The sequence below is a fragment of the Microcoleus sp. MON1_C5 genome (genome assembly GCF_036701875.1).
Classification (GTDB): Bacteria; Cyanobacteriota; Cyanobacteriia; order Cyanobacteriales; family Microcoleaceae; genus Microcoleus.
Window position 1 is genome coordinate 57672 of sequence record NZ_JAUBRN010000017.1, and the last position, 49265, is coordinate 106936.

Below are 49265 nucleotides of genomic sequence, written 5' to 3' on the forward strand. Positions count from 1 at the left end.
TGCCTTCACGTCCTCGGCTCGCGTCACGTCGCACCTGACGGCGATCGCCCGCCTGCCGAGTTCCTCGATCGTGTGAGCTGTTTCTTGATTGCCCTGTTCTGAGATGTCAGCGACCACCACGTTAGCGCCCTCACGGGCAAACGCCAGCGCTGTAGCTCGACCGATGCCGTTCGCTGCTCCGGTCACAAACGCAACTTTTCCTGTGTAGTTTTCATTCTTTTTCATCGTCATTATTTTTTCCTTATCAATAGGGATGAATTTTTTAAGAAGCAAGGTTAGCTTTGATGGCATTTTGGTTGTCACTCAGCAGGTTTCTTGCCCAATCAAAACTGAGTTTTCTCTTGTATAAAAATCCAGACGTTTGCAATTCGCCGGAATCGTTTTTCATTGCTTTAGCTTCATTCTAAGAATCCTCAAGGGCAAGCAATAGAACGATCGTCTAAGATTGTTGTACAATCCTGCAAACTTAGACATGAACGCTGCCAAAACGAGTTAAAAGTCCGCTAGGTCGTTAATGAACGACCAGCAGGCTCTTCGCGAGGCAGACAGAGCACAAGCCCACAGAGACGAACTGACCCAGCGGATTGCACAGGCGATACGTCATGATGGGACAATTGAGCCGCTGAAGGGATTGCACTTCAATCGCACCTCCTCACGGTCAGAATCCATTCATAGTGTCTCTATTCCTGCCTTTTGTGTCATTGCTGAGGGCAGCAAAAAAGTCCTTCTGGGCAACGATCGCTATCAGTACGACCCGATGCATTATCTGCTTGCTACGATCGAACGGCCGATTGTCAGCCAAATTCTTGAAGGGTTCAAAGCGCAACCGTACCTTAGCCTTCGCCTCGATCTCGACCCCACACTTGTCGGTTTACTCATGGTTGAGGCGGGCGATCCCTCACCACAAAGGGGTGCCAAGGTAAAAGCGATTGACGTGAGTTTATTGGATGTGCCTCTGCTGGATGTGACTATACCTGTTCATTCCTAGTTTCAACCGAACTCAGCGCCGCTTTGAGGGTATGCCAAGCCAAAGTTGCACACTTAACGCGCATCGGATATCGGGAAACACCTTGCATGATATTGAGTTTCTCCAACGGAGGCTCAAACTGAGTATTTCCCGCTACCATATCGCGGAACTGTTCTACCATTAAAAGCACCTGTGAAATAGTTTTACCTTTGATAGCGATCGCCATTAAGTCAGCAGAAGCAAGGCACAAAGCACAACCTGCACCTTCAAATTTAATGTCTGCAATTTTACTTTCTGCTTCATCTAGTACCAGCGTTAAATCAACCACATCACCGCAATAGGGATTTTCTCCTCGGTGTTGACGGTGTACTGGGTTAGTTTTTCCTTTGTTTTGCGGTTTTCGGGCGTGTGTCAAAATTACTTGTTGGTAAATGTGGCGATCGTTAGTTTTCATAATCTCTTCCCTCTTTAAAATTTAATAGCAGCTGCTTGTAATCGTCCGGGGTATCAATATCAATGGCAGCTTCTGGTATTAGCAGAATCAATCCTGTATCTATATATTTTTGTATTAACGCTTTTGCACCTTTATCTCCTTCAAGCTGCATCAGTTCTGGAAATAAGGCATTGCTAAACAGGGCAGGTACGCCTGTAGTTTCGTTATACTTTGAGGCAATAATTACTTTTTGCGTTTCTTGATAAGACTGAATCAATTGATTGAGAATCTGGGGAGAAACTAGCGGCTGATCTGCAAGTGAGATGATAACTGCATCAAGTTTAGAGTTAGTTTTCAGTAGCATACTCATACCAGCGCGAATAGAAGAAGACATTCCCTCTTGCCATTGGGAGTTCTCTACAACTTGCACAGCCTTTGTCATTAGTTCCGGTTTAATTTGTTCTACATAAGCTCCCAGGACTACTATGATAGGTTGGCTCATAGAAGCCAAGGCAACTTCAACCGCATGGAGTATCAGGCTGCGTCCTTGATAAGAAAGCAATTGTTTTGGTCTTCCCATGCGGGTTGCAGCTCCAGCAGCGAGAATAATTAGACCAATTTTAAATACCATACCCAAATTTTGAATTTTTGATTATTAAGAACCGACTCGTATTAGCCATTAATTTTTTGATAATTGACTATTGATTGAATCATGAATTGGTACAGTGCGATTTCTTAAAAAACCACCTTGATGCTTTGCTGTTACTGCTTGAATTTCGGCGATAATCGCCAAAGCAATCTCTTCGGAATTATCTGCCCCAATGTCGAGTCCCACCGGACTATATAAATTTTGTTGCTGTTGTGGAGTGGGGATAACTCCTTCTTCTTGTAGTTCTTGCAATAATCGGGCTGTTCTTTTCTTAGGGCCAAGTACACCTAAGTATTTTAAGCCAGAAGGCAATAACACTCTCAGCAATTCCAGGTCGTCTAAATAATTATGAGTCATAACTACAGCAACAGTACGCTCATCTATATCGATTTTTTTTAATACATCCTGAGGAGAACAAAATTCAACTCGATCGGCTTCTTGAAAACGCTTTCGGCTTGCTTCCCGTTGGCGGTTATCGACTACAGTAATATGCCATCCTAACTGTTTGCCAAAGCGAACAACGGGAAGAACGTCATACCCAGCACCCAAAATTACCAGCGACAGCGGCGGCCCAATGACTTGAATAAAAACTTCAACTTTCCCGCCTATTAACTGATATTGTTTCCCTACCGAGGTTTTCTGTTGAAGCGCTGCTTGTGTATCCCTTAAAACCGCTGCTGCTAATTCCTCATCGCTGATGTGGTTGATGATATCTGAATTTAGTAGCAAGCGATCGCCTATTTGAGATTTGCTTTCACCCTCTATATTAAATACAGTTGCAATAGCACTCTCAAACCGAGTATCAAGGCATTTGTGCACAAAACTAATTTGGTTCGGCTCGTTTACTGGCAACGATTCAATCAAAACATAAGCAATGCCTTGACAGCCAAGCCCCAATCCCCAAATTAAATCTTCCTCGGAGGTGGAGTCATACTTAACCACACAAGGACTACCAGTGTTCATTACCTGCTGTGCTTTCTCAAATACATCACTTTCCAAACAGCCACCGCTAATTGCACCTACTATCAAGCCATCTGCACTCATCAACATTCGCGCACCAGGACGGCGATAAGTTGAACCTTCCACTTTAACTAAAGTTGCCAAGGCTAGCTTTTTCGTGGTGTCTTTTACTTGCTCTAAAGCAGCCTTAATATCGTGTATTTCTTTCATTGCTCAGGCTAAAAATTTTTGTATCTCACTGTTTAAGTTTGATTATAAGGACTTCAGCATAGGACACGATATAACGATACTTGCAAGTTATTGTACAATCCTGCAAAATTATTCTTCTAAACTAATCATGGGACAAGCGTGTAAAGCTTTGGTGTGATGACTTTTAGCTTACTTGCTTGTCCCTTTCTTATCCCGAACTCACGTTACATAAAAATCGCACGGCTCAGACGAACCCCGAAATCGGCATCCGGATTTGTCGTGGCGTCACCAAGCCGCTCTTGTATCACTGCAACTGCTAAGTCCCGGCGCTTTGGCGATCGTGATGCGTCGGCAGATGCCAGCGCTGCCGCCATCTGTTCGCGCGTGAGATCGGTGCAATAGCAGGGCGTGCCGGGTTGCTGACGCCACGAATCGGCGATCGTGCCGGCGTCGAAAGCATCAAGCCCGGTGTCTTCGACGAGCGCCATCGTTACTGAGGAGCGACTAATTTCTAGCTCTAAGGTGTCGTCAAACCCATGACCGATGCCACGATCTCGAACGACCGAAGCCGGGCTGCACGTTCGTAGACATCGGACACGAGGATAAGCTCGTCCGCGGAGGTCTCCTGTAGCAGTGCTTCGAGTCCCTCCTTGACGATGGTCAGCCCACCGACCACCGAGCGTGCGAGCAGGCGCCCCGCCTGCGCCTTTGCTCGGGGCGACCAGTAGTCGTCGATGTTGTTGATTGGCGGCTCCAGGGGACCGGACGTGCCGTGTTGCAAAAGGTCGGCGAACGACTTCTGCTGCGAGGTCGCGAGGCGGCGCGCCTCATAGTCGGTGTCAGCGGCCACAACGTTCACGCCGACCATCGCGTAAGGGCGAGCCATCTGCTTGGAAGGCTTGAACCGCTCGCGGTAGATCCTCAGCGCGTCCAGGAGAAGGTCGGGAGCGAAGTGCGAGGCGAAGGCGTAGGGCAGGCCGAGATCTCCTGCCAGCGCCGCGCCGAACAGGCTCGAACCCAGGATGATCAAAGGGACTTCCGTCCCATCGGCGGGAGCCGCCACGAGCCGTTGTCCGGGCGACGAAGGTTCAAAGTACGCCTGAAGCTCAATCACGTCCTGGGGAAACGAGTCGGAGGCTTGGGGCGGCCGTCTCAGCGCACGGACTGCCATTTGGTCGGTGCCGGGCGCGCGGCCGAGCCCTAGATCGACGCGGCCTGGAAAGAGTTGGGCGAGCGTCCCGAACTGCTCCGCGATCACGTAGGGAGCGTGATTGGGAAGCATAATGCCGCCCGCGGCGAGGCGGATCGTGCTCGTCGCCGCGCCGATGTGTGCAAGCACGAGCGCGGTCGCGGCGCTCGCGATCCCGGAGGCGTTGTGGTGCTCCGAGATCCAGATGCGCCCGTAATTCCACCGCTCCAGGTGGGCCGCAAGGTCTCGCGTGTCGTCGAGGGCGGAGCGGGCATCTCCGCCCTCGACGACACGCACAAGGTCTAATACCGAAAGCTTCGTCATCACGTTTCCTTTTTCAGTCAAGCATTCTAGGTCGGTAACACTGTGGTGTGGTCAGGTCGCACAATGAAAAGGGAAATGGCATATATGCCCTTCACTTTCCCTTTTGGCCTCACCGCAATTTGTGGCTTTTACATACAAATCACACGGTTCACGCGAACCCCCAAATCGGCATCCGGATTTGTCGTAGCGTCACCAAGCCGCTCTTGCAGCACTGCAACTGCTAAGTCGCGGCGCTTTGGCGATCGTGATGCGTCGGCAGATGCCAGCGCTGCCGCCATCTGTTCGCGCGTGAGATCCGTGCAATAGCAGGGCGTGCCGGGTTGCTGACGCCACGAATCGGCGATCGTGCCGGCGTCGAAAGCATCAAGCCCGGTGTCTTCGACGAGCGCCATCGCCACGGAGCGATCGTTCTCGCGGTCAGCAGCCACAGGGAGGGCTATACGGTCAGGGCTTCCAGCAGGCTTGCCCTTGGTGGCGAAGGAGCCAGACCCGATCGCGTTCCACGCCTTGGCGATCGGCCGGCCTAGCTGTTCGGCTACCCAAAGGCTCTCAACCTGCCCGGCCTCGATAGCATCGATCTTGTCGTCGCGGTGGGGATAGTAATTAGACGTGTCGATGACGACTGTCTCGGCTGGTAGGTTGGCGATTAGCGGCGCGATTGTGGGAATGCGGTTGAGAGGGATCGAGAGGATCACCGCGTCAACGTCCTCCACCGCTTGGGCCGTCGAGACCGCGCGTGCGCCCAAAGCCAGCACATCGGCCTCGATCGTCTCAGGGCCGCGAGAGTTGGCCACCTTCACGTCATGTCCGGCCGCACTGAGTTTGCGTGCCAAAGTCTTCCCGATATGGCCAGTGCCAAGAATGCCTATCTTCATAAAACGATTTCCTTTTACTGGGTAAGAGTCTCATTCCACTGCTGTACATCATTTGGGCCGGTCTTACGCCGAGTGAATTATACTCCCGCGCTAGTGATAAAAGAGGGTTATTCCGTGGGAGTTTCGTCGGCGCGCCGATCGACCAGATCGAGCAGTTCGGCCCGGTGTGCTGTCGCCCAAGCACGGAAACTGGTTCCGGGCCGACCCAGCAGATATGGGATGTCGTCGCGCACCGTGCCGAAATAGCCCAGCCGCCCGTCGGCCAGTTGTGTGCAGAATTCTATCGAGCTCTTGGCGTACCAGTCCTCGACCTTCAACCCGCCCGCCTTGAACAAGGCTTCCATGTCCGCTGGATGGCGCACGTCGCAGGTGATCGTGCGGCCCATGACCTCGCTCAACATGATGGCGAGTTCGGGCCCCGTCATCGTCTCGGTGCTGAGATAATAGTTCTTCGAGGCGTGGTTCTCGGGTCCGTCGCGCAAGACCTTGGCCGTGACCGCCGCAATATCTGTAACGGCGATGTAGCCGACCCGCTGCTCTCCCCAGAACACCGGGAACGAACCGCCCGTCGGCGGCGACACGTTCAACATTCCATCCATGAACATGTTGGGGTGCAGATGCGTCCAGGGTATGCCACTGGCCTCGATGTAGCACTCGACCAGCGCGAACCAGGAGAATTTCGAGTCGGTGCAGTCGTCGTTGGCAAAGACGCCCTGATTGACGATGTGCTTCACCCCCGCCTTCTTGGCGGCGTCGACCAGCGTCTTGGTCTGGTGCGTCATGGCGATCGTGTAGCCGGTCAGGATATTGAGCCGATCGACACCGCAGAGCGCGGGCCCGAATGTGCGCGGATCGTCGAGGTCGAACAGCACCGCGTCGCGACCTTCATTGCGCAACCGCTCCAGATCCTCCTGCTTGCGCACCCCGATACGGATGCGTGCGTCGCTCGGGTTTCGGTCGAAATCCTCCAAAATGAAGCGGCCGGTCTGGCCGGTGACGCCCATAAGGAAGATGAGTGGGCTGTTGTCGGTCGCCATGATTGCTCTCCGGTTGTTTGTGTGGATGTCGAACGGGAAGAGGCGTGGCGCGGCTCAACGCATGATGCGATGATAATGTGACGAGCCATGTCACGTCTCACTGTTGTGGTCGGTCGGGACGATCGGCGTGACGGGCGGGGAAGTTGTTCTCCAGCCCATGACCGCCTTCACATGAACAGCGCGCGGGTCAGGCGCACGGCATAGTCAGAGTCAGGGTTGGTAGTGCTATCACCCACCCGCTCCATGATCGCCTCGATCGCAAGCTCGCGGCGCCTGGGCAAGCGCTCACGTTCCGCCGAGGCGAGCGCGGCAGGCATCTCCTCGCGGCTGAGGTCTGTGCAGTAACAGGGCGATCCGGGCTGCTGGCGCCAGGACTCGGCAAGCGTGCCTGAATAGACCGCGTCGAGACCGGTTTCGTCGACCAGCGTCATCGCCACGTCGCGCTCCCGGTCGCCATCGGCGGCGACCGGGATTGCGATGCGACCCGCTGCCCCTGCAGGCGCGCCCTTGTCGGCGAAGGATGCGGATGCGATCGCGTTCCACGCCTTGGCAATTGGGCGACCGATCTGCCTGGCGACCCACTCGCTCTCGGCCTGCCCGCCTTCGATCGCCGCAATTTCGCCGTCACGCTTGGGATAATAGTTGGACGTGTCGATGACCACCGTTTCGGCGGGCACGTCTGCGAACAGTGGTGCGATCCGGGGGATGGCGCCAAGGGGCGTGGACACGATCACCACATCAACCCGTGTGACCGCCTCCGCGGAGGTGACCGCACGGGCACCGTTCTTGAGGATATCGACGTCGATTGTCTCGGGACCGCGCGAATTGGCGACCTTCACGTCGTGTCCGGCCGCACTGAGTTTGCGTGCCAAAGTCTTCCCGATATGGCCAGTGCCTAAGATTCCGATGTTCATGTTCACTTTTCCTCCTGTGGCGCTATCGATAAATGATGCGCGTAATCCTTTTAAGTGGGGTTGCTTTAGTCAGCCAAGTGCCGGATTGTAGGGCACAAGCGCGGCTTTTACTTCTGGTCTGTGGGTTACGTCTGTTAAATGACCAATCATCCTCATCCGAACATTTTTTAATGGTGAAAGGTCACGCTCTCTGAGACGGGAACGCGCCCCATCCGAACACTGTTGACTGGTGCTGTGAAGTCTGGATAGCCAAACGCAATGGCAAACATCAGCTTGAGTTCATCGGAGATACCCAAATATTCGCGGATCGTCTGTGCAAAAAAGCCAATGGCGGTCTGCGGAATACCTCCTAAACCGCGCGCCGTCAGAGACAACAAAAACGTCTGGCCATACATTCCAATGTCACCGCCAACGCGCACATTATCTCCAAAGGAAGGCATGAAGAGCAGAGCGACATGAGGTGCACCGTAGAAGGTGTAATTTTTTGCAGCGGCTTTATGACGCGCGATCTTGTCGCCCCGCGCCACACCCATCGCCTCATAAAAGGTTTTGCCGTGTTCAATTCGGCGTTCACTATAGGCGCCATAAAAGCACTCCATATCGAAGCTAAAATCCGGCGTGAAATTCTCCGCTTCGTTTTGCTCGGTTAGAATGCGGCCCAATTCTTTGATCTTTTCGCCCGAAACGATGTGTGTGTTCCACGGCTGCGTGTTGCAATTCGATGGAGAATATTGTGCATCTTCCAAGACTTGCTTTATTTGAGCGTTAGGGACGGGTGTTGGTAAAAATGAGCGGAATGAGCGGCGCGCTCGAACTGTCTCTTCAAAAGAGAGCGTTTGTGATGGTTCATTTTCTAATTCAATGAGACCGTTTGAAAGGTGTGTTGCGTTTGACATCGTGAAACCTCAAAAGATGGTGTCAGTTGGAAGGTGGTTCCTGGTCGAGAGCCTTGGCCGAACGGGGATGACCTAGCCCGTTCAAGGTGTCGCGAAGCTCGGCAAGGTCTTCATCGGAGAGACGGCAGGCCGTCTCGATCTTTTCAGGGATCGAGCACGCTGCCTCGCGGAGTGCCTCGCCCGCTTCTGTCAGATCGATAAGAGAGCGGGAAATTTTTCGCGCCCTCTTCTGATAATAAGTAGCTCAACAGCAAAGGATGCCTTTACATATTCAAGAGCCGGCTGAGACGAAGGAAATATCCCGCATCGGGATTAATGGTGGTGACGTCTTCAAATCGCTCCTGCAATATCGCCCATGCCAGATCGCGCCGCTTGGGTAAGCGTTCTCTTTCGGCGGAGGCCAGCGCGTCGGGTAGCTCTGCCAAGGTGAGGTCGGTGCAATACACGGGCGATCCCGGCTGCTGCCGCCATGAGTTTTCGAGTGTGCCCGCATCGAAGGCGTCAACACCCGTATCTTCAACCAGCGCGATCCCCACTTCGCGATCTCTGTCCCGATCTGCCGCAACAGGCAAAGCAATACGATCGCGGCTTCCCTTGGTCGTGCCCTTTGTTGCGAATGGGGTCGACTCGATGGTATTCCACGCTTTCACAATGGGGCGACCCAGTTGTTCGACTACCCACAGGCTCTCGACCTGCCCCGCGTCGAGGGCCTCGATTCTGTTGTCGCGCGCGGGGTGGTAGTTCGACGTGTCGATGACAACGGCTTCCTCTGGCAAGCCCGCGAGCAATGGCGCAACTTTCGAGAAGCTCGTGGGAGGGAGAGAGAGAATGACAACTTCAACGTCCCGCACTGCTTCTGCTGCTTCAACGGCGCGGGCACCAAACTCCAGCGCATCGGTCGCAATGGTTTCGGGGCCGCGCGAGTTGGCCACCTTCACGTCATGTCCGGCCTGAGCCAGTTTGCGGGCCAAGGTCTTTCCAATGTTACCGGCGCCCAAAATGCCGATCTTCAAATTCTTTGTGTTATTCATGGTAAATCCTCCGTGTAAATCTTCCGTTTTGAATGTGAATGTCTGTTAGTGAATGTCTGTTAATTGTGGAAAGTCACGCTTTCTTCGATAGGGGCCTTGTCGATCCGGTAGCGATTGGCGGTGGCCGTCTTGTCGGGATAGCCGAATGAGATACCGAACAGCATCTTCAGGGACGGATCGATGCCCAACAGCTCGCGGATCGTGTCGGCGTAAAAGCCGAGCATCGTCTGCGGTATGCCGCCCAGTCCGTGCGCCGTCAGCGAGAGCAAGAACGTCTGAGCGTACATTCCGATGTCGCCAGCCACTCGTACATCGTCGCCAAAGGAAGGCATGAAGAGCAACGCGGCGTGCGGCGCACCAAAAAACTCCAGATTGTATCGCGAGGCGGTTCGGCGATCTTCGGTTGCCTCACGCGAAACACCAATCGCCTGATAGTAGGCTGCCCCCTGTGACTTGGAGCGCTCGCTGTAGACACCGCAAAAATCGGCGGTGGAGAAGCTGAAGTCCGGTGTCATCCGACCAGCCTCGTCGTCCCCAAGGAGAGCCTTGCTGAGCGCGTCGCGTGTCGCGCCGGAGACGATGTGAACCTGCCAGGGCTGGGTGTTGCAGTTGGAGGGCGTGCGTTGTGCGTCTTCCAGAACCGAGCGGAGCACAGCGTCGGGGACAGGGGTTGGCAGGAAACTCCGGACAGAATGACGCTCACGCACAGTCTCTTTAAAAGACAAGGTTTGCGACGGCTCGTTTGCTAATTCGATCGGGCTGCTTGGTACAGGTGTTGTATTTGACATGGTGAATCCGAAAAAGGTGGTCATTCGGTAATCGAGTCGGGGGCGTTGGCCGAACGGGGATGACCTAGCCCGTTCAAGGTGTCGCGAAGCTCAGCAAGGTCTTCATCGGAGAGACGGCAGGCCGTCTCAATCTTTTCAGGGATCGAGCACGCTGCCTGGCGGAGTGCCTCGCCCGCTTCTGTCAGATCGATAAGAACGCGGCGTTCGTCCTGTTGGTCGCGGTTGCGCGTCACCAACCCCGCGCTCTCAAGGCGCTTTAAGAGGGGCGTCAAGGTTCCGTTATCCATACCGAGTTCTTGCCCTACTTCCCCAACAGTGCGCGGGGTGCCCTCGTAGAGAGCGAGCATGACCAGAAACTGAGGATAGGTCAGGCCCAAAGGCTCAAGAAAGGGCCGATGAAGCCGAATGACGCGGTTCGACGCACTATAGAGGGCAAACGAAAGCTGCCTCCCCACCTGTCGCCGTTGGTTGATGTTCGAGTTGTTATCCATTTAAAAATCCAGTCAACTACTATTATATAGCACACTACATAATAGTTCAATATCTATAATTCACTTTTTTCTGGACCAGTCTTGCACCCCTTCCCATGCGTTGCACCAAGGCGACGGTACGAAGATTCTTCCACACTCCCCACCGTTGCCAGCGCGCACCGTGCCCCCTGAGGTTCGCGGAGGCGATCGCTGCGACTAGCGCTGGCACTTCATTAGACCTCTTGCAAAAGTCAAAAACTCACCCCCCTCAGTCCCCCCTTGTTAAGGGGGGAAGCCTGAAAAATTAGGCTCCCGGACCTTACTAAGGGGAGGGTTGGGGAGGGGTCTGGTGCATTTTTGCAAGAGGTCTATTCATCCAAGGATCTCACTCACAGCAGCTTTTCCGGCGTAATCGGCAGGTCCCTGATGCGTTTGCCCGTGGCATGAAAAACAGCGTTGGCGATCGCCGCCGGGATGCCCACCATGCCGAGTTCGCCCATGCCCTTGACACCGAGCGGATTGACGACTTTATCCTCCTCCTCAACGAATATCGTTTCGATCTCCAAGACATCGGCATTAACCGGCACGTGATAGTGCTGCAAATTCGGATTCATAATCCGCCCGTAACGGTGGTCGATTTCAGTCGCCTCTTGCAGCGCCATACCAATGCCCCAGACAACGCCGCCGATTTCCTGACTGTGCGAGGCCTTCGGATTCATAATCTTGCCGCAAGCAGTCACTTCAATGGCGCGCGTAACGTGGACAGTCCCCACATCCGGATCGACCTTCACTTCAACGAACTGCGCGCCGTGGGCCAACGTCGCATACTTCTCGCGCTCCTTTGAGGGACGCGACTCGAATGTTTCCGTGATTTCGCTCAGACCGTTACGCTTCATCACTGCGGAGATGTTGACGGAACGATCCGGGTCGCTTTTTAGTCGCAGTTGCCCGTCGAGCATCTCGACATCGGAAGAGGCTGCCCCCTTGAGCGGAGAATTCGGTTCCTGGTTCGCGAGGGCGAGCAACTTCGTGCCGATCGCCAGAGCCGCCCCGCACACGGCCGAGCCGACGCTCGCCGTCGTCCAAGAGCCGCCCTGCGAAGGCGCTCGAGGCAACTTCGTGTCGCCGAGTTCAAATTTCACCTGCTCCAACTTCAGCCCCAGATACTCGGCAGCGATCATGGTCATCACGGTGTAGGTGCCAGGTCCGATGTCGCTGGTGGCACTTGCGACTTGCGCCGTGCCGTCCGCCCGCAGCGTGACGAGGGCGGCAGCGGGCATCTGGAAAGCGCCCCAGACGCCGGTCGCCATTCCCCAACCGACAAGCAGGCGTCCGTCGCGCATCGATCGGGGCTCGAACTTGCGATTCTTCCAACCGAATTTTTCCGCGCCGAGCCGGTAGCACTCCCGCAACGCCTTACTCGAAAATGGCTTGCCGCTCTCGGGGTCGGTTTCGGCATAGTTGATCAGCCGAAGTTCGAGCGGGTCGATCCGCAGCGCGTAGGCCAGCTCGTCCATCGCGCATTCGAGCGCGAACATACCGCTAACGGCCCCCGGTGCGCGCATCCAGGTCGGGGTGGCGAGGTCTGTGTTGGTAATCTTCAGCGGCGCGTAGAGATTCGGGCACGCGTAGACTTGGCGCGTGAAACCCGTGGTGCCGTCCGAGAACTCCTCGAGGGTGGAGGTGTTGTGCACGGCTTCATGAATCATCGCCGAGAGCTTTCCCGATCGCTCCGCGCCCAGCGCGATCTTCTGAATCGTGTGCGGACGATAACCGTGGCCAGTGAACATTTGCGTGCGCGTATAGACAACCTTGACTGGGCGCCTGAGTTCGCGGGCTGCCATCGCTGTCAGCGCCGGATAATAGTTCGGGCGCAGCGACGCTCCAAACGCCCCGCCGACGAAGGGCGAGACGACGTTCACGTTTTCCTCGGGCAGGCCGAAGCTCGAAGCCAAATGTTCGCGCACGCCATAGACCTCCTGCGTCTTGTCGAAGATGGTGAGATTATCGCCTTGCCAGACCGCGATCGCCGCGTGCGGCTCCATGGGGTTGTGGTGCTCGATCGGGATGCGGTACTCGGCCTCTACCTTCACGGCCGCTGTACGCATCGCCTCTTCGGGATTACCGCGCGGCTTCGGAGCCGGCCCTTTAGTGGGGACGCGGGCGATCGAGCGAACCGCCTCAGTGTCGGTCATGTGCTGCTGTGAGTTGTAGGAGACTTTAACCAGACGTGCCGCATAACGTGCCTGCTCGTATGTCTCGGCGACGACGAGTGCCACGGGCTGCATATTGAAGAAGATTTTGTCGGACTGGAGCGCCCGAAACGACTTGTCTTCCTCCTCGGTGGCGCGGGGCGGGGACTGCTCCGTGGAAGACTTCGGACCAAGCTTCGGTGCGTTCAGGTGCGTGAAGACGCGAATTACGCCTGCGGCGCCTTCAGCCTCACGGGTGTCGATCGATTTAATCGTGCCCTTTGCTACGGTTCCCAGCACGATAAAACCGTAAGCGAGATTGGGAACCTGGAATTCCGCCGCGTATTTAGCCTTGCCCGTAACTTTGGCTGCGCCGTCCACGCGGCTCATTTCTTTTCCGATGTATCTTGCCATTTCTTTTCTCCTCCCTAGTTACGTAGCGCTGCTCGTCATCGCTTTCTGCAAAGCCAGAACAATGGCGCGTTTTCCGAGTTCGACTTTATAACCGTTATGTTCAAGGGGTTTGGCATCTTTCAGAGCCGCTTCTGCAGCAGCCTGAAAAGTTGTTTCCGTCGCAGGTTTTCCGATCAGAACCTTTTCCGCTTCGGGTGAACGCCAAGGTTTATGCGCGACGCTGCCCAAAACAACGCGTGCCTGTTTGATGGTGTTGCCGCTTGTTTCTAAAGCAGCAGCCACGGCCAGCAGTGCAAAAGCATAGGAAGCCCGATCGCGAACTTTTAGGTAATAAGACTTGTTGGCGAAGTTATTCTTCGGCATTTCGATGGCAACGATCAATTCCCCATGCTGAAGATTGTTATCTTTTTCAGGCGTGTTTCCCGGCAAGCGATGAAAATCCTGGAGCCCGATTGTGCGTTCTTGCCCGGAAGTGCCGCGAATCCTCACTACCGCGTCCAGCGCATAAAGCGCATTCGCCATATCGCCCGGGTAAGTCGCCACGCATTTGTCGCTGTAGCCAAAAATGGCATGAATGCGATTGATCCCCTGAAGCGCTCCGCATCCGCTGCCGGGATCGCGTTTGTTGCAGGGCATAGCGATGTCGTAAAAATACTGGCAACGGGTGCGTTGCATTAAATTTCCCCCGTTAGTCGCCATATTGCGAAGCTGGGCGGAGGCGCCGGCTAAAATCGCCATTGACAGAAGCGGGTAATTTTGCCTGATGAGCGGATGGTTAGCCGTGTCGGTATTTTTGGCTAAGGCGCCGATCGAAATTCCGTTCGAGGTCGATCGAATCTCCGCCAGATTCAAACCTGAGATGTCAACAAGTTCGCTGGGACGCTCGACGTATTCTTTCATCAAATCAATTAGATTTGTCCCGCCTGCGAGAAACTTTGCCGTTTGATTAGCGGAAACGGTGCCAACGGCGCTTGCCGCGTCGGTTGCACTTGAATATTTAAACGATTTCATCGGCTTTGCCCTCCTCATTCAATGCAACGGCAATTTCTTCATCGCTGGCAAAATGCCAAGCCTGGGCTGTTTCGCGCCCGGACTGAACTTCTCTGATTGCCGCAACGATTCCCGGATACGCGCCGCAACGGCAAATATTGCCGCTCATGCGTTCTCTGATTTCTTCATCAGAGAGGGCTACATTCTGGGCGCTCGTCCGCAAATTGTTAGTGACGTGACTCGCGTCGCCGTTTTTGGCTTCCTGCAGAAGCGCCACCGCCGAACATATCTGCCCCGGCGTGCAGTAGCCGCACTGGAAGCCGTCGTGTTTGATGAACGCCGCCTGCATCGGATGAAGATTGTCGCCGTCAGCGATCCCTTCGATGGTCGTCACCTCTTTCCCCTCGCAGCTCGCGGCAAGTGTCAGACAAGAAAGCACGCGGCGCCCGTCAACGATGACCGTACAAGCGCCGCACTGTCCTTGATCGCATCCTTTTTTGGTGCCGGTCAATCCAAGTCTTTCGCGCAGGGCGTCGAGCAGCGCCGTGCGCGAATCCACTTCCAGGCGTTGGGTCGAGCCGTTGATTTTCAAAAGAACCTTAACGGCGTTTTCAACCCCAGGAGCCGGGGCGAACACGGCGTCGGGCGCAGCGGCGAGCGTGGCAAAGGCCTCCTCTTTAGCCAGCAGGTGGAAGGCGAAGGTGCCGAGTAGGGCAGCCATGCTTTGCCCCAAGAATTTGCGGCGAGCAGCGCCGACAATTCCGAGTTGGTCGAGCAGTGTTTCTTCGTCCGCGCTGAGCTGCGAATCGCTCTCGGTTGAACTGAAATCTTTCCGTTCTTGATTATCGTCCATGATTCTCCTTGCAAAATTCTCAAACCACCCCTGGACAAGTGTTTGTTTTTCGCGCCGACTCTTCTAACGCTCTGCACCCACCGCAGGCGCTTGTGCGCCTTCGCTCGGGCGTCCTTTATTCTCGAAGACTTCCTTAGCCACGGCAATCGCGGTAACTGCGTTAGGCCAGCCCGCGTAAAACGCCAAGTGGGTAATGGTCTCGATCAACTCGTCTTGGGTGACGCCATTTTCGCGCGCTCTGGCGAGGTGAAATCGAAGCTGGTCGGGACGGTTCATCGCGATCAGGGCGCTGACGGTCACCAGGCTGCGATCGCGCTTTGATAGCTGAGGACGTTCCCAGACATCACCAAATAGCACGCTGTCAGTAAGCTCGACTAACTTGGGGGCGATGTCGCCGATCGCTCTTTGGGCCGGCGTCGGTTGCACACTGACACCGGGGACGGAGCGTGCAGGCACAGCGGATGCCGACCGTTGCGCCTAGACTGGCGTGCCGTACTGCTCGTCGCTGACCTTTTCCATCCAGTCGGTGCTCTTGCCGTCGAGCTGTTCCACGATGGCGATATGCGTCATCGCGGTGTTTGGCGAGGCTCCGTGCCAGTGTTTTACACCGGGCGGAATCCGGACGACATCTCCTGGCCGGATCTCCTCGATCGGCCCCCCCCAGCCCTGCACCCGCCCGACGCCCGCTGTCACGATCAGGGTCTGACCAAGCGGATGGGTGTGCCATGCCGATCGAGCACCAGGCTCAAATGTAACGTTGGCGCCAGACGTGTCTGCTGGATCGTTCGCCTGGAACAGAGGATCGACGCGCACCGAACCCGTAAAGTTTTCGGCTGGTCCGTTCCGCGAGGGCACAGAGCCGCTTCGCGTGATGTTGATTGTCTGCGAATCTTGCATTGGCGCGGTCTGGGGAGCACCGGACCCCTCGGCGGCTCCTGCCTGATTTGCTTGGGCCGATACCGAAGCGAGCAGAGAAAGCAATATGACCGTTGCCGTGAACAGTTTCATCGTTTGAATTCCTTTGGCTACCCCAATTGTAGAGATCGAACACTTAGCGCCTGCTCTATCAATAGGGATGAATTTTTTAAGAAGCAAGGTTCGCCTTGATGCCCTTTTGGTTGTCAGTAGGCGAATCTCTTGCCCAATCAAAACTGAGTTTTCTCTTGTATAAAAATCCAGAATGCTTATAAGAAGCCGAAATGGTTTTTCATTGCTTTAGCTTCATTCTAAGAATGCTCAAGGGCAAGCAATAGAACGATCGTCTAAAATTGTTGTACAATCCTGCAAACTTAGAAATGAACGCTGCCAAACTGAGTGAAAAGCCCGATATGGAGTTATTGAACGACCCGCAGGCAAAGCGCGAGGCAGATAGAGCGCAAGCCCACAGAGACGAACTGACCGAGCGGATTGCACAGGCGATTCGTCATGATGGGACGATTGAGCCGCTCCAAGGATTGCACTTCTACCGCTCCTCCTCACCTTCGGAATGCGTTCATAGTGTCTCGATTCCTTCCTTTTGTGTCATTGCTCAGGGCAGCAAAGAAGTGCTGCTAGGCAGCGATCGCTACCAGTACGATCCGATGCACTATCTATTAGGGACGGTGGAACTACCGATTGCCAGCCGAATTCTAGAAGCAACCCAGGAAAAACCGTACCTGGGGCTTCGTCTGGATCTCGACCCCACCCTGGTTGGCTCAGTCATGGTTGAGGCAGGCTATCCCTCAGCTCAAAGGGAGGCTAGTGTCAAAGCGATCGATGTCAGTCCACTGGATACCAATCTGCTAGACGCTACGGTGCGATTCGTCAGGTTGCTCGATTCCCCGGTGGAAGCTCATGTGCTTGCACCCCTGATTAAGCGAGAAATCATTTATCGACTGCTGATGGGAGCGCAAGGCGATCGGCTGCGTCATATTGCTGTTCTGGGTGGCTCTACCCACCAAATTGCTCAAGCGGTCGATCGGCTTCGTAAAGACTTTAACCAGCCGCTTCGGATTGAAAGCATCGCACGAGAGCTGGGAATGAGTGTATCGAGCTTCCACCATCACTTCAAGTCTGTCACTGCCATGAGTCCCTTGCAGTTCCAGAAGCAACTGCGACTGCAGGAAGCTCGCCGTCTGATGCTGGGGCAAAACCTTGACGCTACCAGTGCAGCCTACCGTGTGGGTTATGACGATTCCTCGCACTTCAACCGAGAGTACAAGCGGCTCTTTGGTATACCGCCGATGCGCGATGTGGAGCGGCTGCGAGAAGCTGCTAGGGAGATTGCGAGTTCAACACGATCTCCTCAAGATGCCCTAATCAGGCCATAAATCGCTAAAACATTGTGGAGACAGCTCTGTGTGGCGCACCGTATGCTGAAACAGGATTAGATAACGCGAGTTATCATAATCGTCGGGATCTTCGAGACAAAATGGCGTTGCAAATGCCGAATCGGCTGTTGGAGTTTTTGCAACCTTATAGTTTAGACTTCAATATTATTGAGTTAGTGTGGCATTCTTGTAAAGAATATATTGCACATCGACTGTTCCAATCTGCTGACCAACTGAGAAATCTCCCTAAGAGAAATACTCCCGATTTTAAGTTATCCAGTTCCTCGATTTTGAAGGTAGATTTTGCTAGCTTGGCAAAACTTGCGCTATCTGTGGGAGTTGAGTTAGATTTTATGGTGACGCTGACTCAATACATCCAAAAACGGTTAGAGGAAGCGATTAACAAAGTTGATGTGCAAATTGAGTATATTACCAGTAGGCAGATAACGGCTAAGACTGTGGCAGATGAAGCTGAATAAATTCAGTTTTAAGTAGTAAAATATCACTTGGCTAAAAGTGAGGATATACTGAAAGTATGAGTAAAACAACTTGGAATATCCTCGGTATCCTCACCATCTTGGCAGGGATTTCCTTCTTCATGTTGATACCAGAAAAATTTGCAGTCTTACCTCCCGATCAGCGCCCTAAATTTATTGAAGGATGTGTTGTGCTTGGGGGAGTCCTTGGTGTTATTGTCGGTATCTGTTTCTTTCCCAAATCGCGTCCTATAACCTTGCGAATTTTGGGAGTGATCGGTATAGCGGCTTGCGTGTTTAATCTTATAGACGGCGCTCAGAGAGGTAACTTTTCTCAATTTCCCGTCACTCTCGCCTTCTGGCTACCAGGCTCGATTTATCTGGTGGTTAAAGGTCAGTTAGGACGAGTTCAGGGGTGACAACACCTCTGAAGTGCGATCGCTATATTTGTGGCATGGCGATCGCCATTCTGCAGTTTGTCAAATTTGTCTAGGGTGGGCAAATAATGCCCACCTAATTCCTACTTCCCTACCGTGAAATACTCATTCTTAGCATACACGCTAATAATGCAGTCGCCCACTTCAAAAAACATCCCCTCTTGCTCATCTTTAGAAAATTGCAAGTTGCCGTATTTAGAATTAATTTCCTCAGCAGTTGCCGCTTTTGCCTCCATTTCATCCGGGATAAGTCCGGTAGAACCGATGTAGAAAACCAGCGGTGAAACTTTTTCCCTGTACAGTTTTTCAGCATAAGCTTCCAGTCGCTCATTCGCATTAGCTAAAGCAGCGACAAACTCCTCTCGCTTGACATCTTCTTCCTGCCATTTCGCTTGCAAAAGGCGCAGCAAACTATCTGCACCCACTTTGGCTAAAGTAGCACTCACAATTCCGTTATCCTCCAACCCCAAAAACTCATCGAAAATCAGTTTCATCAAGTCGTCAACTTTGGTGATTTTTGTTCGGGATGACAGCGTTTTGTGTGCGAAGACAACAGGCTCGTCTAAGGTGATGTCAAAGGTCGGTTTTGCTAGCTTTTCGCCCGTGTTTTTGTGGTAAACTTCATAAAGGCGATCGAGAAATTTGTTGGCAGAGTGCAATTTGCCGAAGTTGAGGATGTTTTTGCTGCCGATGTCGATTTTGTAGCTGACTCGCGAATCTACTGAACCGTTGGCGATCGCACTTTTTAAATCTGTGTATTCCGTCGTCGTCGGAAAATTGATGTAAAGGTTTTTTGACAGATAATGCTGTTTCAATTCTTCCAATTGTTCCGCAGTGTAAGCCTCAGATTCCTCCTTCAAATGAGCCGAGAGAATGCTGGAGAGAATTTTGATTTCTGCGAGTTCCTCAAACACTCCGTCAAGGCTGCCGTAACGCCCGTCAAAAGGCACTAGCGGCAAAGTCTCTAACTTAATATCGTACTCCGAACGGAAGTCAAATTCTTGCACGGGCGAACCGTCTTTTTCAAGGACACCGCATTTTTTGAGCAAATCAAACACTGGTTTGCTGCTGATTTTGGTTCGCAGCGACTTAATATTAACTTCGCCGTCGCTGACAATGGTATAATTGTTGAAAGTATTGAGGTCTGTAACTAGAATTCCCGCCACTTCTGCGATTAAAGTTTCATCCTCAACTTTTACCAGCTTAGCTTTGCGGGTAATCAGCATATTGATGGTAGCGGTATTTTGATTGATGGCAAATGAACCCATTTGCACGTATTCCCCACCATCTAAGAATTCAGCTTTCAGCCAAGGCTTGACAAGGTTGCCGTTTTCGTCTCGCTTTCCCTCAATTCGCTTCAAACCTTTTCGCTGATAATTTTCTTGCAAGTGTTTCAAGTTGATGATGATGCTGTTGCTGTTTTCCTCCAATATCTTGATTAACTCCAGCAGGGAAATTTTCTCGCTGACTTTTACCCGATCGCCAATTTCATGATTTTTCAACACTTCAGGCGCAAAAACAGCCTGTTCCAAATCTTCCGTAAACTCCGCTATTTGGGCATTTGTCAAAGCTTTAGCGTGTTTTTCCGTCAAAGTAGCGTCGAAGGTGCTCGCCAGCGCATACTTAGCCGTATTTAAATTGCCGTCAGCGAGGTTAGCTTTCGCAAAAGCAAACACCGACTCATCAGTTTGAGCAACGGGAACATCTAGTTTGTCATACTCATCTTTGGCGATTTTCTCATATTTGTAAAAAAGTCCCCGATCCTCTGCTTTCAGCCCGCAGATTTTCAGTGTGCTCGATGAACCGTTGATTTTCTTGCCCGTTTTGGAAACAAAAACTTGATAATCATATTCCTTAATTAACGGTTCTTCCAGCGGAGGTGCAACGGAACTGCCTAACAGTTTTGTGCTGTCGTAAAGAGCATCATAAACCATTTTGACTTCGCCAGCGCGGATGCAATTTCCCGATAAAGTGTTGGCGATTTTGGAGAGCAGTTTGAAGTCAGCAGAGGCATAGGATATCGTGTTGGCAAACACATCCATATCTTTTAGTTCTTCGCAAATTTCCCCGATTTTTGCAGCTTCCGAATTGGCACTTGGGTCGTTTGCATAGCCGTCTGTGTGCAAATTAATCGCTGTCATTTCTCCCGCTTTAACCAGAGATTTAGCGAGTTGCATCGACTGCGATATGCAGGTAGCTCCAGCCGTGTGGATTTTTTGAATTTCTTTGATGTATTGAGAGTCAAACTTCAGCACTTCTTGAATGGGAATTCGCTGGAAATGACAAATTACGTCACCATTGCTAGCATAGGAAATCAGGCTGACAATTAGCTGGTAATTGTTGTATTCGTCTAAGGTCAAAAGCTTGATTAGGGTTTCTTTCAGAGGTTCTAACTCATAATACATTGAGCCGGAACGGTCGATGATGATGATGCTGTGAGCGACGGATTTTTCTGGGATATCACCGGGCTTTCTTTCTAAATTAATGCGATCGACTAGATAGAATGCCTTTGCGTTTCCGGCAAAATTGTAGAGGGTAAACTTGGTGCGAGTATTGGAGGCTGCTTGGCTGCTGGAACTTTTGACTTGAGACGATTGTTTTGCTTGCCGTGCCATAGTTTTCACCTATGTTGATTTATTCCTCAACCTCATCATTACACGCGCTTCTGTGGATGTCAAGGCCTGTATGGAAAATTATCTGCGAGGCTGAATAAGCATTAATATTTAGCGCTGCGGTGCCAGGGAAAACTGCGGCGGTAGGGTAAATGTGGGCTTTTTTGGCAAAAGTAGTGGATATGCGTAAGTATTTAGTAAATATTTAGTCAATCATGCTTTATTTAGAAAATCCGCTGCTCAAACTTTATCTAAATCTGATCGGATGGGTGGCGTTGGGATTTTTTCTCGGCCGCCTGCTACCGAGAAGCTATTCTACATATTTAGCCAAGTTTCTTTTCTTCTTTGGCACGCCCTTGAGCATTGTTGCTTTTATCCGCAGCGCCAATTTGTCGGGCGCTATTTGGAAGGCGCCGCTGATAGCTTGGGCGGCAATTCTAGCAGGTGGAGGACTCGCTTGGATTTTGATAAATTTCGGTGTCGGCGAGGAACGTCTCAAGAATCTTAATCGGAGCACCCAAAATAGCCCGGAACACAACACCGCTTGGAGTTTGCCCACTCAAGGCAGCTTCTTATTGGCAACGATGGTGGGTAATACGGGTTTTTTAGGCATTCCAGTCACCTTGTCCTTATTGGGTTCGGAACACTTTGCCTGGGCGTTGTTTTACGACTTGCTAGGCACTACCATGGGAATCAATATACTGGGAGTTGCTATTGCTTCTCACTGCGGTAAAAGCGATCGCCGTCAGAGTTGGTTAAGCCCGCTGCGGGCAATTTTTCAGAATCCGGCACTGTGGGCTTTTGGTCTAGGGTTTGTCTCGCGCAGCTTGCCGCTGTCGGCACAAATCGCAGAATTGTTAACCACAGGCGCTTGGACTGTAATTACTTTAGCTTTAATTACGATCGGGATGCAGTTGAGCAAGTTGAATTCCTTGCACAACCTCAAACAAGTTTTGGCTTGTCTGGCGATTAAAATGCTGTTAATTCCCTTGGTAATTGGCACGGGATTAACGTTTTTTGGCATCGCGGGCGCGCCGCGACTTGTGCTAGTGCTGCAAATGGCAATGCCTCCTGCTTTTGGTACTACTTTGCTGGCAGAAGCTTTCAATCTCGATCGCGAATTAGCCGTAACTGCGATCGGCCTCGGCTGCGTTAGTTTATTATTCACTATTCCAATATGGATGAGGCTATTTAATTTTTAATAAAAATAGGAATTGCCCTGTTTTTAAACTACCTTACTTCAGTGATCCCCATCACCAACATTGAGCGATATATGTCATATTGATTTAAAATAACAATTACGAGACTGGGAAAGTGTATTGGCTTCTGCTAATGGGGAAATAGCCCGCGGAGGACGGGAAGAATAAAAGTATGGCAAGTATAAATTTTACATTGACAGGTTATCAAATTCTCGATCGCATTTACTCAGGAACTCGCACCCTAGTTTATCGAGCTTTCCGCAGGGGCGACAAACAGCCCGTCGCCATCAAAGTCTTGCGGAGTCAGTATCCCACCTTCAGCGAACTGGTGCAATTTCGCAATCAGTACACGATCGCCAAAAACCTCAACTTACCCGGAATCATCGAAACCTACAGATTGGAAACCTACCAAAACAGCTATGCGCTGGTAATGGAAGACTTTGGGGGAATTTCTCTGAACGAATGGATGGAAAAACAGGAAGCGGGGCCGTCTCTGAGCGAGTTTTTGCAAGTGGGCATCGACCTGAGCAATACATTAGATATACTCTACCGCCACCGGATAATTCACAAAGACATTAAACCAGCCAATATTTTAATTAATCCCCAAACAAAACAAGTCAAACTCATTGACTTTAGTATTGCATCATTGCTGCCAAGGGAAACTCAAACCCTGATGAATCCTAACGTCTTGGAAGGAACACTCGGCTATTTGTCTCCCGAACAAACGGGAAGGATGAATCGGGGGATTGACTACCGGACAGACTTTTATTCTTTGGGCGTGACTTTTTACGGATTGCTGGCGGGACAATTGCCGTTTCAATCCAACGATGCGATGGAATTGGTACACTGTCATATTGCCAAGCAACCGCCCTCACTGCATGAAATCAATCCCGAAATCCCGCCGGTACTCTCGGAGATTGTCAGCAAATTAATGGCAAAGAATGCCGAAGACCGCTATCAGAGTGCCTTGGGACTGAAATTCGATTTAGAATTTTGTTTGAAGCAACTTGAAGAAAACGGTAGGATAGAGAGTTTTACGATCGCGCAGAGGGATGTGGGCGATCGCTTCCTCATACCCGAAAAACTCTACGGCCGCGAAGCCGAAGTTGCCGAATTACTCTCCGCATTCGATCGAGTATCAGGTTTTTCCCAGCAGCCATCAGAACAGGGTGGAGGCTGTGAGTTAATGTTAGTTGCGGGTTTTTCTGGGATAGGGAAAACTGCAATTGTCAATGAAGTTCACAAACCAATTGCCCGCCAGCGCGGCTATTTCATCAAAGGCAAATTCGACCAATTTAACCGCAACATTCCTTTCTCAGCTTTTGTCCAAGCATTTCGAGATTTAATGGGACAACTGTTGACCGCCAGTGACCAGCAGTTGAAAAATTGGCAAACTCAAATATTGCAAGCAGTGGGCGATAACGGACAAGTCATTATTGAAGTAATCCCAGAACTCGAAAGAATTATTGGGCCACAACCGCCCGCACTCGAATTATCAGGAACTGCAGCCCAAAATCGGTTTGATTTGCTCTTTCAAAATTTTATTCGCGTGTTCACCAAACCAGAACATCCCCTGGTGATGTTTTTGGATGACTTGCAGTGGGCTGATTCCGCCTCGCTGCGGTTAATGCAACTGCTGGTTGCCGAGTCAGCAACCGACTATTTATTAGTAATTGGTGCCTACCGAGATAATGAAGTGTTTGCAGCACATCCGTTGATGCTGACACTGGATGCAATGGCAAAAGCTGGGGCGACGGTGAATACTCTGACGCTGGAACCGTTGAGTTCAGAAAGCCTAAATCATTTGGTTGCTGATACGCTCAATTGCGATCGATCTTGGGCAAGACCTTTGGCTGATTTGGCGGCACAAAAAACCCAAGGAAATCCCTTTTTTGCAACGCAGTTTCTCAAAGCACTGCATCAGGATGAGCTGATTGAGTTTGACCGGGTTGCTGGTTATTGGCAGTGCGATATTGTGCGAGTTCGGGAGGCAGCGCTGACGGATGATGTGGTCGAGTTTATGGCGTTGCAGTTGCAAAAATTGCCGCCAGGGACTCAGAATGTGTTGAAGTTGGCTGCTTGTGTTGGGAATCAGTTTGATTTGGGGACTTTGGCAGTTGTCTCCCAGCAATTGGAAACGGAAACGGCGGCGGATTTGTGGAAGGCTTTGCAAGAGGGGTTAATCCTGCCTGAAAGTGAAGTCTACAAGTTTTATATGGGGCGAGAAAGACGGGAGGAGGCCGAAAATTCGGAGGTGGTGAATTACAAGTTTTTGCACGATCGCGTTCAGCAAGCTGCCTATTCTTTAATTCCCCAACAAGAGCGATCGCGCGTTCACTATCAGATCGGACAATTGCTGATCCAGCAAGTTTCACCCGCAGCTATAGAAGAGCAAATTTTTTCAGTCGTCAATCAGTTGAATTATGGTATTGCGCTGATTGAAGACCAAACAGAACGCGACCATCTGGCACAACTCAACCTCACGGCTTGCCGCAAAGCCAGAGCCGCTACTGCTTATCAAGCTGCTCGCGAGTATGCTGCGATCGGGCTAAATTTGCTGGGAGAGAGCGCTTGGCAACGACAGTACGAGATGACCTTGAACTTGCACGAAATAGCCGCAGAAGTGGCTTCACTCTGTGGTGATTTTGACGAGATGGATCGGTGGATTGACACTGTGATTGATCATACCAGAACTCCCCTAGAGCGAGTGAGCGTTTACACCGTCAAAATTCAGGCATTATCGTCCCAGAACAAGTTTTTAGAAGCAATTGCTATCGGTTTGTTGATTCTCAAAGAATTAGGAGTTGAATTGCCCGATCGCCCTACATCAGAAGATATTCAGCAAGCAGTGCAGGAAATTAATAGCTTGATCGGCGATCGACCTATTGAAGAGTTATTCGATCTGCCAGCGATGGTAAACCCCCAAAAGCTGGCTGCGATGCAAGTGGCGGCAAGTATGGTGTCAGCTTGTTATCTGGTTGGTTCGTCTTTGTTTCCACTGGTGACTGCCTTACAGGTAAATTTATCTATCCAATATGGCAACAGTCGTACTTCAGCTTATAGCTATAGTTTTTATGGGGGGATTCTCAACAACTTTCTACAAGATGTGACGGTAGCCGATCAATTTGGCCGATTAGCTTATCGTCTTGCCAGTGGGGCGGATGCCAAAAATATTCGCTCTGCAACTTGTGTTGTGATCGGAGCCATGTTGTACCATCGCAAATCGCATTTGCGGGAGACCCTCCCCATTTTTCAGGCAGGCTATCAAGCCGGATTAGAAACAGGCAATCTAGAGTTTGTCGGGCATAATGGCCATGGATTTTGTCTAAATTCCTACTGGTGCGGTCAACCTTTGGCAGAACTTGAGCCCCAAATTCGGGCATACCGTCAGCAATTACTCGACCTCAACCAACTAACGACGGCAAATTATTGTTCGATTTATTGGGAAACAACGCTGTTTTTATTGGGTAATCCAAACAAGTTTGAGATTTCCTTTGAAGAGGAAGGCTATGAGGAGAAGCTGGTTTCTCAGTCGCTTGCCTCTAACGATTTGTACCGACTCTACACCTTCTATCTGTACAGGGTGACGTTGAGATTCCTGCTGGAAGACATTGCTGGGGCCTGGGCAGATGTCGATCGAGCAAGACAGTATATAGCGGGAGGCCTAGGACTTACTTCCGAAGCTGTTTTATATTTCTATGACTCACTCATAGCCCTTGCCACTCCTGAGTCCGAGACTCAGTTAGAAACGCAGCGGCAACGAGTTCAGGAAAATCAAAGGAAGTTGCAGCATTGGGCAGAACACGCCCCCATGAATTATTTGCATAAGTGGCAGTTGGTAGAAGCAGAGAAATACCGAGTTGCCAGACAGAGGGCAGAAGCTATTGAAATGTACGATCGCGCCATTTCTGGAGCGAAAGAAAACAAATACATCCAAGAAGAAGCCCTTGCTAACGAATTAGCAGCTAAATTCTACCTGGACTGGGGCAAAGAAAAAGTGGCACAAGCTTATATGCAAGACGCCTACTACTGTTACGCTCACTGGGGTGCGAAAGCCAAAATCGATGACTTAGAAAAACGCTACCCCCAACTTCTTGCTCCCATATTGCAGGCAAGAGAAAATCGTTTTGGCATCAGCGAAACCCGCCTCCACACAATCAATAAATCGTCAGTTTTACATCAAACCTTGCACACAAGTCTATCTAGCAGTAGCAGTATTTACGAAGCCCTCGATTTCGCGACTATTCTCAAAGCCTCCCAAACTCTATCAAGTGAAATTCAATTAGAAAAAGTTCTGGCTGCACTGATGTCTGTGGTGATGGAAAATGCCGGGGCAAAAAAAGCAGTTTTGCTGTTGGTTAAGGATGGAAATCTCGCGATCGAAGCTGTAGCTTCCTTCAATCAAGATGTCATCTCAATATCTGTACCGCTGTCAGCCAGCTACGAGGTTCCCGCTGCTGTGCTTAACTATGTTAAGCGGACTTGGAAAACGGTAGTTTTGGATAATGCAGCAGTACAAAACGATTTTATTGCAGATACGTATTTGATGCAGGAAAAGCCCAAAAGTGTGCTGTGTACCCCGATTTTAAATCAGGGTAAATTAATCGGGTTGCTATACCTAGAAAATAACTTGACAATCGGTGCATTTACAGAGGATCGCACTGAAGTCATTCAACTTTTGTGCGCCCAAGCAGCTATCTCTCTAGAAAATGCGCGCTTGTACCAACAATCTCAAGCTTATGCAAAAGAATTAGAGCGATCGCTCCTTGATTTGCAGCAAGCACAGTTACAGATCGTGCAAAGCGAAAAAATGTCCGCCTTGGGCAATCTCGTCACAGGAATAGCCCACGAAATCAATAATCCTGTCGGCTTTATTAACGGCAATATTGAGGAAGCAACGACCACGATTAAAGATCTGATTGGACACTTAAAATTATATCAAGAAAAACTGCCAAATCCCGGCGATGAAATCGAAGAAGATGCTGAGGATATTGATTTAGAGTATGCCTTAGAAGATTTGCCAAAGATGCTGTTGTCGATGAAAGTGGGGTGCGATCGCATTCGCGGCATTAGCACCAGCCTCCGCACCTTCTCCAGGGCCGATAAAGACTACAAAGTTCCGTTTAATATCCATGAGGGCATTGACAGCACCATCTTAATTTTGAAACATCGGCTGAAAGCCAACGAACACCATCCTGCGATCGAAGTGGTCACAGACTACGGCAATCTCCCCCCCATCGAATGCTTTCCCGGTCAACTGAACCAAGTCTTTATGAACCTGCTTGCTAACGCGATCGATGCCCTAGAAGAATCACACCAAGGACGCAGTTTGGAGGCAATTAAAGCCAATCCACACTGTATCACAGTTCGTACCAGTCAGTGGGGCGCTCGGCACATCAAAATTCAGATTGCCGATAACGGTGCGGGCATGACAGAAGCAGTGAAACAGCGGATTTTTGACCATTTGTTCACAACGAAGGCAGTAGGAAAAGGCACAGGGTTAGGATTGGCGATCGCCCGCCAGATAGTAGTCGAAACCCACGGCGGAACAATTAATGTGAATTCTACTTTGGGGGGAGGAACTGAATTTGAGATAGTGTTACCTGTTACCGAATAAAAGTACAAGACATTCTCGATCATTTTAGATTTTATATTTTAGATTTTAGATTGAAGAATTGGGAAGGACAGATGACCTAATGATTTGGAACACGGGCCTACAGTTGCATTTTTTTAAAAGTGGTATCTGAAGTAAAAGTTTGAGGCGGAGCAAGAAGGAAAAAGGTTATTCATTTTTCCTTCTTCCTCATTTCGTTTGTCGAGTTTGACTTTCTTGAGTGCGATCGACTAATTTCTATTTGAAAAAATCCAGAATAACTAAATTAGATTGCCGATCGGGCATTATACCAGCCCCGATCGCAACTGCGGACACGAGCAAAACTTCCAGCGCCCCTTCGCCAGATTGCCAAAATCTCAATTATGCTAACCTAGGCAAGCAGCAATCCCTTGTTACGAAGGCGATTAACATAATTTCAAACAATTTATTTTATTGAGGACCGGTGTATCCCGTATGGCAAACCTGATCGGCACAGACAGCAACGACTTTATTCTAGGAACTCCGCTGAGCGATCGAATTCGGGCCTTAGATGGCGATGACACGCCCCTGGGTGCGGGAGGAGATGACACCCTAGAGGGCGACGGCGGCAACGACCAGCTTCTTGGAGCTGACGGAGCAGATTCGTTGCTTGGCGGTGAAGGAAATGACGAACTCATTGGCAACCAAGGGCGCGATTTTGCTTCCGGCGGGAACGGCGACGACTCGATTCGCGGCGGTTTGGGCAACGACATCCTCGAAGGCAACGACGGGATAGACAGCGTGGTGGGAGACGCTGGGGACGACTTAGTTTTTGGCAACGGAGGCTTTGATGTGATTGCCGGGGGTACTGGCAACGACACGCTCACAGGGAATGACGGCGACGATTCCGTGTTCGGGAATGCTGATGACGACTTTCTCTACGGGAATTTTGGGAACGATTCTTTCAACGGCGGTAGTGGCAGGGATCAACTGTTGGGCGGTGAGGGCAACGATTACTTTAGCGCCAGTGACGGCGACGACACTTTGTACGGCAATGCCGACAACGATTCGCTCTTCGGAGATGCTGGTAATGACCAGATATTCGGTGGGAAGGCTGACGATACAGCTTTTGGCGGCAGCGGTTCCGATACCCTTCGCGGCGATGAAGCCGACGACTCGGTACTGGGAGATGAAGGTAATGACTTCCTGTTTGGTGGCAAAGGTAATGATGGTATCGACGGCGGTTTGGGCGATGACTCCTTGGCCGGAGGTATCGGCGACGATACAATTTTGGGCAGTTTCGGCAATGACAATTTATTTGGGGCAGAGGGTAATGATTCTCTGATCGGAGGTGAGGGTTCGGATACTCTGATTGGCGGCAGCGGCAGCGATGTCTTTGGATTGGGAGCCGGGCCTGGCAGTCTGGCTTTAATTACTGATTACAATGACACAGAGGATTTCTTTGGACTACCGAGCAATTTATCTTTCGCTCAACTGCAAGTTCGCCAAGGTAACGGTGCAAATGTCAGGGATACAGTAATTACGACGCAAGATGGCAAGCTTTTAGCAATTTTGACAGACACTCCGGCCGCGCTGATCGAGGCGAATGATTTTATCGCTGTGACTGGGACGGGTACCCCCAGACCAACCACCATTACAACTACAACTACAACTACAGTTACCAGCACAACTACAGATCCAACTCTAACTCCAACTCCGACTGAGACGCCGACTCCAACTCCAACTCCAACTCCGACTCCGACTCCAACGCCGACTCCGACTCCAACTCCAACTCCGACTGCAGCACCGACGCCGACTCCGACTGCAGCACCGACGCCGACTCCGACTGCAGCACCGACGCCGACTCCGACTGCAGCACCGACTCCGACGCCGACTGCAGCACCGACTCCGACGCCGACTGCAGCACCGACTCCGACGCCGACTGCAGCACCGACTCCGACTCCGACTGCTTCGAGGATTCCAATTCCGCCGACAGTTAGCGTGCCTGATTCGCCTCTGCTATCAATTAGTTCGATCCCCCCGAGGCCGACTCCCGGACTATTGCCAATGCCCGGCCAGACGCCGATATTCCCGACGGTGCCGAACCCGATACCCTTAGCTCCTACACCTTTCGGGTTCTAGGTGCGATCGCGCAGCTCAGTGATGAGTGATGAGTTAATGTAAAACTCACTAAACTCATCACTCAAAACTATTTAACGTCCTGGGGAGTTTCGGCCGAGTCTTCTGGCGGCTCGGCTGGAGAATCTTCTAGAGGAGATAATAATTGTTGGGTGTACCCCAAGAGCGATCGAAGTTTCATGCGGTGGATGTAAGGCCAGCCGCCATTGGCTTCAATATTCCTGAGCAGTTTGTAAAGTGCTTGGCGGTTGTCGGGAAAAGACGCTTGAAACAAACCGTCCCGAATTTCCCGGTGCGAAGCTTCCAGCCTCCGCAGCAGGGCCAAAAGCAGCAGACTGTCTCCCTGACAACTTTCGGCTAAAGTCCGAATCGCCTCTGTCACTGATTGCATTTGAGACTGCAACTTTTCTGACTCTAAATCTTTGCCGTTGTCCATACCGCTGCTTCCTTTGAAATCTACAAGGCCTTTGTCCCCAGCCTTTTGGTCAACCGACTAATCGAGCTAGTCGCGATCGTCATTCGGGGCCATAAGCAAAGTAACTTAAGTAGGTTGACTTAAGCAATATTAATTTGCAGTCCAAGTCAGGAAAAGAGCACCACCCGTCGTACCATGTGTATTGGGCTGCGATCCGAACATGATTGAGAAATCATAAGTTCATGCTTATTTTCACGGCGCACTAGCTTGATTTTTTGAGTCAATGCCGGTGTCTGTGAAGCGAGCGATCTGGATCTAAATGCTGCCCTAAGCGCTGGCCTAGCCTGCCGGCGGGCAATTATATTTTGCTCGAAGTAGGGCTTTTTCTTAATATAATCCGATGTTGGATATTGAGGTTGGCAATGAAATATCGTGCTTTAATTGTTGCACTTTTAGCATTTTGCATGAGTGCGCTGGTTGCTTGTTCTTCTGCTCCTGACACGACGGTGGCGACTACCGAGTTGCTCACCTACGACGAGATTAGAGGTACTGGCTTGGCTAATAACTGCCCTAGCTTGGCAGAAACTTCTCGGGGTTCGATACCCATCGAAGCGGGTGGCACCTATAAACTGAGTGGTTTGTGTTTGCAGCCCACAACTTATTTTGTCAAGGAAGAACCAGCAAACAAACGCCAAGAAGCGGAATTTGTGCCTGGTAAATTGCTGACGCGGTTCACCTCGAGCATTGACCAAGTTCAAGGTACGCTCAAGGTGGGTAATGACGGCACTCTGACTTTCAAAGAAGAGGACGGCTTGGACTTTCAAGCAATTACGATTCAATTACCGGGCGGAGAGCAAGTACCTTTCTTGTTCACTATTAAAGAACTGGTAGCCAGTTCCGAGCCCGGAGTGGTTGCTATCAATACTTCCACCGATTTGAGAGGGGAGTTTAACGTTCCTTCTTACCGCAGCGCAGGCTTTTTAGACCCTAAAGGTCGCGGGGTAGCGACTGGGTATGACAATGCTGTAGCGCTTCCGGCTTCTGACAATTCCAAACGTGTGCGGGCTAATGTTAAGGTAGCTGACACCAGCACCAAAGCTGGCAAAATTTCTCTCCAAGTTGCTAAAGTCAACAGCGCCACTGGCGAAATCGGCGGAATTTTTGAGAGCACGCAGCCTTCTGATACTGATTTGGGAGCTAGACCGGCTCTGGACGTGAAAATTCGGGGTTTGTTTTACGCTCGCATTGAGCCTTCTGTCTCGTAAAATTGGCTTTCTGGATCGATCGAACTTGAGTAGTTTTTTATCCTAAAGGTACTGCTCGCTCTTCATTAGCCAACAGTCTTGAGCAACATAACTTAGGACTGTTGACTAATGACTAAATTTATGATTGAATTGTGGTGATTGGCAAGTTATGAAGTTGGGATTTTTTATTAATTAAAGTATTGTAGTCAAAGCGCTTTCAGCTTATAATATATTTTTAAAAAAACCTGGTTAAATTGGGGATTCGGTTGAAGGCCTTCTACCTGGTAAAAGTCTGCCTTATGCCGAAAACCTTCTGATAATCCCGCTAAATCCGTTCACGTTCCGAAAGTTAAACTGGTGTGTCCGGTATCACACCTATTAAGTGCTAGGATTACACTAGCTAAAAGTGAATTGTTTTAGACTAGATAAGAAGCTAGATCTAAAGCAACCTCCGTCCTCTGCTCTACCAACCCTTATGTCACCATGTCTACCACAGTGCCGAACGAGCTAAAAAGCGAAAATTTGCAATTGTTGCGCGAGTACCAAATTTCTGGATCGAATGAAATCCGCAATCAGTTAGTTAAACTGAATATTGGACTGGTCAGAAAAGAAGTTTACCACTGGATCAACCAGTGCGGTGAAAGCTACGACGATTTGCTGCAAGTCGGATGTATTGGTTTGATCAGGGCGATCGAGCGGTTTGAGATCGCCAAGGGACACGCTTTTAGTTCCTTTGCAATTCCCTACATACGGGGCGAAATTCAACACTACTTGCGGGACAAAAGCCCTTCTGTGCGCTTTCCCCGCCACTGGCAGTCCCTGGAACGCAAATCAGTAGCAGCGATCAAGGATTTGCAGGTGCAGTTAAACCGCAAACCTACGGATGCTGAAGTAGCAGCAGTCCTTGAGGTTTCTTTAGAAGAATGGCAAGAAATTAAGTTGGCCCATCTCAACCGATCGCCTCTGAGCTTGGACGCGCCGATGCAAGATGAGGATGAGGGGGCTACTTGTCTGGGAGAATTGGTGCCCGATACTAAGTATCGGAGTTTTCAGTTGGCGCAAGAGGATCAAATTCGCGTACAGCAAGCTTTGGCTATGTTGGAACAACGGACTCGCGAGATATTGGAGTTTGTTTTTCTCTACGATTTGACGCAGAAAGAAACGGCTGAACGCTTAGGTATCAGTGCGGTGACTGTTTCTCGGCGAGTTAAGAAGGGGCTGGATTTGCTCAAAGAGATTATGACTAAACAGCTTTAGTTATTAGTCCTTAGTCTTTAGTCTGTAGTCAGCAGTCAGCAGTCAGCAGTCACCAGTAAGCTGCTACCGATAACAAATAACAAATAACCACTGACTACTAACTAATTTTTAGATGCTGCGGACAAATTTATCGAGCCTTTCTACGGCTTTTTTAATTGTGCCTAAATCGGTGGCGTAAGACAAGCGAATGTGGTCGTCTGCCCCAAAAGCAATCCCCGGAATAACTGCTACTTGCTGCTGTTCTAAGAAAGCGTCGCAAAATTCCAAAGAATTCATTCCAGTCTTGCTGATGTTGACAAACATATAGAAAGCACCGTCTGGTTTGATGCAGCTAATTCCAGGGATAGCATCGAGTAATTCAAATATTACCTGACGCCTTTCGGCAAAAGCTTGACGCATTTTTTCGACAGATTCTTGGCTGCTTTCCAAAGCTGCGATCGCGCCGTACTGTGCAAAGGTACACACGTTTGAGGTACTGTGACCTTGAATGGTGCCGGTGGCCTTAATTAATTCGCTCGGCCCTGCCAAATAACCGATTCGCCAGCCTGTCATCGAGTAAGCTTTAGCAAAACCGCTGCTGATGAGAGTGCGATCGAAGATTTCTTTGCCTAGGGAACCGATGCTGACGTGTTGGGCGTCGTCATATATAATTTTTTCGTAAATCTCGTCAGCAACGACTAAAATATCTCGATCGACTATCACCTCAGCCAAGGCTTTGATTTCCGCCAGAGTATACACCATTCCCGTCGGGTTAGAAGGCGAATTCAGTACAAATAACTTGGTTTTGGGAGTAATCGCTCGACTCAGTTGTTCCGGTGTAATTTTATATCCTGTAGAAGCATCAGTCTGTACAATTACTGGCTTGCCGCTAGCGAGTTTCACCATTTCAGGGTAGCTCAGCCAGTAGGGAGCCGGAATAATTACTTCCTCTCCAGGCTCGATCAGAGCCATCATCAGATTGTAGAGAGAATGCTTGCCGCCGTTGGTGACAATGATATTTTCCGGTTGATAGTTGAGATTGTTGTCATCGCGGAGTTTGCGGGCGATCGCAGCTTTTAACTGCAGTTCCCCAGCCACAGGGCCATACTTAGTCTTCCCCGCGTCTAAAGCTTGTTTTGCCGCTGCTTTAATGTGTTCGGGCGTATCAAAGTCGGGTTCTCCCGTACTCAAACTACAGACATCAATCCCTTCGGCCTTCATGGCTTTAGCCTTAGCGGCGATCGCCAAGGTTATAGAAGGAGAAACCTCACCCACTCGTGCTGCCAACTTAATCATTGGATTTTAGATATTAGATTTTTGACTTTAGATCATAGGGTGACAAATGTTGATATTCAACCCTCTTGTTAGGGAATTATGACATTTGTTTACATAGTACGTAAAGGATTAAGCAATTAAAGAATAAAAATTAAAGAAGCTCTTAGTTTTAATTTTTATTTTTAAATTTTTAAATTTTGACGTTATTATTGTAGCATTTTTGATGCCTCGTTACCCTCAACGCCGATCTGCAACCTTATGGATCTCAAATCTCTGATTCGCGACATTCCTGATTTCCCAAAGCCGGGAATTCTGTTTCGAGACATTACAACTTTGCTGCGCGACCCGCAAGGGCTCAGCTACACCATTGACAGCTTAGCCGAAAAATGCTCTGCAATGTCTGTTGACTATGTGGTGGGCATGGAATCGCGGGGCTTCATCTTTGGCGCGCCTTTGGCTTATAAAATGGGAATAGGCTTTATTCCTGTCCGCAAACCAGGGAAACTGCCCGGTGCGGTTCATTTTGCTGAGTACGAATTGGAATACGGTGTCGATCGGCTGGAGATGCACCGAGATGCGATGGCATCGGGCAGCCGGGTGCTGATTGTGGACGATTTAATCGCCACTGGCGGAACAGCGGCGGCGACGGCTAAATTGTTGGAACAAGCTGGCTGCGAGCTTGTGGGTTTTGCTTTTATCATTGAATTGCAGGCTTTGGGCGGCAGGCAGAAATTGCCCGATGTGCCGATCGTCACGCTACTTGAATATTAGTTAGTTAACTGTTGGCAGTTGACTGTTGACTGTTGACTGCTGAATAAAAACTACTGACAAATAATATCCTTGAGCTTTGCATCGGAATGATTCATCTCTCTCTTCTGGAGACTCTGTGAGCTCTGCGTCAAGAGCGATTAAATCATTTCGATGCAACCGGAATTAAGATTATTCACAATTCTTCAACTCTTCAACTCTTCAACTCTTCAATTCTAAAATCTAAAATCTAAAATTGTATGACTTCTCTTAAGTTAAATCGAAATTGGCGAGCGTTGAATTCTCTGTTTGGCAGCGAGACATTTACTTATGTTGTCAAGAGACTGTTGCAGGCACTTTTAACCCTATTTTTGGCATCAATGCTTTGTTTTGCAATTATTGAGCTAGCACCGGGAAATTACTTGGATACTTTGAGCCAAAATCCGAAGATTTCACCGGAGACACTCAAGCAACTCGAACAGCAGTTCGGCTTAGATAAACCAGCTATTGTGCAGTATTGGCTGTGGCTGCAACAAATTGTGACGCGGGGGAATTTTGGCACGAGTTTTGTGTATCAGCGATCGGTAGCTTCGCTGCTGTGGGAACGGGTACCGGCGACGTTATTAATGGCGATCGCATCTTTGATTGTAACTTGGGCGATCGCGATTCCCTTGGGAATTGTCGCCGCCGTCAATCAAAACCGCACAGTCGATCGAGTTCTGCAAGTAGTCAGCTACACGGGACAGGGATTTCCGAGCTTTATCACAGCTTTGCTGCTGCTATTTTTTGCTCAGAATACTTCGCCTCTGTTTCCCGTCGGAGGAATGACAAGCATTGACCACGCAGACTTACCTTGGTGGGGTCAAATCCTCGATTACGGCTGGCACTTAATTTTGCCAACTGTCGCCCTCAGCCTTACTGGTTTTGCGGGTTTGCAAAGATTGATGCGCGGACAATTTTTGGACGTGCTGCGTCAAGATTATATCCGAACAGCACGGGCGAAAGGTTTGCCGGACGATCGAGTAATTTACATTCATGCTTTGCGGAATGCTGTTAATCCGTTGATTACGCTATTGGGTTTTGAGTTTGCTAGTTTGTTGAGCGGTGCGTTTATTGCCGAATATTTCTTTAATTGGCCGGGTTTGGGAAAGCTGACTTTGGATGCGGTGAACAATCAAGATTTGTATTTAGTAATGGCAAGTTTGATGATGGGTGCGACGATGTTGATTGTGGGGAATTTGTTGGCGGATTTGCTGCTCAAAGCAGTCGATCCTCGGATTAAGCTGGAAGATTTGAAATAGAAGACTTAATTCAGTAACAGAAGGTACGCAAGGGCGATTTGTAATAGTCAACAGTCAACAGTCAACAGTATTCCCATTACCCATGCCCTATGCCCCATGCCCCCTGACCCATCTCGGAGTGTTTTATGTCAGAAAAACAACCAAACGAGCCAATGAGTTTTAGCAGCTTTGCGGACTGGTGCAGGCATATTGACAGCCTTTCACAAGAGGCAAGGCACACAGTTAAAGTGTTGTTAGAAAAGGCTGGCACTGATGACGCACAAGCAGCGGAGCAGATACTTTCAAGCATGACAACACTCGATCTGGGCAAAAATAGAATTACCGACTTCAGCTTCCTCGGCTCGCTCACCAATCTGACAACACTGCATCTCGGCGACTATGAAATTACCGACTTCCGCTTCCTCGGCTCGCTCACCAATCTGACAACACTGCATCTCGGCGACTATGAAATTACCGACTTCAGCTTCCTCGGCTCGCTCACCAATCTGACAACCCTGCATCTGAGGAACAATCCAATTACCGACTTCAGCTTCCTCGGCTCGCTCACCAATCTGACAACACTGCATCTTAACAACAATCAAATTACCGATATCAGCTTCCTGGGCTCGCTCACCAATCTGACAACACTGCATCTTAAGAACAATCAAATTACCGATATCAGCTTCCTCGGCTCGCTTACCAATCTGACAACACTGGATCTGGGCATCAATGAAATTACCGACATCAGCTTCCTCGGCTCGCTCACCAATCTGACAACACTGGATCTGGGCATCAATGAGATTACCGACATCAGCTTTCTCGACCCGCTCACCAATCTGACAACACTGAATCTGTGCAGCAATAGAATTACCGACATCAGCTTCCTCGGCTGGCTCACCAATCTGACAACACTCGATCTCAGCGACAATGAAATTACCGACTTCAACTTCCTCGGCTGGCTCACCAATCTGACAACACTGCATCTTAACAACAATCAAATTACCGATATCAGCTTCCTCGGCTCGCTCACCAATCTGACAACACTGCATCTTAACAACAATCAAATTACCGATATCAGCTTTCTCGGCTCGCTCACCAATCTGACAACACTGAATCTCTACAGCAATCAAATTACCGACTTCAGCTTCCTCGGCTGGCTCACCAATCTGACAACACTGGATCTGGGCAACAATCAAATTACCGATATCAGCTTCCTCGGCTCGTTCACCAATCTGACAACACTGAATCTCAACTACAATCAAATTACCGACATCAGCGCCTTGCGCTGGCTCACCAATCTGACAACAGTCGAGCTATGGGGCAATGAAATTGCCCCTCTGTGCGTGTTAGGCGAACTCGCACAGAAACGTCTTACTCTCTCGACTAGGCCAATTGATGCTCAAAAAGCCACAGAAGCAGTCAAAGTTGCCTATGCCGCTATTAGCCTAGAACAACCCGAAATTATTATTTGCAGCAGTCCCCGCGACGTTTGTCTCCAAATCTTCAACTTGCTCAAACGCGACCCTAATAGATGGGAGATAAATCTAGACGCGAAATGGATGTCCCCTGTGGGAGAATTTGCAAGTCCGGCGCTGTGGAAGTATGAGCTCTATCGCATGACAATCGAGCCCGAAGCAGACAGTACACTGAGGTCGCTAATGCATGAATTGGTTGACAGCTATGTGCGATCAAAACGAACGATGGGGAATGTTTTTCCCCATCATTTGTCCAAGCTGAGATCCCCTTTAACCCCTACGACTTTGTGTAAAGAAATCTATTTGGCTCAATTATATGTCTCTTCATTAGGCGTCAATCTTTCGGAAAAGGCACAAGAAATACTTGGCTCCCAAAAGCAGATTTTCGAGCATTGCGGTTGGATATTTCCCTTTGAAAAGTTTTGCGCGGTGTGCGATCGCCCCCGCCACCTGCGCTTTGACAGTCAAAACCTGTTCCACGCGGAAGCAGAACCTGCGATCGAGTTTGCGGATGGATGGAATTTTTACTATTATCACGGCGTCAGATTGCCTGAAAAATACGGCAAAGTCCACCCAAATAAATGGCAATCCCAATGGCTTTTAGCAGAAGAGAATGCCGAAGTGAGGCGAGTGTTAATTGAAGGAATTGGTTACGAGCGCATAATTCAAGAGTTGCAAGCAAAACAAATAGATAGTTGGCAGGAATATGCACTCTTACAAATAGATAATGCCGAGGTCGAGCCGATTTGTTTGTTAAAAATGACTTGTCCGAGTACGGGATTCATTCACGCTTTGAGAGTCCCACCTAACCTGACATCAGCTAGGGAGGCAATTGCCTGGGTAAATTGGGATATCGATCCAGAGGAATTTTCCGTGCAGACTTGATATATAGCCTTTCTCACGTAAATTAAATGCTCGTGGGCTTCGGGCATAGCAGATATAAAAGCGTTTGAACTTTTAATTTCAGAACGGGGCTGACAATTTATTTAAGAACGGGCTAGGCTAGTTGTAGACTTCTATTTCCCTGCCAGGAATGCACCGATAAAACTTCATTCACCCTCCAAACATGGCAAAACAACTAGCAATAGAAACTCGCGGACTCACGAAACAATTCGATCGCCATATAGCCGTCAATGACATCGATTTGCAAGTAGCAGCAGGCGAAATATGCGGACTGATCGGCCCCAACGGTGCCGGCAAAACTACCTTGCTGCGAATGCTGGCGGCGGCTGAGGAACCGACTATAGGGGAAATTTACATCAACGGGGATAGGTTATTGCGCCATCGATCGCACCCAATTCTCAAACAGCGCATCGGCTTTCTTCCCGACGACTTTCCCCTCTACGACGACTTGACTGTTTGGGATTATTTAGACTATTTTGCCCGACTCTACAACCTCCAGCAACCGCGCCGCCGAGAGCGAATCAACTCGGTTTTAGAACTCGTGCAACTAACCAACAAGCGCAACAGCTTAATTTCTACCCTGTCGCGGGGGATGAAACAGCGCCTGAGTTTGGGGAGAACTATTATCCACGAACCGCTATTGTTGTTGTTAGACGAACCCGTTTCTGGCTTAGATCCGATCGCCCGAATGCAGTTCCGCGAAATTATCAAAGTTTTGCAAGAAGCCGGCATGACCGTAGTCATATCATCTCACGTCCTCAGCGACTTAGCCGAACTTTGTACCTGGGTCGGCATCATGGAACTCGGATATCTGGTGGAAAGCGCACCTTTACAAGAACTTTACAAACGCCTCAGCCGCCAGCAAATTTTCATGTCGGTTTTAGGAAATAAATTAGAAGCGCTAACATCGGCATTAAAAAACTTTCCTTGGGTAGAAAATTGGGCAATAATCCCGGAAACTCAACAGGTGTGCGTTGATTTTTCAGGAAGCCCGGAAGATGCGGCAAATTTATTACGGGAACTCGTCGCGGCCAACATTCCCCTAACTGAATTCCACTGCACTCAAGAAGACTTAGAAACCATCTTCCTCAAAATGGGACACCAGCAAGCATCCTAATTTGCTTTTTCCCTCCTTACCAAGATGAACAGTGAGTTATAACTGAGTCGTCACCTATTCCTAATCACGAATAACCAATGACACTCCACTTACTAGACAAAATAGGCAACTGGAATCCCCAGTTATTTCGAGAAATCAAAGGCCGCTTGAATACTGGCAATATGGCGATCGCCTCGGCTTTTTCCCTAAGCGCTCAAGTGCTGCTGTTCAAGTCTGTCAGCGCTCAGATACCCGTTCCCCCTCCTAAGGGGTCGTACACTAACCCCATCTATCACAGATTTTGCTTAGATGACGCCCCTCCCTATGAAAGAATCTGCGTCAGAGATGCCTTCAGCAACTTTGTCATTAACTGGCCGATGTGGTGGCTAGAGATATTCACTTGGCTGAGCATATTTAGCGTCTTAGCTTTATTAGTAGCCGGGACTTATCTACTTGTCAGTGACTTAGACAAGGAGGAACGCCGCGGCACGCTCAACTTTATTCGCCTCAGTCCCCAGTCTGCCAAAACAATTTTTATCGGCAAAATTCTCGGCGTCCCAATTTTACTGTATCTAGCAGCAATTCTGACAGTACCGCTGCACCTGTACAGTGGATTAGCTGCTCAAATACCCTTGAATGAAATTGTATGTTTCTACCCAGCGGTTGCAGCTAGCTGTGCTTTATTTTACAGCGGTGCGATGCTATTTGGATTGACAACCAGTTGGTTGGGAGGATTTCAACCTTGGTTGGCTAGCGCTATGGTTTTTGTTGTGTTTGGGATTTCTTGGCTTCCGCTCACGCGAACTGCTGTGGATGTGTTACATTTTTTGTCTCCCCTTGCTATGCTGAGATATCCGCTTTCTCTAGTTGATAAAACGGATTTCGATTCGTTAGTTGAAAACTTAGACAAGTTGCAATGGTTTTACTCGCCAGTGGGTACAAATATTGCGATTGGCCTTGCTTTGTCTCTCTTGGTTTGTGGTACAGGAACCTACTGGATGTGGCAGGGATGGCAGCGCCGCTTTCCCAATCCCAGTGCTACAGTTTTGAGCAAGCGGCAAAGTTATTTGCTAGTTATCTGCTGTCAGGTAATATTTTTAGGGTTTGCACTCCAATCAGACCCCCCAGGAGGCAACAGTAATCTCATCTGTTTACTTATCTTGAATTTGGTGATGTTCTTAGCTTTAATTGCAGCTTTAACATCTGACAGACAATCATTGTACGATTGGGCGAGGTATCGGAAACAAATCGTTCCCAGCAATCAGAAGCTGTGGCGACGCTACCCACTACTCGATTTAATTTGGAGCGATAAAAGTCCGGCTGTAGTTGCGATCTCGATCAATTTCCTCAGCTCAGTAATAATTTTAACACCTTGGGCGCTGTTGGAAAAAAGTGAGAATAATGGATTTGGGGGTGTAATTTTATGCCTGAATCTTATCCTGATTTACGCAGCCATCACCCAACTATTCCTATTTACCAAAACCCGAAATCAGGAAATTTGGGCTGCCTGCACAGTCGGCAGCGCTATCTTGTTGCCACCTGTGATTTTCTCTATGCTTTTACTAACCCCAGAAAAAGCTCCTTTTTTGTGGTTGTCTTCAACATTTGGCTTTTGGTTTTCGCCGTCTCTGACAGCCGCGTCAGGAAATACCTTTTTGCTATCCCTACTCAGTCAGTGGACTGTCTTGGTGTTGTTGAACCTCAAATTGCGATCGCAACTGAGACTCGCAGGGGAATCAGCTTCTAAAGCACTGCTGAAAGCTTGAAAAAGCTGGGGAAGGGATTAAACGTGAAACTCCGATTCAGGCAGGGATTTAAACCCCTGCCTGAAAGCTTAAGTCGTCTGAAAACAACTGTTTAACTAACTTATTATGCCAATTCCGCATTTATAATCCACTTTATATGGAGCGATGGTGGTCGCCGGTACACAGACAAAGCCCACCTTCGCAGGCTTTAACATTAAAGTTGAAAAAAAAATTCTGACTGTACAGATCCAAAATTATAGAGTCAGCGTATATTACTAATGAACGCAGTACACAATTTCATAGGTTCGCACCGCTAACAATTTCAGCTTGCCTGTTTGCAGTTAAGCTGCGCTCGCCCTTGGCTACACAGCAAACTATAAAATACGGCTAAGTGATCTGTATTTAGGAGTGAGTTTATTTGAATCCGGGGGCGGGTTTATATATCATTTTAGCTGCGTGTAATACTTTTATGGCAACCCACCCCTACAGCCGAAAATAAGAAAAACTATCCTAAAAGTGCGAATTTGTGATATTTTGACTGAGAATACCACCGCCGTTAGGCAACAGAAGTATCAAATTTAGAGGGTGATTAGATCATGGCAGAAATTAGAGGCACCGCACAAGCAGAATTGCTAGCAGGAACTCCAGAAAATGACCTAATTTTTGGTTTAATGGGGAATGACACCATTGCGGCAAACTCTGGGAATGACAGCATTTATGGAGGAAAACAAAGCGACTTAATTGATGGCAATGCTGGTCAAGATTCGCTTTTTGGAGATTTAGAGAACGATACTGTTAACGGTGGAGACGGTAACGATTTTTTAGTGGGCGGAAAAGGCAGCGATTCCATATCGGGAAACTCCGGCAATGATGTTTTGTCGGGGGATCGAGATACTGATGTCCTGATAGGCGGAGACGGGGCTGACTTATTTGTTTTGAGGCGCTACGCGGAGGCAGATCCTGGTCGTACCAGCGGCGGTGCTAATTTCGCAAATGCTGACGCGATCGCCGATTTTGCAGCCGGTACAGATTTAATCGGTTTGGCGGGAGGTCTTAGTTTTAGCGACTTGAATATTCAGGAAGCAGGAAACGATACTGTTATTCAAGACCGAGTGACTGGAGAATTTCTCGCTACTCTCAGAGGGGTTAGACAAAGTGCGATTAACCAGGCAAGTTTCACTAATAATATTGGCAGCGTTGTTCCCAGCCCCCCGCCTGCGGCGCGGACAACGGCTTATGCTTTAACTCCTGCTAATCGGATTGTCGGTTTTAGTCTTTCCAATCCGGGCAGTGTACTCTCAGATTTTCCCGTGACTGGATTGCAAGCGGGAGAAAGTTTGCTGGGAATTGATTATCGGCCCGCTAACGGTTTGCTTTACGGTGTGGGTTCTAGCAATCGCTTGTATACTGTCAATCCTATGACTGGGGAAGCAAGTCCAGTCGGTAACGGGCAGTTGGCTGTTCCTCTAACTCCGGGGGCTGCGGGTTTTGATTTCAATCCGACAGTTGATCGAATTCGGTTTGTCAATCAAGCCGATCAAAACGCCCGCCTCAACCCGGATACCGGCGCACTTGTGGATTTTGACACGCTGGCGGGGGGAATTCAACTCGACGGGAATTTGGCTTACCGGGAGGGCGATCGCAATTTTGGAAGTTCTCCGGCTGCTGCTGGGGCTGCGTATGTGAATAACTTTGCAGGGGGAACTTCGACAACGCTGTTTGTAATTGACAGCGATTTGGATGTTTTGGTGCGACAAGATCCGCCGAATAATGGAGTGTTGAATACGATCGGATCTTTGGGAGTTGATGCTACTAGCGTTCTCGGCTTTGATGTCAGGAGTATTGGCGGCCGTGAGGTGGCAGTGGCGGCGCTGGAAGTTGGTGGCATTTCCGGCTTGTACAATATCAATTTAAGTAGCGGTCAAGCTTCCTTGGTCGGTCAAATTGCCGACGGGAGACAGATTAACGGTTTGGCTTTGCCTTTGCCTACAGCTTACGCCTTAACTGTCAGAAATGGCGCTGAAACAATTGTCGGTTTTAACGAGGCGGCACCGCGGGCGATTCTCAGCGACGTGGCAGTTACAGGGTTGCAGCCGGGAGAAAGTTTGCTGGGAATAGATTTTCGCCCCGCTAACGGTGTGCTTTACGGTGTGGGTTCTAGCAATCGCTTGTACGCGATTAATCCGGTTACTGGGGCTGCAAGTCAAGTCGGTAGCGGGCAATTTGCTGTTCCCCTAACTCCGGGGGCTGCGGGTTTTGATTTCAATCCGACAGTCGATCGAATTCGGTTTGTCAATCAAGCCGGTCAAAACGCCCGCCTCAACCCTGATACTGGGGCACTTGTGGATTTTGACACGCTGACAGGGGGAATTCAACTCGACGGGAATTTGGCTTATGCTGCGGGCGATCGCAATTCTGGCAATCCCGGCGCGGCTGTTGGGGCTGCGTATGTGAATAACTTTGCAGGGGCAACTTCGACGACGCTATTTGCAATTGACACCAATTTAGACGTTTTGGTGCGCCAAGATCCGCCGAATAATGGAGTGTTGAATACTATCGGATCTTTGGGAATTGATGCTGGTACCGTTCTCGGCTTTGATGTCAGGAGTTTTGGCGGTAACGAGACGGCTTTGGCTGCGATCGAGGTTGGCGGAGTTTCCAGCCTGTACAATATCAATTTGACGACCGGTCAAGCTTCGATCGTCGGTCAAATTGGTGACGGGCGAGGGATTAAAGGCTTAGCACTGACTTTGATTTAACTGCTAGATTCCCAACGATTTTAGGCATCAATTATCTAGTTTTTAGGTGGAAAGTTGAAAACAAGTCAACTTTTCTACAATCTCAAATTGCAGGACTAAGGCCAACTGGCTACAAGTCGATAGTCCTGTGACAGTTGGCCTTAGTCCTAATTGTCAATCTAAAATCGTTTGGGCAATTCCAAATACTTCGGCTACGCGAGAGTACAAGTTCAAAATTCCCAATTCAAAATTCCCAACTTGAGGTAACATATTATTTTGACAACAAAGATAAGATGTTATCTCAAGTTTTTTACTTGCTCCGTTCCCGCAGTGACGGCAAATATCTCTGTGCCAATCCCAATCCCGATGCGGCAGTTAGTTACCTGCTGATGTTTCGCGAAGACTATGACGCTTTGAGTTATCTCAACGCCCACGCTGCTGAGGTTGCCGATCGATTTGGGGTAGAATCGATTTCTGGTTCTTCTGTCAAAAAGCTGCTCGAACGTTGGGGATTTAACGGTGTGGGGGTTGTTCAAGACCCCCTGTTGCCAAATATTGAGTTTTTAACAACTCATTAAAGTTATTTTCCTTAAAATTGAACTCGAATCATGAATCTAAAAAAAAGGTTGCCACACTCTCCCCTTGCGATCGCCGCTTATTGCCTAATTATTGCGATCGGCATCATGTTTTGGGGCGGGCCGATTTCTGTAGCTGGAGCAGTTGCAGAATTGAGAATTGGCGAAGGGTCTAGCTCTGAGTTAGCCCTTCGTGAAGGTCATCGAATCACGATCGTGTCCGGACATTCTTTTTCATGCGATTGGAAAGATGCCTCCCATAACATCCATCGATGTAGAACGAACCTGAAAGGTCGATCGCTTGAGATTGAATTTAAGGATGGATCAATGGAAGTAGTACCGCAGTGTAATATTAGATACAGCGGACAATCGTTTCAATGCGGCGGTTTTTATGACATGCGCCACAAACCCGGTCAAGCCGATCTCTGGATAGAAAATTCTCTGGGCTTAACAGACTTCGATCGAATTTGGCTTTTTTTAACCAATCCATTAGCCAATCTCTTCGGAAATATTACCGAACCTGATTGGGATAATATAACACCTATTTTGAGTTGGGTAGTAGCCATTCTAATTGCAGCGGCACTCGGTTTGCACTTTATGCAAACACCCAGGGTTGGGTCGAGATTTGCAGGTTTCATTCTAATCGTGCCGATATCAATATTAATCCAACCGATCGTTTGGTGGTTTACAGGATTAGTCTTGATACTAACCGGACACGTTGATTGATAAAGTAATAATAAGTAATAGACATCTCCCATAATTATTGTGGAACAGGCCGTCCAGCCTGTTCTTCACAGCCTTTTTGGAAGATGTCTAATAAGTGATAAGTGATAAGTGATTAACTCTCGAATTATAATTTCCATTTTCAAGCGCGGAAGCAAAGAGAGTAGTCATGCGATAAAGCCGTTTCCCGAATTCTCGGATGAGATTCAAAATAGCGTTATCGATCGCCTCGCCTTAAACGGAACTTACACCGTGTAATGGCTGTAGCGATCGCCCGATCGACCTTCCCGAGTCCGAAGCCCCATATTTAGTGCAAATTGTCAAATTTATCAAGCTTTCACCCTAAATCTGAATCCTGTTGTATATTCGTAGTCTGTTGATATATTCCGACACGTCAGTACACAACCTATGGTTCGAGAATTAGAGCGATCGAGTGCCCGCGAGAAACGCAACCTGTCCGATTTCCCCGAAACAGCACCCGCAGCCAATCCAGTATTTTTTAGGACTTACAGCCGCCGTACCGAGACGGGAAGGGAGACTTGGGAGGAAGTGTGCGATCGAACAGTCAAGGGGCTGCAAAAGCTGGGAAACCTCACCCCCGAAGAAACACAACTGCTGCACCGGATGCAAAACCAGCTCAAAACCCTCGCTTCAGGCCGCTGGCTGTGGGTAGGTGGCAGCAAATGGATCGAGCAACCAGAGAATTTTTCCGGTGCATATAATTGCTCCTCAACAAATATTCTCGACTGGCGTTCCTTTGGTTTGTTGATGGATTTGGCCATGATGGGCTGCGGCACTGGGGCCGTCTTGGAACCACAATATATCAATCAACTGCCGCCGATCCGCAACCGTCTAACCCTAACCATGCAAGGCGAAATCGGCTCTACACCCGCCCAGTCGCGCCGTGAAGAAACAGAAGTAAAAATAGCAGAAAAAACCGCAACTATTTATGTCGGAGATTCTCGCCAAGGTTGGGTAAACTCCTATCAAACTTTGCTGGAATTATCCACAGATGAAAGATTTGCAGGAGAAGTTCAAGTATTCATCGATTTGAGCGACGTTCGCCCGGTGGGAGAACCTTTAAAAGGTTTTGGCGGAGTAGCAAATCCCGTGAAATTGCCCGATCTTTATCAGCGCTGCGCCGCTATTTTGAATAAAGCTTTAGGGCGGCAGTTAAATTCAGTGGAATGCTGCATTTTGATAGATGAAGCGGCGGTCACGATCGTCGCAGGAAATATTAGAAGATCGGCCGGAATGCGTCAGTTTTCTTTTGATGACGAACTGGGGGCAAATGCTAAAAATAATTTGTGGCAACAAGATGAAAGCGGCAACTGGAGAATAGATCCCGAACGCGATGCCCTTCGGATGGCCAACCATACGCGAGTTTTCCATACCAAACCTACACTAGAAGAATGTATTGATGCTGTCCGCAAACAGTATTACAGCGGCGAAGGTGCGATTCAATGGGCTGGCGAAGCCGTAGCTCGATCTAACGTTGATTTACTTTCAACACCGAGTCTTAAACTTGAGTTTTTGAAAGCTTACGACGAAGGAAAAGCTAAAGAGTGGTTGCAGGAACGCCATCCTAATATGACTGCTGGCGAGTTAGAGCATCGGTTAGTCCGCGTGGGCTTAAACCCGTGTGGTGAAATCATCGGCTCTAATTTTCATTGTGTCCGTGGCGACACTCTGCTAATTACTAGAGACGGACTGCATAAAATAAAGGACGTTGTTGGAACTGAAATCGAGATTTGGAATGGTAAAAGATGGAGCTGCGTCACCCCATTTAAGACAGCGAGTGATACTTGTGGCGGGCGACGCAAACTTTATCGTGTAAAGTTTGGCGATGGTACTTATCTGGATGCCACAGAATATCATCGTTTCTTTGTCAAGGATCGCTTTGGTAAAGTTTACAGAGAAGTTCAAACCAAAGACTTGATGGATACAAGTCGATATAGCATTCATACTGAACCTTTTACAATTCAGTATGAAGATGGCTTGAATATCGATTCAAGTTATGCTTACACTTTGGGTGTAGCTGTAGGAGATGGAACTACCGACAAAAATGACCATGCGAAAGTTCGACTTTACGAAAGCAAAATGGCATTGTCAGTAGCAGGAAATAAGTCGCCTGAAAGAAACTATGACTATTTACCTGCTTTTACCGATGTAACTAACTTGAGCTTTTCTGGAGAGTTGCTGAAAAGTTTGAAAGTTAACCCAGAAGCACTAAATGTAATTGCGAGCTGGAATCGGCAAGCAATTTTACATTTTATTGCTGGATTAGCCGATACGGACGGCTCGAATACCCACAGTAATGGTATCAGAATTTATATTTCTGACCGCGCTCGCGCTTTCAGAGTTCAGTTACTTTTGACCAAATGTGGTATTCGTTCGTCGCTAAATCTTTGCGCTCATCAAGGGTCAATTACTAATTACGGTGTCCGAAGTCGGGATTTGTACTACTTGCAAATTACTGAGTGTGGTGAAATTCCTTGTCAGCGGTTAGATGTGAGCAAAGGGACGAATGCTAAACACAAAGGTAAATGGCAAGTCGTCAGAAGTGTCGAAGAATTACCAGGATTGCACGATACTTACTGCTTCAACGAACCAGAGTTTCATAAGGGAGTTTTCGGAAATACCCTAACTGGAAACTGTAATTTGGCAGAAGTTCACCTCAATCAAATTGATCCTTACAACTTCAAAGAACAGGAGGAAGCTTTCAGGGCTGCGGCTCTATCTGTCGCGGTACTTCTCAACCACAAATTTATTGAACCCCGCTATCAATACAGCCGCGAACTAGACCCGATTGTCGGCGTATCTTTCACGGGATTGTTCGATTTCTTCGTTCATGCTTTTGGCGTTGAGTGGTTGCGCTGGTGGGTGGAAGGCCGCCCGCAAACTCCGCAAGGAATCGCTTTTAAACAGCGGGAAGAAGAGTATTTGACTGGTTGGCGCGAGATTGTGAATCGGGTAGTATGGGATTATTGCGATCGCCATTCCTTAAAACGCCCAAATCGCTGCACCACGGTTCAACCATCGGGTACTAAATCTCTGCTGACAGGTGCTTCGCCTGGGTGGCATCCGCCGAAAGCCCAGCGTTTCATTCGCCGCATCACTTTCGGCAAAAACGACCCCGTAGCCCTCGCCTGCATCGACTACGGATACAACGTGATTCCGTCTCAATCTGACAAAGATGAAAACGGCAATTTGCTGAACAATCCCTTCGATGAACGCTGCACGGAATGGCTGGTAGAAATACCCGTTGCGGTAAGTTGGGCTGACTTGCCGGGTGCTGATGAAATTGACATTAACAAATTCTCAGCGGCGGCACAAATGGACTTTTATATGCAGGTGCAAAAGTTCTATGTCCGACATAATACTTCGGCCACGATTGAACTTCGCGAAAATGAAGTGGAAAGTTTTGGTAAGCGGATTTATGAAGCGATTCGCGATGATGAAGGTTACATTTCCGCAGCGCTTTTGGCTCGGTTTGATGCTCTTGAAACTTTCCCGCGTTTGCCCTTTGAACCGATAAATAAGGAAACTTACACCAAGATGGTGGAAGAGACTTTAGCGCGCCGGGAAATTGATGTTTTTCACGCAGCTTTGAGTCGCTATGACTTAGGTGAAATGATGGATTCCGGGCCTGCGGGCTGCGATTCCGATAAGTGTTTGATGCCGGAGACTAAATAGATTTAGCGATCGGCTTAAGTATGAGAAATCCCCTGACTTTGGGGATTTCTTTTTTTTGAGTTGCAAAAAAATGCACGACCAAGAAGTCGGGGATCTAATACCCGGATGACCTACTTATTTGAAAATATAGCAACCGCCAAGGCGGTTAAGCCGCTGTGCGAAGCACGGCTTCCATTGCATCCCTGAGACAGTCGAATTTAAT

The 49265-nt window shown here is 49.3% G+C and carries 37 protein-coding genes and 3 pseudogenes (1 of these 40 only partly in view); 19 read left to right on the forward strand and 21 right to left on the reverse strand.

Annotation, left to right across the window (positions count from 1 at the left end; genetic code table 11):
• Window positions 1-291, reverse strand: partial view of an SDR family oxidoreductase gene (locus tag QUA71_RS11110; RefSeq protein ID WP_333284853.1) — the 5' portion only. The gene continues 540 nt to the left of window position 1, outside the view; 291 of the gene's 831 nt are visible here — the first part of the coding sequence; it begins with the start codon at window positions 289-291; its stop codon lies beyond the left edge, outside the window.
• A gap of 223 nt (window positions 292-514) precedes the next feature.
• Here QUA71_RS11110 and QUA71_RS11115 point away from each other — a divergent pair, with 223 nt between their 5' ends.
• Complete coding sequence (locus tag QUA71_RS11115; RefSeq protein WP_333284855.1) at window positions 515-988, forward strand: AraC family transcriptional regulator; 474 nt, start codon at window positions 515-517, stop codon at window positions 986-988.
• Here QUA71_RS11115 and sufU read toward each other — a convergent pair.
• The 17 genes from sufU to QUA71_RS11200 form a co-directional block, all read right to left on the reverse strand.
• Window positions 969-1421, reverse strand: coding sequence for a Fe-S cluster assembly sulfur transfer protein SufU (sufU, locus tag QUA71_RS11120; protein WP_333284857.1), 453 nt, complete (start codon window positions 1419-1421; stop codon window positions 969-971). The two genes, QUA71_RS11115 and sufU, sit on opposite strands and share 20 nt — an antisense overlap.
• Window positions 1411-2031: a nucleotidyltransferase family protein gene (locus QUA71_RS11125; protein WP_333284860.1), complete on the reverse strand. Its 621-nt coding sequence runs from the start codon at window positions 2029-2031 to the stop codon at window positions 1411-1413. The genes sufU and QUA71_RS11125 overlap by 11 nt, the downstream gene beginning before the upstream one ends.
• A 48-nt stretch (window positions 2032-2079) precedes the next feature.
• On the reverse strand, window positions 2080-3219 hold the full coding sequence (locus QUA71_RS11130) for an XdhC family protein (protein ID WP_333284862.1): 1140 nt from the start codon (window positions 3217-3219) through the stop codon (window positions 2080-2082).
• Window positions 3220-3422: 203 nt separating this feature from the next.
• Window positions 3423-3686: a hypothetical protein gene (locus QUA71_RS11135; protein ID WP_333284864.1), complete on the reverse strand. Its 264-nt coding sequence runs from the start codon at window positions 3684-3686 to the stop codon at window positions 3423-3425.
• A 29-nt stretch (window positions 3687-3715) separates the two neighbouring features.
• Entirely contained in the window at window positions 3716-4732 is a 1017-nt protein-coding gene (locus QUA71_RS11140) for an LLM class flavin-dependent oxidoreductase (RefSeq protein WP_333284866.1), read from the reverse strand.
• 107 nt (window positions 4733-4839) lie between these two features.
• Window positions 4840-5586 (reverse strand): NAD(P)-binding domain-containing protein, encoded by a 747-nt coding sequence (locus QUA71_RS11145; RefSeq protein WP_333284868.1) that lies wholly within the window; start codon window positions 5584-5586, stop codon window positions 4840-4842.
• 107 nt (window positions 5587-5693) lie between these two features.
• Entirely contained in the window at window positions 5694-6623 is a 930-nt protein-coding gene (locus QUA71_RS11150; RefSeq protein WP_333284870.1) for an NmrA family NAD(P)-binding protein, read from the reverse strand.
• Between the two features lie 167 nt (window positions 6624-6790).
• Window positions 6791-7537 (reverse strand): NAD(P)-binding domain-containing protein, encoded by a 747-nt coding sequence (locus QUA71_RS11155; RefSeq protein WP_333284872.1) that lies wholly within the window; start codon window positions 7535-7537, stop codon window positions 6791-6793.
• 167 nt (window positions 7538-7704) lie between these two features.
• On the reverse strand, window positions 7705-8433 hold the full coding sequence (locus tag QUA71_RS11160) for a nitroreductase (RefSeq protein ID WP_190663286.1): 729 nt from the start codon (window positions 8431-8433) through the stop codon (window positions 7705-7707).
• A 263-nt stretch (window positions 8434-8696) separates the two neighbouring features.
• Complete coding sequence (locus tag QUA71_RS11165) at window positions 8697-9464, reverse strand: NAD(P)-binding domain-containing protein (RefSeq protein WP_333284873.1); 768 nt, start codon at window positions 9462-9464, stop codon at window positions 8697-8699.
• Between the two features lie 59 nt (window positions 9465-9523).
• Window positions 9524-10276, reverse strand: a complete 753-nt coding sequence (locus tag QUA71_RS11170) for a nitroreductase (RefSeq protein WP_333284875.1) — start codon at window positions 10274-10276, stop codon at window positions 9524-9526.
• Complete coding sequence (locus tag QUA71_RS11175) at window positions 10273-10743, reverse strand: MarR family transcriptional regulator (protein WP_333284877.1); 471 nt, start codon at window positions 10741-10743, stop codon at window positions 10273-10275. The genes QUA71_RS11170 and QUA71_RS11175 overlap by 4 nt, the downstream gene beginning before the upstream one ends.
• Window positions 10744-11111: 368 nt before the next feature.
• The gene (locus QUA71_RS11180) at window positions 11112-13328 is read right to left on the reverse strand and encodes a xanthine dehydrogenase family protein molybdopterin-binding subunit (RefSeq protein ID WP_333284879.1); all 2217 of its coding nucleotides are present in this window, start codon (window positions 13326-13328) and stop codon (window positions 11112-11114) included.
• A gap of 18 nt (window positions 13329-13346) precedes the next feature.
• Entirely contained in the window at window positions 13347-14339 is a 993-nt protein-coding gene (locus QUA71_RS11185) for a xanthine dehydrogenase family protein subunit M (RefSeq protein ID WP_333284881.1), read from the reverse strand.
• Window positions 14326-15171, reverse strand: coding sequence for a 2Fe-2S iron-sulfur cluster-binding protein (locus tag QUA71_RS11190; protein ID WP_333284883.1), 846 nt, complete (start codon window positions 15169-15171; stop codon window positions 14326-14328). Before QUA71_RS11190 ends, QUA71_RS11185 begins: the two co-directional genes overlap by 14 nt.
• A 63-nt stretch (window positions 15172-15234) precedes the next feature.
• The gene (locus QUA71_RS11195; RefSeq protein WP_333284885.1) at window positions 15235-15597 is read right to left on the reverse strand and encodes a carboxymuconolactone decarboxylase family protein; all 363 of its coding nucleotides are present in this window, start codon (window positions 15595-15597) and stop codon (window positions 15235-15237) included.
• 51 nt (window positions 15598-15648) lie between these two features.
• Entirely contained in the window at window positions 15649-16179 is a 531-nt protein-coding gene (locus tag QUA71_RS11200; RefSeq protein WP_333284887.1) for a (R)-mandelonitrile lyase, read from the reverse strand.
• Window positions 16180-16466: 287 nt separating this feature from the next.
• Here QUA71_RS11200 and QUA71_RS11205 point away from each other — a divergent pair, with 287 nt between their 5' ends.
• From QUA71_RS11205 to QUA71_RS11215, 3 genes and pseudogenes are all read left to right on the forward strand, one after another.
• A complete protein-coding gene (locus QUA71_RS11205) occupies window positions 16467-17480 on the forward strand; it encodes an AraC family transcriptional regulator (RefSeq protein ID WP_333284889.1) in 1014 nt (337 codons plus the stop codon).
• 56 nt (window positions 17481-17536) lie between these two features.
• Window positions 17537-17725: pseudogene (locus QUA71_RS29235) on the forward strand (transposase); the annotation flags it as partial.
• A 290-nt stretch (window positions 17726-18015) separates the two neighbouring features.
• Entirely contained in the window at window positions 18016-18375 is a 360-nt protein-coding gene (locus QUA71_RS11215) for a hypothetical protein (RefSeq protein ID WP_333284891.1), read from the forward strand.
• A gap of 101 nt (window positions 18376-18476) precedes the next feature.
• On the opposite strand, the gene QUA71_RS11220 is transcribed toward QUA71_RS11215, so the two are convergent.
• The gene (locus tag QUA71_RS11220; RefSeq protein ID WP_333284893.1) at window positions 18477-21008 is read right to left on the reverse strand and encodes a vWA domain-containing protein; all 2532 of its coding nucleotides are present in this window, start codon (window positions 21006-21008) and stop codon (window positions 18477-18479) included.
• A gap of 212 nt (window positions 21009-21220) precedes the next feature.
• Here QUA71_RS11220 and QUA71_RS11225 point away from each other — a divergent pair, with 212 nt between their 5' ends.
• The 3 genes from QUA71_RS11225 (at window position 21221) to QUA71_RS11235 (ending at window position 29918) form a co-directional block, all read left to right on the forward strand.
• Window positions 21221-22207 (forward strand): AEC family transporter, encoded by a 987-nt coding sequence (locus QUA71_RS11225; protein ID WP_333284895.1) that lies wholly within the window; start codon window positions 21221-21223, stop codon window positions 22205-22207.
• A 169-nt stretch (window positions 22208-22376) separates the two neighbouring features.
• Window positions 22377-27821 (forward strand): AAA family ATPase, encoded by a 5445-nt coding sequence (locus tag QUA71_RS11230; protein ID WP_333284897.1) that lies wholly within the window; start codon window positions 22377-22379, stop codon window positions 27819-27821.
• 450 nt (window positions 27822-28271) lie between these two features.
• Window positions 28272-29918 (forward strand): calcium-binding protein, encoded by a 1647-nt coding sequence (locus QUA71_RS11235; protein ID WP_333284899.1) that lies wholly within the window; start codon window positions 28272-28274, stop codon window positions 29916-29918.
• Window positions 29919-29985: 67 nt separating this feature from the next.
• Here the strand turns inward: QUA71_RS11235 and QUA71_RS11240 are convergent, their stop codons facing one another.
• A complete protein-coding gene (locus QUA71_RS11240) occupies window positions 29986-30351 on the reverse strand; it encodes a hypothetical protein (protein WP_190663272.1) in 366 nt (121 codons plus the stop codon).
• A 401-nt stretch (window positions 30352-30752) separates the two neighbouring features.
• Here QUA71_RS11240 and QUA71_RS11245 point away from each other — a divergent pair, with 401 nt between their 5' ends.
• Both QUA71_RS11245 and QUA71_RS11250 read left to right on the forward strand, forming a co-directional pair.
• Window positions 30753-31595 (forward strand): photosystem II manganese-stabilizing polypeptide, encoded by an 843-nt coding sequence (locus QUA71_RS11245; protein ID WP_333284901.1) that lies wholly within the window; start codon window positions 30753-30755, stop codon window positions 31593-31595.
• Between the two features lie 462 nt (window positions 31596-32057).
• Window positions 32058-32831, forward strand: coding sequence for an RNA polymerase sigma factor SigF (locus QUA71_RS11250; protein ID WP_333284902.1), 774 nt, complete (start codon window positions 32058-32060; stop codon window positions 32829-32831).
• 108 nt (window positions 32832-32939) lie between these two features.
• On the opposite strand, the gene QUA71_RS11255 is transcribed toward QUA71_RS11250, so the two are convergent.
• On the reverse strand, window positions 32940-34106 hold the full coding sequence (locus QUA71_RS11255) for a pyridoxal phosphate-dependent aminotransferase (protein ID WP_333284904.1): 1167 nt from the start codon (window positions 34104-34106) through the stop codon (window positions 32940-32942).
• 237 nt (window positions 34107-34343) lie between these two features.
• Between QUA71_RS11255 and QUA71_RS11260 the strand changes: the two genes are divergently transcribed.
• The 10 genes and pseudogenes from QUA71_RS11260 (at window position 34344) to nrdJ (ending at window position 49063) form a co-directional block, all read left to right on the forward strand.
• Window positions 34344-34856 carry an adenine phosphoribosyltransferase gene (locus tag QUA71_RS11260; protein WP_333284906.1) on the forward strand — a complete coding sequence of 171 codons (513 nt, stop codon included), beginning with the start codon at window positions 34344-34346 and terminating at the stop codon, window positions 34854-34856.
• Window positions 34857-35092: 236 nt separating this feature from the next.
• Window positions 35093-36133 (forward strand): ABC transporter permease, encoded by a 1041-nt coding sequence (locus QUA71_RS11265; protein WP_006630980.1) that lies wholly within the window; start codon window positions 35093-35095, stop codon window positions 36131-36133.
• A gap of 287 nt (window positions 36134-36420) precedes the next feature.
• A pseudogene (locus QUA71_RS29240) lies at window positions 36421-37437 on the forward strand (leucine-rich repeat protein); the annotation flags it as partial.
• Between the two features lie 468 nt (window positions 37438-37905).
• Window positions 37906-38472: pseudogene (locus QUA71_RS29245) on the forward strand (DUF6745 domain-containing protein); the annotation flags it as partial.
• Between the two features lie 181 nt (window positions 38473-38653).
• Window positions 38654-39607 carry an ABC transporter ATP-binding protein gene (locus QUA71_RS11275; protein ID WP_333284911.1) on the forward strand — a complete coding sequence of 318 codons (954 nt, stop codon included), beginning with the start codon at window positions 38654-38656 and terminating at the stop codon, window positions 39605-39607.
• Between the two features lie 77 nt (window positions 39608-39684).
• On the forward strand, window positions 39685-41352 hold the full coding sequence (locus QUA71_RS11280; RefSeq protein WP_333284913.1) for a hypothetical protein: 1668 nt from the start codon (window positions 39685-39687) through the stop codon (window positions 41350-41352).
• 575 nt (window positions 41353-41927) lie between these two features.
• Window positions 41928-44090, forward strand: coding sequence for a DUF4394 domain-containing protein (locus QUA71_RS11285; RefSeq protein ID WP_333284915.1), 2163 nt, complete (start codon window positions 41928-41930; stop codon window positions 44088-44090).
• A gap of 272 nt (window positions 44091-44362) precedes the next feature.
• Window positions 44363-44647, forward strand: coding sequence for a hypothetical protein (locus tag QUA71_RS11290; protein ID WP_242716892.1), 285 nt, complete (start codon window positions 44363-44365; stop codon window positions 44645-44647).
• Between the two features lie 30 nt (window positions 44648-44677).
• Complete coding sequence (locus QUA71_RS11295; protein WP_333284917.1) at window positions 44678-45370, forward strand: hypothetical protein; 693 nt, start codon at window positions 44678-44680, stop codon at window positions 45368-45370.
• 405 nt (window positions 45371-45775) lie between these two features.
• Entirely contained in the window at window positions 45776-49063 is a 3288-nt protein-coding gene (nrdJ, locus tag QUA71_RS11300) for a ribonucleoside-triphosphate reductase, adenosylcobalamin-dependent (RefSeq protein ID WP_333284919.1), read from the forward strand.
• The last annotated feature ends 202 nt before the right edge of the window (window positions 49064-49265 follow it).

Bases quoted from the DNA above. Each gene is read 5' to 3' on its own strand.
- QUA71_RS11260 (WP_333284906.1), top strand. From the start codon at position 34,344: ATGGATCTCAAATCTCTGATTCGCGACATTCCTGATTTCCCAAAGCCG.
- QUA71_RS11115 (WP_333284855.1), top strand. From the start codon at position 515: ATGAACGACCAGCAGGCTCTTCGCGAGGCAGACAGAGCACAAGCCCAC.
- QUA71_RS11225 (WP_333284895.1), top strand. From the start codon at position 21,221: ATGCTTTATTTAGAAAATCCGCTGCTCAAACTTTATCTAAATCTGATC.
- QUA71_RS11135 (WP_333284864.1), bottom strand. From the start codon at position 3,686: ATGGCGCTCGTCGAAGACACCGGGCTTGATGCTTTCGACGCCGGCACG.
- QUA71_RS11255 (WP_333284904.1), bottom strand. From the start codon at position 34,106: ATGATTAAGTTGGCAGCACGAGTGGGTGAGGTTTCTCCTTCTATAACC.
- QUA71_RS11180 (WP_333284879.1), bottom strand. From the start codon at position 13,328: ATGGCAAGATACATCGGAAAAGAAATGAGCCGCGTGGACGGCGCAGCC.
- QUA71_RS11125 (WP_333284860.1), bottom strand. From the start codon at position 2,031: ATGGTATTTAAAATTGGTCTAATTATTCTCGCTGCTGGAGCTGCAACC.
- QUA71_RS11265 (WP_006630980.1), top strand. From the start codon at position 35,093: ATGACTTCTCTTAAGTTAAATCGAAATTGGCGAGCGTTGAATTCTCTG.
- QUA71_RS11280 (WP_333284913.1), top strand. From the start codon at position 39,685: ATGACACTCCACTTACTAGACAAAATAGGCAACTGGAATCCCCAGTTA.
- QUA71_RS11275 (WP_333284911.1), top strand. From the start codon at position 38,654: ATGGCAAAACAACTAGCAATAGAAACTCGCGGACTCACGAAACAATTC.
- QUA71_RS11220 (WP_333284893.1), bottom strand. From the start codon at position 21,008: ATGGCACGGCAAGCAAAACAATCGTCTCAAGTCAAAAGTTCCAGCAGC.
- QUA71_RS11230 (WP_333284897.1), top strand. From the start codon at position 22,377: ATGGCAAGTATAAATTTTACATTGACAGGTTATCAAATTCTCGATCGC.
- QUA71_RS11170 (WP_333284875.1), bottom strand. From the start codon at position 10,276: ATGACCACCTTTTTCGGATTCACCATGTCAAATACAACACCTGTACCA.
- QUA71_RS11185 (WP_333284881.1), bottom strand. From the start codon at position 14,339: ATGAAATCGTTTAAATATTCAAGTGCAACCGACGCGGCAAGCGCCGTT.
- QUA71_RS11290 (WP_242716892.1), top strand. From the start codon at position 44,363: ATGTTATCTCAAGTTTTTTACTTGCTCCGTTCCCGCAGTGACGGCAAA.
- QUA71_RS11200 (WP_333284887.1), bottom strand. From the start codon at position 16,179: ATGAAACTGTTCACGGCAACGGTCATATTGCTTTCTCTGCTCGCTTCG.
- QUA71_RS11215 (WP_333284891.1), top strand. From the start codon at position 18,016: ATGAGTAAAACAACTTGGAATATCCTCGGTATCCTCACCATCTTGGCA.
- QUA71_RS11175 (WP_333284877.1), bottom strand. From the start codon at position 10,743: ATGGATAACAACTCGAACATCAACCAACGGCGACAGGTGGGGAGGCAG.
- QUA71_RS11250 (WP_333284902.1), top strand. From the start codon at position 32,058: ATGTCTACCACAGTGCCGAACGAGCTAAAAAGCGAAAATTTGCAATTG.
- QUA71_RS11240 (WP_190663272.1), bottom strand. From the start codon at position 30,351: ATGGACAACGGCAAAGATTTAGAGTCAGAAAAGTTGCAGTCTCAAATG.
- nrdJ (WP_333284919.1), top strand. From the start codon at position 45,776: ATGGTTCGAGAATTAGAGCGATCGAGTGCCCGCGAGAAACGCAACCTG.
- QUA71_RS11145 (WP_333284868.1), bottom strand. From the start codon at position 5,586: ATGAAGATAGGCATTCTTGGCACTGGCCATATCGGGAAGACTTTGGCA.
- QUA71_RS11205 (WP_333284889.1), top strand. From the start codon at position 16,467: ATGAACGCTGCCAAACTGAGTGAAAAGCCCGATATGGAGTTATTGAAC.
- QUA71_RS11155 (WP_333284872.1), bottom strand. From the start codon at position 7,537: ATGAACATCGGAATCTTAGGCACTGGCCATATCGGGAAGACTTTGGCA.
- QUA71_RS11295 (WP_333284917.1), top strand. From the start codon at position 44,678: ATGAATCTAAAAAAAAGGTTGCCACACTCTCCCCTTGCGATCGCCGCT.
- QUA71_RS11130 (WP_333284862.1), bottom strand. From the start codon at position 3,219: ATGAAAGAAATACACGATATTAAGGCTGCTTTAGAGCAAGTAAAAGAC.
- QUA71_RS11285 (WP_333284915.1), top strand. From the start codon at position 41,928: ATGGCAGAAATTAGAGGCACCGCACAAGCAGAATTGCTAGCAGGAACT.
- QUA71_RS11245 (WP_333284901.1), top strand. From the start codon at position 30,753: ATGAAATATCGTGCTTTAATTGTTGCACTTTTAGCATTTTGCATGAGT.
- sufU (WP_333284857.1), bottom strand. From the start codon at position 1,421: ATGAAAACTAACGATCGCCACATTTACCAACAAGTAATTTTGACACAC.
- QUA71_RS11160 (WP_190663286.1), bottom strand. From the start codon at position 8,433: ATGTCAAACGCAACACACCTTTCAAACGGTCTCATTGAATTAGAAAAT.
- QUA71_RS11165 (WP_333284873.1), bottom strand. From the start codon at position 9,464: ATGAATAACACAAAGAATTTGAAGATCGGCATTTTGGGCGCCGGTAAC.
- QUA71_RS11235 (WP_333284899.1), top strand. From the start codon at position 28,272: ATGGCAAACCTGATCGGCACAGACAGCAACGACTTTATTCTAGGAACT.
- QUA71_RS11150 (WP_333284870.1), bottom strand. From the start codon at position 6,623: ATGGCGACCGACAACAGCCCACTCATCTTCCTTATGGGCGTCACCGGC.
- QUA71_RS11190 (WP_333284883.1), bottom strand. From the start codon at position 15,171: ATGGACGATAATCAAGAACGGAAAGATTTCAGTTCAACCGAGAGCGAT.